At 72.1% G+C, this 50284-nt stretch carries 43 protein-coding genes and 2 pseudogenes (1 of these 45 cut by a window edge); 23 read left to right on the top strand and 22 right to left on the bottom strand.

Going from position 1 to position 50284, the window contains the following annotated elements; translation table 11 throughout:
* Window positions 1-213 precede the first annotated feature (213 nt).
* The 5 genes from ACLF6P_RS06980 (at window position 214) to der (ending at window position 5282) form a co-directional block, all read left to right on the top strand.
* On the top strand, window positions 214-756 hold the full coding sequence (locus tag ACLF6P_RS06980; protein WP_415948920.1) for a YidB family protein: 543 nt from the start codon (window positions 214-216) through the stop codon (window positions 754-756).
* Between the two features lie 188 nt (window positions 757-944).
* The gene (locus ACLF6P_RS06975) at window positions 945-2039 is read left to right on the top strand and encodes a prephenate dehydrogenase (RefSeq protein WP_415948918.1); all 1095 of its coding nucleotides are present in this window, start codon (window positions 945-947) and stop codon (window positions 2037-2039) included.
* A gap of 315 nt (window positions 2040-2354) precedes the next feature.
* Entirely contained in the window at window positions 2355-3032 is a 678-nt protein-coding gene (cmk, locus tag ACLF6P_RS06970) for a (d)CMP kinase (protein WP_415948916.1), read from the top strand.
* Between the two features lie 71 nt (window positions 3033-3103).
* On the top strand, window positions 3104-3691 hold the full coding sequence (locus ACLF6P_RS06965) for a lysophospholipid acyltransferase family protein (protein WP_415948935.1): 588 nt from the start codon (window positions 3104-3106) through the stop codon (window positions 3689-3691).
* A gap of 109 nt (window positions 3692-3800) precedes the next feature.
* The gene (gene der / locus ACLF6P_RS06960) at window positions 3801-5282 is read left to right on the top strand and encodes a ribosome biogenesis GTPase Der (protein WP_415948914.1); all 1482 of its coding nucleotides are present in this window, start codon (window positions 3801-3803) and stop codon (window positions 5280-5282) included.
* Between the two features lie 100 nt (window positions 5283-5382).
* Here der and ACLF6P_RS06955 read toward each other — a convergent pair whose 3' ends face one another.
* Window positions 5383-5730 carry a hypothetical protein gene (locus ACLF6P_RS06955; protein WP_415948912.1) on the bottom strand — a complete coding sequence of 116 codons (348 nt, stop codon included), beginning with the start codon at window positions 5728-5730 and terminating at the stop codon, window positions 5383-5385.
* A gap of 137 nt (window positions 5731-5867) precedes the next feature.
* A complete protein-coding gene (locus ACLF6P_RS06950; protein ID WP_415948910.1) occupies window positions 5868-6638 on the bottom strand; it encodes a hypothetical protein in 771 nt (256 codons plus the stop codon).
* Window positions 6639-6931: 293 nt separating this feature from the next.
* Between ACLF6P_RS06950 and ACLF6P_RS06945 the strand changes: the two genes are divergently transcribed.
* Window positions 6932-7621 carry a LysM peptidoglycan-binding domain-containing protein gene (locus ACLF6P_RS06945; protein ID WP_415948908.1) on the top strand — a complete coding sequence of 230 codons (690 nt, stop codon included), beginning with the start codon at window positions 6932-6934 and terminating at the stop codon, window positions 7619-7621.
* A 51-nt stretch (window positions 7622-7672) separates the two neighbouring features.
* On the opposite strand, the gene ACLF6P_RS06940 is transcribed toward ACLF6P_RS06945, so the two are convergent.
* Genes ACLF6P_RS06940 through ACLF6P_RS06930 form a run of 3 tightly spaced genes read right to left on the bottom strand, consistent with a single transcriptional unit; the run spans window position 7673 to window position 11812 of the window.
* Window positions 7673-8344, bottom strand: a complete 672-nt coding sequence (locus ACLF6P_RS06940; RefSeq protein WP_415948906.1) for an ATP-binding cassette domain-containing protein — start codon at window positions 8342-8344, stop codon at window positions 7673-7675.
* A gap of 37 nt (window positions 8345-8381) precedes the next feature.
* Window positions 8382-11258, bottom strand: coding sequence for an ABC transporter permease subunit (locus tag ACLF6P_RS06935; RefSeq protein WP_415948904.1), 2877 nt, complete (start codon window positions 11256-11258; stop codon window positions 8382-8384).
* 2 nt (window positions 11259-11260) lie between these two features.
* Window positions 11261-11812 carry a hypothetical protein gene (locus ACLF6P_RS06930; RefSeq protein ID WP_415948902.1) on the bottom strand — a complete coding sequence of 184 codons (552 nt, stop codon included), beginning with the start codon at window positions 11810-11812 and terminating at the stop codon, window positions 11261-11263.
* A 207-nt stretch (window positions 11813-12019) separates the two neighbouring features.
* Here ACLF6P_RS06930 and ACLF6P_RS06925 point away from each other — a divergent pair, with 207 nt between their 5' ends.
* The 5 genes from ACLF6P_RS06925 (at window position 12020) to ACLF6P_RS06905 (ending at window position 16272) form a co-directional block, all read left to right on the top strand.
* On the top strand, window positions 12020-12601 hold the full coding sequence (locus ACLF6P_RS06925) for a hypothetical protein (RefSeq protein ID WP_415948901.1): 582 nt from the start codon (window positions 12020-12022) through the stop codon (window positions 12599-12601).
* 2 nt (window positions 12602-12603) lie between these two features.
* Complete coding sequence (locus ACLF6P_RS06920) at window positions 12604-13899, top strand: ABC transporter substrate-binding protein (protein ID WP_415948899.1); 1296 nt, start codon at window positions 12604-12606, stop codon at window positions 13897-13899.
* Between the two features lie 226 nt (window positions 13900-14125).
* Window positions 14126-14326: a hypothetical protein gene (locus ACLF6P_RS06915; protein WP_415948897.1), complete on the top strand. Its 201-nt coding sequence runs from the start codon at window positions 14126-14128 to the stop codon at window positions 14324-14326.
* Window positions 14323-15186: a hypothetical protein gene (locus tag ACLF6P_RS06910; RefSeq protein WP_415948895.1), complete on the top strand. Its 864-nt coding sequence runs from the start codon at window positions 14323-14325 to the stop codon at window positions 15184-15186. Before ACLF6P_RS06915 ends, ACLF6P_RS06910 begins: the two co-directional genes overlap by 4 nt.
* Window positions 15187-15216: 30 nt before the next feature.
* Window positions 15217-16272 carry a helix-turn-helix transcriptional regulator gene (locus ACLF6P_RS06905; protein WP_415948893.1) on the top strand — a complete coding sequence of 352 codons (1056 nt, stop codon included), beginning with the start codon at window positions 15217-15219 and terminating at the stop codon, window positions 16270-16272.
* A gap of 1 nt (window position 16273) precedes the next feature.
* Here ACLF6P_RS06905 and ctaD read toward each other — a convergent pair.
* Window positions 16274-17845 (bottom strand): annotated as a pseudogene (ctaD, locus tag ACLF6P_RS06900) (aa3-type cytochrome oxidase subunit I); the annotation flags it as partial.
* A gap of 433 nt (window positions 17846-18278) precedes the next feature.
* Here ctaD and ACLF6P_RS06895 point away from each other — a divergent pair.
* Window positions 18279-18494, top strand: coding sequence for an I78 family peptidase inhibitor (locus ACLF6P_RS06895; RefSeq protein WP_415948892.1), 216 nt, complete (start codon window positions 18279-18281; stop codon window positions 18492-18494).
* A gap of 60 nt (window positions 18495-18554) precedes the next feature.
* On the opposite strand, the gene ACLF6P_RS06890 is transcribed toward ACLF6P_RS06895, so the two are convergent.
* Together ACLF6P_RS06890 and ACLF6P_RS06885 are read right to left on the bottom strand one after the other, a co-directional pair.
* Window positions 18555-19562: a phosphatase PAP2 family protein gene (locus tag ACLF6P_RS06890; RefSeq protein WP_415948890.1), complete on the bottom strand. Its 1008-nt coding sequence runs from the start codon at window positions 19560-19562 to the stop codon at window positions 18555-18557.
* 216 nt (window positions 19563-19778) lie between these two features.
* A complete protein-coding gene (locus ACLF6P_RS06885) occupies window positions 19779-20984 on the bottom strand; it encodes a hypothetical protein (protein WP_415948888.1) in 1206 nt (401 codons plus the stop codon).
* A 341-nt stretch (window positions 20985-21325) separates the two neighbouring features.
* On the opposite strand from ACLF6P_RS06885, the gene ACLF6P_RS06880 reads away from it, so the two are divergent.
* Window positions 21326-23053, top strand: a complete 1728-nt coding sequence (locus ACLF6P_RS06880) for an MFS transporter (protein ID WP_415948887.1) — start codon at window positions 21326-21328, stop codon at window positions 23051-23053.
* A gap of 84 nt (window positions 23054-23137) precedes the next feature.
* Window positions 23138-24325 carry an acyl-CoA dehydrogenase family protein gene (locus tag ACLF6P_RS06875; RefSeq protein WP_415948886.1) on the top strand — a complete coding sequence of 396 codons (1188 nt, stop codon included), beginning with the start codon at window positions 23138-23140 and terminating at the stop codon, window positions 24323-24325.
* Between the two features lie 108 nt (window positions 24326-24433).
* Here the strand turns inward: ACLF6P_RS06875 and ACLF6P_RS06870 are convergent, their stop codons facing one another.
* Window positions 24434-24898 (bottom strand): cell division protein SepF, encoded by a 465-nt coding sequence (locus ACLF6P_RS06870; protein WP_415948884.1) that lies wholly within the window; start codon window positions 24896-24898, stop codon window positions 24434-24436.
* A gap of 290 nt (window positions 24899-25188) precedes the next feature.
* Here ACLF6P_RS06870 and ACLF6P_RS06865 point away from each other — a divergent pair.
* The 3 genes and pseudogenes from ACLF6P_RS06865 to ACLF6P_RS06855 all read left to right on the top strand — a co-directional run.
* A pseudogene (locus ACLF6P_RS06865) lies at window positions 25189-25446 on the top strand (DUF5685 family protein); the annotation flags it as partial.
* Window positions 25447-25837: 391 nt separating this feature from the next.
* Window positions 25838-26737: a S1 family peptidase gene (locus tag ACLF6P_RS06860; protein ID WP_415948882.1), complete on the top strand. Its 900-nt coding sequence runs from the start codon at window positions 25838-25840 to the stop codon at window positions 26735-26737.
* Between the two features lie 474 nt (window positions 26738-27211).
* The gene (locus ACLF6P_RS06855) at window positions 27212-28294 is read left to right on the top strand and encodes a S1 family peptidase (protein WP_415948933.1); all 1083 of its coding nucleotides are present in this window, start codon (window positions 27212-27214) and stop codon (window positions 28292-28294) included.
* A gap of 127 nt (window positions 28295-28421) precedes the next feature.
* Here the strand turns inward: ACLF6P_RS06855 and ACLF6P_RS06850 are convergent, their stop codons facing one another.
* From ACLF6P_RS06850 to ACLF6P_RS06815, 8 genes are all read right to left on the bottom strand, one after another.
* Window positions 28422-29567 (bottom strand): ABC-2 transporter permease, encoded by a 1146-nt coding sequence (locus tag ACLF6P_RS06850; RefSeq protein ID WP_415948881.1) that lies wholly within the window; start codon window positions 29565-29567, stop codon window positions 28422-28424.
* Window positions 29568-29680: 113 nt separating this feature from the next.
* Window positions 29681-30664, bottom strand: a complete 984-nt coding sequence (locus ACLF6P_RS06845; RefSeq protein ID WP_415948879.1) for a DNA polymerase Y family protein — start codon at window positions 30662-30664, stop codon at window positions 29681-29683.
* Window positions 30661-34206 carry a DNA polymerase III subunit alpha gene (locus ACLF6P_RS06840; RefSeq protein ID WP_415948877.1) on the bottom strand — a complete coding sequence of 1182 codons (3546 nt, stop codon included), beginning with the start codon at window positions 34204-34206 and terminating at the stop codon, window positions 30661-30663. Before ACLF6P_RS06840 ends, ACLF6P_RS06845 begins: the two co-directional genes overlap by 4 nt.
* Before the next feature lie 196 nt (window positions 34207-34402).
* Window positions 34403-34834, bottom strand: coding sequence for an SRPBCC family protein (locus tag ACLF6P_RS06835; RefSeq protein ID WP_415948876.1), 432 nt, complete (start codon window positions 34832-34834; stop codon window positions 34403-34405).
* Between the two features lie 195 nt (window positions 34835-35029).
* Complete coding sequence (locus tag ACLF6P_RS06830) at window positions 35030-36076, bottom strand: lytic polysaccharide monooxygenase auxiliary activity family 9 protein (protein WP_415948875.1); 1047 nt, start codon at window positions 36074-36076, stop codon at window positions 35030-35032.
* A 375-nt stretch (window positions 36077-36451) separates the two neighbouring features.
* On the bottom strand, window positions 36452-36595 hold the full coding sequence (locus ACLF6P_RS06825) for a hypothetical protein (RefSeq protein ID WP_415948873.1): 144 nt from the start codon (window positions 36593-36595) through the stop codon (window positions 36452-36454).
* Between the two features lie 285 nt (window positions 36596-36880).
* The gene (locus tag ACLF6P_RS06820) at window positions 36881-37372 is read right to left on the bottom strand and encodes a ribonuclease FAU-1 family protein (protein WP_415948872.1); all 492 of its coding nucleotides are present in this window, start codon (window positions 37370-37372) and stop codon (window positions 36881-36883) included.
* Entirely contained in the window at window positions 37353-38273 is a 921-nt protein-coding gene (locus ACLF6P_RS06815) for a GNAT family N-acetyltransferase (RefSeq protein ID WP_415948871.1), read from the bottom strand. Before ACLF6P_RS06815 ends, ACLF6P_RS06820 begins: the two co-directional genes overlap by 20 nt.
* A gap of 123 nt (window positions 38274-38396) precedes the next feature.
* On the opposite strand from ACLF6P_RS06815, the gene ACLF6P_RS06810 reads away from it, so the two are divergent.
* Window positions 38397-38768, top strand: a complete 372-nt coding sequence (locus ACLF6P_RS06810) for a GntR family transcriptional regulator (protein ID WP_415948870.1) — start codon at window positions 38397-38399, stop codon at window positions 38766-38768.
* A 274-nt stretch (window positions 38769-39042) separates the two neighbouring features.
* Window positions 39043-39849: an SGNH/GDSL hydrolase family protein gene (locus tag ACLF6P_RS06805; protein ID WP_415948869.1), complete on the top strand. Its 807-nt coding sequence runs from the start codon at window positions 39043-39045 to the stop codon at window positions 39847-39849.
* Here the strand turns inward: ACLF6P_RS06805 and ACLF6P_RS06800 are convergent.
* Window positions 39833-41578 carry a serine/threonine-protein kinase gene (locus ACLF6P_RS06800; RefSeq protein ID WP_415948867.1) on the bottom strand — a complete coding sequence of 582 codons (1746 nt, stop codon included), beginning with the start codon at window positions 41576-41578 and terminating at the stop codon, window positions 39833-39835. The two genes, ACLF6P_RS06805 and ACLF6P_RS06800, sit on opposite strands and share 17 nt — an antisense overlap.
* 358 nt (window positions 41579-41936) lie before the next feature.
* Here ACLF6P_RS06800 and ACLF6P_RS06795 point away from each other — a divergent pair, with 358 nt between their 5' ends.
* Both ACLF6P_RS06795 and ACLF6P_RS06790 read left to right on the top strand, forming a co-directional pair.
* Window positions 41937-42479, top strand: coding sequence for an anti-sigma factor (locus ACLF6P_RS06795; RefSeq protein ID WP_415948866.1), 543 nt, complete (start codon window positions 41937-41939; stop codon window positions 42477-42479).
* Between the two features lie 88 nt (window positions 42480-42567).
* On the top strand, window positions 42568-42837 hold the full coding sequence (locus tag ACLF6P_RS06790) for a hypothetical protein (RefSeq protein ID WP_415948864.1): 270 nt from the start codon (window positions 42568-42570) through the stop codon (window positions 42835-42837).
* A 111-nt stretch (window positions 42838-42948) separates the two neighbouring features.
* Here the strand turns inward: ACLF6P_RS06790 and ACLF6P_RS06785 are convergent, their stop codons facing one another.
* The gene (locus ACLF6P_RS06785) at window positions 42949-44142 is read right to left on the bottom strand and encodes a CaiB/BaiF CoA transferase family protein (protein WP_415948863.1); all 1194 of its coding nucleotides are present in this window, start codon (window positions 44140-44142) and stop codon (window positions 42949-42951) included.
* Window positions 44143-44274: 132 nt separating this feature from the next.
* Between ACLF6P_RS06785 and ACLF6P_RS06780 the strand changes: the two genes are divergently transcribed.
* The gene (locus ACLF6P_RS06780; protein WP_415948862.1) at window positions 44275-45069 is read left to right on the top strand and encodes an ABC transporter permease; all 795 of its coding nucleotides are present in this window, start codon (window positions 44275-44277) and stop codon (window positions 45067-45069) included.
* Window positions 45070-45249: 180 nt separating this feature from the next.
* On the opposite strand, the gene ACLF6P_RS06775 is transcribed toward ACLF6P_RS06780, so the two are convergent.
* From ACLF6P_RS06775 to hmgA, 3 genes are all read right to left on the bottom strand, one after another.
* Window positions 45250-46446 (bottom strand): type ISP restriction/modification enzyme, encoded by a 1197-nt coding sequence (locus ACLF6P_RS06775; RefSeq protein ID WP_415948860.1) that lies wholly within the window; start codon window positions 46444-46446, stop codon window positions 45250-45252.
* A gap of 48 nt (window positions 46447-46494) precedes the next feature.
* A complete protein-coding gene (locus tag ACLF6P_RS06770) occupies window positions 46495-47244 on the bottom strand; it encodes a GntR family transcriptional regulator (protein WP_415948859.1) in 750 nt (249 codons plus the stop codon).
* Window positions 47245-47353: 109 nt separating this feature from the next.
* A complete protein-coding gene (hmgA, locus tag ACLF6P_RS06765; protein WP_415948857.1) occupies window positions 47354-48673 on the bottom strand; it encodes a homogentisate 1,2-dioxygenase in 1320 nt (439 codons plus the stop codon).
* Between the two features lie 209 nt (window positions 48674-48882).
* Here hmgA and ACLF6P_RS06760 point away from each other — a divergent pair, with 209 nt between their 5' ends.
* Window positions 48883-50284, top strand: the 5' portion of a protein-coding gene (locus tag ACLF6P_RS06760; RefSeq protein ID WP_415948855.1) for a right-handed parallel beta-helix repeat-containing protein. It continues 692 nt past the right edge of the window; only the first 1402 of its 2094 coding nucleotides appear in the window; it begins with the start codon at window positions 48883-48885; the stop codon falls past the right edge of the window.

Below are 50284 nucleotides of genomic sequence, written 5' to 3'. Positions count from 1 at the left end.
GCCTTGCGGCCTTGCGGCCTTGCGGCCTTGCGGCCTTGCGGCCTTGCGGCCTTGCGGCCTTGCGGCCTTGCGGCCTTGCGGCCTTGCGGCCTTGCGGCCTTGCGGCCTTGCGGCCTTGCGGCCTTGCGGCCTTGCCGCCCTGTCGCCCTGCCGCGCCCGCGGGACGCGGCGCCGTGGTGTCGGCGGGCAGGAGACGGCGCCCGGTCACGCCGAGTGGCAGGGCCTTGCGGATCGGGTGACATTGGGACGTGCAACGCAACGTGGGGGCTTTCTGCGGCACGCCCACCTGGCTCCGCAACACTCTCGAAAGGCGCGACCATGGCGGGAAACAGCGGACCGGACCTCGGCAGCCTCCTGGGCGGCCTGCTCGGTGGCGGACAGGGCGGTTCCGGCGGAGGTGGCGGCGGAGGCAACATCCTCGCGCAGCTGCTGCAGTCCTTCCTGGGCGGCCAAGGTTCCGGCGGTGGCGGCGGCAACCCGCTGTCCGGGCTCCTCGAAGGCCTCAACAAGGCAGGGCTGACCGAGCAGACCCAGTCCTGGGTCGGCCAGGGCGACAACAAAGCCGTGACCGGCGCGCAGGTGAAGGAAGCCCTGCCCTCCGACGCGCTGCGCCAGGTCGCCGAGCAGAACGGGATCACCGACGAGCAGGCAGCCGATCAGATCGCGAGCCAGCTTCCGCAGGCCGTCGACAAGCTGACCCCGCAGGGGCAGATGCCCGCCTCGCTCGACGACCTGATGAAGCAGCAGAACCTCTGAGCCCCTGCCCGTCTCCCCCTGGCCCTTCCCCACGCGGCGCCCGTCTCGGCAGACGGGCGCCGCGCGCTGCGAACGGCCGTGCTGACTAGGCTGTTCGGAGCACGCGAACATCGAATCCGACAAGCCGCGCGCCGGGACCGCTCACGTGCACCCGGTGCCGCCGCCGCTCTGCGCAAGGACATCGCCCAGTGAGAACCGCTCTCGTCATCGGCACCGGACTGATCGGCACGTCCGCCGCGCTCGCCCTGGAGAGCCGCGGTGTCACCGTGCACCTGGCCGACCACGATCCCGAGCAGGCCCGTACGGCTGCGGCGCTCGGCGCCGGCACCGACGAGCCGCCCGAGGCGCCCGTCGACCTCGCGATCATCGCCGTACCGCCCGCGCATGTCGCCGCGACCCTCGCGGACGCGATGCGGCGCGGCGTGGCCCGCGCGTACCTGGACGTCGCCAGCGTCAAGGCGGGGCCGCGCCGGGAACTGGAGGAGCTCGGGCTCGACGCGGCCGCGATGGCGGCGTACATCGGTACGCATCCGATGTCGGGCAAGGAGCGCTCCGGACCCTTCGCCGCCACCGCGGACCTCTTCGAGGGGCGGCCGTGGGTGCTCACGCCGACCCGCGAGACCGAGACCGAGGTACTGAACCTCGCGCTCGAACTGGTCGCGCTGTGCCGGGCCGTACCCGTCGTCATGGACGCCGATGCGCACGACCGTGCCGTGGCGCTCGTCTCCCATATGCCCCACCTGGTGTCCAGCATGGTCGCCGCGCGCCTCGAGAACGCCGAGGAGAACGCCGTACGGCTGTGTGGCCAGGGCATCCGCGATGTCACGCGGATCGCCGCCTCCGATCCGCGGATGTGGATCGACATCCTCTCGGCGAACCCGGGGCCGGTCGCCGATCTGCTCGCCTCGGTCGCGGCGGATCTGGAGGAGACGGTGGGGGCGCTGCGGGCGCTCCAGTCCTGTGACGAGGAGAAGCGGCGGGACGGGGCCGTGGGGATCGAGGCGGTGCTGCGGCGGGGGAACGCCGGGCAGGTGCGGGTGCCGGGCAAGCACGGCTCGGCGCCGAAGGCGTACGAGACGGTTGCGGTGCTGATCTCCGACCAGCCGGGGCAGCTGGCGCGGATCTTCGCCGATGCGGGGATGGCGGGGGTCAACATCGAGGACGTGCGGATCGAGCACGCGACGGGGCAGCAGGCCGGTGTGGTCCAGCTCCTCGTCGACCCCAAGGTCGCACCTGCCCTTGTGGGCGCGCTGCGGGAACGCGGCTGGGCGCTTCGGCAGTAGGTGCGGGCTTCGCACCCACCCCCCTGCCCTGCCTGTGGGCAGTCGTGCCGCAGGGCGAGTGGGGTCTCCCCTGCTCAGGGGGTACCCCCTGCTCGAAGAGCTTGGGGGCGTAGTTGAGCGCTTGGGGAAGGGTGGGCACAGGCACCCCAGCCGGAGGCGCTTGACCCAGCCGCGCCACGACGCAGCAGGACTGGGAGGCAGCGGGGCCCCGGGGAGCCCGGCGGGAAGGCGGGCTCCCCGGAGCCAGTAACCTAGGGGGTCGGCGTTTTCGCCGACCCTCTCCGCCGCCCCGCCCACGAAAGGCGCCCCACCCCCGTGGAAACCACCGCAGTGATCGTTGCCATCGACGGCCCCTCCGGCACGGGCAAGTCCAGCACCTCGAAGGCCGTCGCCGCCCAGCTGGGCCTCAGCTACCTGGACACGGGCGCCCAGTACCGCGCGATCACGTGGTGGATGGTGCACAACGGCATCGACATCACGGACCCCGCCGCCATCGCCGCCGCCGCGGGCAAGCCGGAGATCGTCTCGGGCACCGACCCCTCCGCCCCCGCCATCACGGTCGACGGTACGGACGTGTCCGGCCCGATCCGTACCCAGGAGGTCACCTCCAAGGTCAGCGCCGTCAGCGCCGTCCCCGAGGTGCGCACCCGGATCACCGAGCTGCAGCGCTCCATCGCGCGATCGGCCGCCGCCGGCATCGTGGTCGAGGGCCGCGACATCGGTACCACGGTCCTGCCGGACGCCGATCTGAAGATCTTCCTCACCGCCTCGCCCGAGGCCCGCGCCGCCCGCCGCAGCGGTGAGCTGAAGGGCGTGGACGTCCACGCCACCCGTGAGGCCCTCCTGAAGCGGGACGCGGCCGACTCCGGCCGCAAGACCTCCCCGCTCGCGAAGGCCGGTGACGCGGTCGAGGTGGACACCACCGACCTCACGCTGCAGCAGGTCATCGAGTGCGTGGTCACCCTGGTCGAGGAGAAGCGGGCCGCCGCGTGAGCGCCGGCCGTGAAGTGACGACCCCCTCGCAGCGGGGCGCCGAGATCGGCCGCAGGATCGGCGTCGGCCTGATGTACGGCCTGTGGAAGCCGCGTGTCCTGGGCGCCTGGAAGGTGCCCGCGAGCGGCCCGGTGATCCTGGCCGTCAACCACTCGCACAACGTCGACGGGCCCATGGTCATGGGAACGGCGCCGCGCGGCACCCACTTCCTGATCAAGAAGGAAGCCTTCGTCGGCCCGCTCGGCTCCTTCCTGACCGGGATCGGCCAGATCGAGGTCGACCGCTCCACGGCCGACCGCACGGCGATCACCCGGGCCCTCGGTGCCCTGGCCGAGGGCGGCGTCCTCGGGATCTTCCCGGAGGGCACCCGCGGCGAGGGCGACTTCGCCTCGCTGCGCGCCGGGCTCGCGTATTTCGCGGTCCGCAGCGGTGCGCCGATCGTTCCGGTGGCCGTGCTGGGAAGCACGGGGCGCCCCGGACGGTTGATAAAAGGGCTGCCGGCGCTCCGCAGCCGTATCGACGTGGTCTTCGGCGACCCCTTCGAGGCGGGCGACGGCAGCGGGCGGCGGACGCGCAAGGCCTTGGACGAGGCCACCCTGCGCATCCAGGACCGGCTCACCGGACACCTGGAAAACGCCAGGCGCCTCACCGGGCGCTGAGTAAGACTTGAAGCACCGCGTCCGTCCCGTCAGCGGGTCGGCAAGCGGTGAGTAGTGGCCCACGCGCCTGCGTGGTCCATCGATGACTGATGACAGAGGTACGGACTTCATGAACGACCAGATTCCCGCCGAGGGCGCGCACGAGCACGAGCACGACCATGGCGCGCTCGGCGACGCGGAGTACGCGGAGTTCATGGAGCTCGCCGCGGAAGAGGGCTTCGACATCGAGGAGGTCGAGGGCGCGATCGAGGCGGCGGGCCACGGCCCGCTCCCCGTGCTCGCCGTCGTCGGCCGCCCCAACGTCGGCAAGTCGACCCTGGTGAACCGCATCATCGGCCGCCGCGAGGCCGTCGTCGAGGACAAGCCCGGCGTCACCCGCGACCGGGTCACCTACGAGGCCGAGTGGGCGGGCCGCCGCTTCAAGGTCGTCGACACCGGCGGCTGGGAGCAGGACGTCCTCGGCATCGACGCCTCCGTCGCCGCGCAGGCCGAGTACGCCATCGAGGCCGCCGACGCCGTGGTCTTCGTGGTCGACTCGACGGTCGGCGTCACCGACACCGACGAGGCCGTCGTCAAGCTGCTCCGCAAGGCCAAGAAGCCGGTCGTGCTGTGCGCCAACAAGGTCGACGGCCCCAGCGGCGAGGCCGATGCCCACGCCCTGTGGTCCCTCGGCATCGGCGAACCGCACCCGGTCTCCTCGCTGCACGGCCGCGGTACGGGCGACATGCTCGACGCGGTCCTCGAAGCGCTGCCCGAAGCCCCCGCGCAGACCTTCGGCGGCTCCGGTGTCGGCGGGCCGCGCCGGATCGCCCTGATCGGCCGTCCGAACGTCGGCAAGTCCTCCCTCCTGAACAAGGTGGCCAAGGAGGACCGCGTCGTCGTCAACGAGCTGGCCGGCACCACCCGCGACCCGGTCGACGAGCTGATCGACCTCGGCGGTGTCACCTGGAAGTTCATCGACACGGCCGGTATCCGCAAGAAGGTGCACCTGCAGTCCGGCGCCGACTACTACGCCTCGCTGCGTACGGCCGCGGCCGTGGAGAAGGCGGAGGTCGCGGTCATCCTGATCGACGCCGCCGACTCGATCAGCGTGCAGGACCAGCGCATCGTCACGATGGCGGTGGAGGCCGGGCGCGCGATCGTCATGGCCTACAACAAGTGGGACACCCTCGACGAGGAGCGCCGCTACTACCTGGAGCGCGAGATCGAGACCGAGCTCGGGCAGGTTCAGTGGGCCCCGCGGGTGAACGTCTCGGCGCGCACCGGGCGGCACATGGAGAAGCTGGTGCCGGCGATCGAGACGGCGCTCGAAGGCTGGGAGACCCGGGTGCCGACCGGGCGCCTCAACGCCTTCCTGGGCGAGCTGGTCGCCGCCCATCCGCACCCGGTGCGCGGCGGCAAGCAGCCGCGAATCCTCTTCGGCACGCAGGCCGGTACGAAGCCGCCGCGTTTCGTGCTCTTCGCCTCCGGGTTCATCGAGCACGGGTACCGGCGGTTCATCGAGCGTCGACTGCGCGAGGAGTTCGGCTTCGAGGGGACGCCGGTCCATATCTCGGTGCGGGTGCGTGAGAAGCGCAGCAAGAAGAAGTGACGAAGTGACGAAGTGACGAGGCACCGAAGGGGGTGTGCGGGCCGGAGCCCGCACACCCCCTTCGCCGCCGGAGGCCTCAGCCGCCTTGACCGTCGGGGACTCAGCGTTCCCTGCGCTGCGCCGGTGGCAGCGCCGCCGGGAATCCGGTCGGGTGCTGGGGCATGTGCTGCCAGGTCGGCGGGGGCGGCTCGTGGCGCGGGTGACGGCTCTGGGGCTGGTTGCGGAAGGCGGTGAACCCCAGGCCCTCCTCGCCGACGCGGTCCCCCGGAAGTGATTTGAACGATCTGCGCCACTCCGCGTAGAGCCTGTCGTAGATCGGGGTGGCGGAGCGGTTCGGGGGAGTCTCCTCGGAGGGCCGCATACCGGGGATGGGCTGGTGGGAGGGGTCGTAAGGCTGCACGTAGGTGCCAACGAACCCGCGCCCCTTGGGATGCGGGACAGGCTGCATCGACCTCATGCCCGTCGGGTCCGACGGGGCCTGCGGCCCCGAGGGCCCGGCCGGAGCCGAAGCCCCGGAGGACCCCCAGGGCTCGGAGGAGCCCGCCGGTACCCGCACCCACCGGCCCGAGCCGGTATCGGCGGACGTCACGTGCCGGCCAGCGGCATGGACGCGGTCACCAGCTGGCCGTTGGCCGCGGCCTTGTCGAGGGCGTCGCGCAGCAGGTCCTCGCGGGGCTGGCGGCCGATGGTGCCCGCCGGGGCCGCGAACACCAGCACCGCGTTGGTCTTGTTGGCGGCGGTGCGCCAGCCCTCGGTGACCTGGAGCGGCTGGTGCGCCTGCCACCAGGCCACCTGCCCGCCGCTCTCGCCGGGCTGCAGGATCGCGTGCAGCTGGCCCATGGCGAGCAGCACGGACCAGCCGTCGAGCGTGGACGGCACACTCGCGATCTGGCTGACCGGCATGAAGCCCTGCTCGATCAGGAGCGGCAGGAAGTCGTCACCGCCGCCGGTGGCGCCGGGCCGGGCGATCGGGCCGGTGGGCTCGACGACGAGCGCCGGGTGCAGCTCACCGTCGAGGAGGACGAGGCCGCTGGTCACGCCGAGCACGGCCTGCTCGGGCTGGTCCGGCGCGGGTGCCTGACCGCCGGTGATCGACTGGACGGCGCCCTGGAGCTGCTCCTCGGGCACCTGCACGACCTGCGAGGGCAGGCAGGTGGAGTGCGCGAAGGCGAGGACGGCCGTCTCGTCGCCCACGAACAGCACGGTGCTGGTGCGCTCCCTCTGGCTGTCGCCCGGGGTGCGGCAGGACGTGCAGTCATAGCTGCCCGGGGAGCCGTCCCCGGTGAGCAGGCGGTCGGCCTCGTCGTCGCCGATCTCGGCGCGTACGTCGTCGCTGACGTCGAGCATGCGCTGCACAGGTGCTCCTCGGAAGTCGGTGCGTCGCGGTGCCGGGAGGTTCCCGGCGCGCGGGGCCGGTCGTTTCGGCCCCCCATCGAGCCCACGGGCTCATGCAGAGCACAACGGGTGAACCACGGCGGGGGTCACGCAGCGGCGCGGAGTGAATGCGGAGTGCATACCGCCGACGTCACCCACCCGTCCGTACGTCTTGTCCGACGTACGCCTTGTCCGATAGTCCGACCGGGTGGGCTCGGCCTGCTTCGGGGCGCGGCAGAACGTGGGCGCGGGGTGGGGGCTGCTTAGCGTGGCGCATGCCGAAGAAGCGTCTGTGGACCGTGGGGCTCCTCGCCCTCCTGCTCCCGCTCTCCCCGACCGCCGCGCACGCCGCGGCGGAGCCCCGCGACGACCCCGCACCGCCCGCCTCGGGCCCGGAGGTGTCACCTCCGCGCCCGTACGTCTTCGACCTGCCGGACGCCCTCGACCTCCCGGAGGTCGACGTCCCGGAGGTCGATCTGCCGGAGGTCGGTCCGCCGAACGTCGGCATGCCCGAGGCCGGTCCGCCGGGCTTCCTCGACGTGCCGTACGACTGCGCGAAGGACGGGTGGCCCTGGAGCTGCATCGCCGAGTGCGAGAGCAGCAACCGCTGGCACATCAACACCGGCAACGGCTTCTACGGCGGGCTGCAGTTCTGGCAGCCGACCTGGGAGGAGTTCGGCGGTCTCGCGTACGCGCCGCGCGCCGATCTGGCCACGAAGGCGCAGCAGATCAAGGTCGCCGAGAAGGTCCTGCGGGTGCAGGGCTGGCGTGCCTGGCCGGTGTGCTCCCGGCGCTATGGCCTCGAGGGCCGGATGCACATCGTCAAGCCCGGCGAGACCCTCTCCTCGGTCGCCCGCATCAACAAGGTCGAGGGCGGCTGGAAAGCTCTGTACGCGGCCAACCGGGACGAGATCGGCAAGGACCCGAACCGGCTCCTGCCGGGCGCGATGCTGCGGCTCCCGTAGGACCGGGGGCCCGAAGGAGACGGTGCGGCCGGGCCCCGGACCGCACCGTTCTCAGGCCCGCTGCGACGCGGTCCATTCGGCGGCCTCCCCGCTGAACACCACCGAGCCGCGCCGCAGTTCATGGACCAGGACCGCCCGCCCGCCCGGTGCGCCCAGGCGCGCGGGCAGCCGCTGCTCGGCTGTGACGACCGTGGCGTCGAGGCCGGTCAGCAGGTCGTACGTACGGGCCGTGACGGCGGGGGACATGCCCTGGGCCGGCTCGTCGAGGAGGAGGACACGGGGACGGGCGAGCAGCGCGGCGGCGAGCGCCAGCATGCGCTGTTCGCCGCCCGAGAGGCTCGCGGCGCGGCGCGGCAGCAGGGGGCGGAGCTCGGGATACGTCGTGAAGGCGGGGGAGTGGTCGCCCCCGCGTACGGCCAGTTCCAGGTTCTCGGCGACGGTGAGCGAGCCGAAGACGGCCTGCCGGTCGGGCACGAAACGGATGCCGCGCGCGGCCCGCTCGTGGGCCGCGAGCCGGGTCACGTCCCGCCCCTGCCACAGCACACGTCCCTCGGCCGGGCGCAGGGTCCCGGCCAGGGTGCGCAGGGCCGTCGTACGGCCCGAGCCGTTGCGTCCCAGGAGCACTGTGACGCCCGGGTGCGGGGCGATCAGGCCGATTCCGTGCAGGGCTTCGAGGGGGCCGTAGCGCACCCGGGCCCCGCGGAGCTCGATCCCGGTGCTCATGGGCGCGCTTTTGGGTGCATGGATGCCTGCCGACAGGTCATGCGGATCCTCCGCGAGTATGGGCCGCTACGTCGAGCACCTCGTCCGGGGGACCGCTCGCGATGATCCGGCCCGCGCTCAGGACGTGGACGGTGTCGGCGAGACGGTCCACCAGGTCCAGGTCGTGCTCGACGACGAGCAGCGCGGTGCCCTCGGCCGCGACGGCGCGCAGAATCCGGGTCAGCGAGGCGACCTCGGCGGTGTCGAGGCCCGCCGCGGGTTCGTCGAGCAGCAGCACGTGCGGGGAGCCGGCGAGCGCCCGGCCGATCTCGACGCGCCGCAGCGTCCCCGTGGGCAGATCCGCGGCCAGGTGGCGGCGCACGGGCCCGTCCAGGCCGAGCAGGCGCAGTGTGCGGTCGACCGCCGAGGGGTCGCGTACGCGGCCCTGTTCGGCGCCGACGCGCAGATTCTCCTCGACGGTCAGGGACGGGAACACGGCCAGCTGCTGGAAGGTGCGGGCGATCCCGAGCCGGGTCCGGGTGTGCGCCGGGAGCCGGGTCAGCTGCCGCCCGCCGAACTCGACCCGCCCGGCGACGGGTCGCACCGTACCGGCCAGGCAGTGGAACAGGGTGCTCTTCCCCGCACCGTTGGGTCCGATCACGGCGGTGATGCGACCGGGCGGGACCTCCAGACGGACGTCGTCGAGCGCGGTGAAGTCCTCGTACGTGACGGTGAGCCCGTGGGCGGAGAGCGCACCCGGGCGGGTGCGCGCCGTGGAGGCAGGACGGCGTCCGGGCGTCACGTCGCGCCCGGGTTCTGCTGTCGTACCGGCCCGGGGTTCTGCTGTCGTGCCAGCCCCGGGTCGGGTTGTCGTGCCAGCCCCGGGTCGGGTTGTCGTGCCGGGCCGGGGTCCTGGTGTCGGGCGGGATCCGGGTGCTGTGCGCGCAGCCGGCCGATCCCCGGACACGCCGCCTCGCGCGCCCGCACCCGCGAGCCGATCTCCGCGCGCCCGACCGCGTACGCCCCCACCCGCGAGCCGATCTCCGCCCACCCCACCCCGTACGCCCGCACCCGCGAGCCGCACCTCGACCCGCGCCCGCACCGCCTCCCCTCGCGCGCTCAGCCGCACCTCGCCTTCCGCTCCCCGCAGCCGCCCCGCCACGGCCCGTACCGCCTCGTAGGGCCCGCCGGGGAAGCGGCCGATGAGGACGGCGAGGACGCCGATGACCGCTGCCGCCACCCCGCCCCGCGTGCCCGCGTCCAGGCCGACCAGGAGGGCCGCGGCGCCCAGGGCGCCGATCAGGGAGTCGCCGCCGAGCACCACCACCGCGGCGAACCACAGCAGGCCGCGCACCGGGTCGAAGGCCGCGGGGTCGAAGGCCCGCACGCCCATGCCGAGCATCGCGCCGCCCAGCGCCGCGAGCGCGGCGCCCGCGACGAACGCGCCCACCTTCAGGAGCGGTACGGGCACCCCGGAGGCCTCCGCACCCGCCGGGTGGTCGCGCAGGGCCGCGAGGGCGCGTCCGGTGCGGCCGCGGCGCAGCAGCAGGACACAGAGCAACGCGCCCGTCAGGAGGACGAGTTCGAGGACGTAGTACGCGCGGTCGCCGTCCAGGCCCGCAGGGCGGCCGATGCCGAGCCCCGAGGTCGCGTACGGCTGGTCGAAGACGAAACGGCTCACGCCCATCCCGACCGCAAGCGTCGCGAGGGCGAGCGCGAGCCCGTGCCGCTTGATCGCGGGCCAGCCGGTCAGCAGCCCCAGCGGCGCCACGAGCAGCACCGCGACCGCGAGCGCCACGAGTATCGGCAGCTGCGGAAGCCCGGGGAAGCGGCCCGCCGCGAGCAGCGCCGTGAACAGCGCGCCGAGGCCCGCGTACGCGGCCTGCCCCAGCGAGATCTGCCCGCCGCGCCCGGTGACCACGACGAGCGAGAGGAGGACGACCGCGAGCGCCGGGACCTGCACCGCCGTATGCAGGTCCGAGCCCGCGAAACCGAGCGGGAGCAGGAACAGGACACCGGCCACCACCCACACCCCGGCGGGCGTACGGACCCGGGCCGACGCGGTACGCGGCAGCGCGTCGCGGCCGCCCATGCCGGGAAGCACCAGGGCGGACACAAGCAGCGCGACCACGAACAGGTTCGCCCCCGCCGCCTGGAGCAGCGGCTCGCCCCAGCCGGAGGGATGCAGCCGGGTCAGCTGGGCCTGCACCACCCCGATGCCGACCGCCACGGCCACGGCGATCGGCAGACTGTGCATGCCCGCACCCACCGCGACCGCGATCACCTGCATGACCAGGAGCGTCAGGCCGTACGGGTCGAGGCGCACCTGCGAGGCGAGCAACACCCCGGTCAGACCCGCCGTGAACGAGCCGAAGGCCCAGCCCACGGACGCCACCCGGTCCGCGTCGATCCCCCCGAGCACGGCGAGCGGACGGTTGTCGACGACGGCCCGCAGTTCGCCGCCGAACCGGGTCCAGCGCGTCACCGCCCACACCCCGGCCGCGAGGACCAGCACGATCGCCAGCTGCCACCAGGGATCGCCGCCGAGTACCTCCGGGGCGTCCGCACGTGCCCCCTGCCCCCACACCAGGGCCGCCCCGCCGACAAGGAGCACGAACACCCCGATCGAGGCGACCAGCGTCTGCACCGGATCGCTGCCGCGCAGCGCGAGCGGGCGGAACACCGCGCGCTCCAGGAGCAGCCCGAGCCCCGGCGCCACGACGACCAGCGTGAACGTGGCCGCGAGCCACAGCGGCCAGCCCCATTCGACAGTGCACTGGCGCAGCAGATACGCGCAGACCATCGCCACCGCGCCATGCGCCAGGTTGAGCACGCCGGTCGCGCGGTAGGTGACGATCAGCCCGATGCCGGTCAGCGCGGCCGCGCTGCCGATGGCGAGGCCCGCCAGGGTGAGGTCCCAGGTCAGCGAGTCCACCCTCAGGACTCCGGACCGGCCTCGCCGGAGGGGCGGCCGGGATCGGTGGGCCGGTCGGAGGCGGTGGGCCTGTCGGGCTCCGCGGATCCGCCGGGCTCTCCGGGTTCGGTGGGCTCGCAGACGGGGCAGGGCCCGAGCCCCTCGGCCGCGAGCGCGCCCGCATCGGCGGGCACCGCCTCCGGCTTGCCGGCCACGAGCGGGCAATCGGCCCGGTGGTACAGCGTCCCGCCGGGCACGAACAGCAGCTCAGCGCTGCTCGCGCCCACCGGTGCGGCCGACGGCTGCGGTGCGTCCTCCCGTACGAGAAGGCCGTAGAGCCGGTCCATCCGGGCCGCGGCCGCCGCGCCGTGTGCCTGCGCGATCAGCACGGCGCCCGAGATGATCAGCGCGGCGCCCGGCAGGGTGCAGGAGGCCAGATAGGGGACCTGGCGCTCGGCGAAGCGCTCGCCCGAGACGCCGTACCAGCCGATCACACAGAGCACCGCCCCGAGTGCCGCGGCGGCGAGTCCCGCCCACAGCATGGGGTGCGCTGTCCGCAGTCGAGCAGTTGGCATCCGGCCCCCTGGGGATCCGATTCACGTGTTCGTGCGTCCGAGCCTGTGCCCGCGCATGTCCAGTCAGCCGGCGGAGAGGCTGTTGTCCGACGGGTTTGACAACAGCCTCCTACTGTTCTTGTCGGCCGATCGCTTGCACTATGCCTTCTTGAAGCTGACCCTGAAAGCACCGGGCGGTGCCCGGTCCGACACCCGGTGGTGAGCCAGATGGTCCTCGGGAGCAGCCCCCACACGCGTCCCAGGTCGCGCCTCGCCGCGCTCGCCGCGGCTGCCGTCCTGGTCATCGGTCCGTCCGTGAGCGCCTGCGGTGACGACGGGGGAGGGGGCAGCGAGACCCCGCCGCCCACACCGTCCAAGGACGCGACGAGCAGCGCGCCCGCCGAGCCCACGACCGCCCCGCCCTCCGAGACCGCGGGCGGCGCTCAGCCGGACGACCCGGCGGCGGCCGAGCAGGAGATCAAGCAGAACTTCGAGAAGTTCTTCGATCCGGAGGTGCCGCTCGCCGACAAGGAGAAGGTCCTGGAGAACGGCGCCGAGATGCGGCCCGTCCTGCAGGCGTTCAGCGGCGACGAGCGCGGCGGCCAGGTCTCGGCCGACGTCAAGAAGGTGGAGTTCACCTCGCCGAAGGACGCCAAGGTGACCTACGACCTCGCCCTGGACGGGGTCACGGTCCTGCCGGACAGCGCGGGCACGGCCGTGGAGCAGGACGGCACGTGGAAGGTGTCCGTCAAGACGCTCTGCGGACTGCTCTCGCTGAGCGGCAACACCTCGCCGATGCCCGGCTGCTGAGCGTGCGCAGGCACGCGCTGTCCGCGGCGCTGCTCACCCTGCTCACCCTGCTCGCCCTCGTCGCCACCGCCTGCGGCAGCCGGCTGCCGGAGAGCGACTTCACCGGCCGCCCGAGCGGGCCCGCTCGGACCGCGGACACCTCGCCGCTGAAGGTCGGGATCATCCTGAGCGAGACGAGTCCGGTGGGCGGCCAGGCGTTCAGCGGGCCGCGCGACGGCGCGCGGGCCTACTTCGAACGGCTCAACGCCGAAGGCGGCATCGACGGCCGCGAGGTCGAGGTGCACACCTGCGACGACGGCGGCAGCGGCGTGGGCAACAACGAGTGCGTGCACAAGCTCGTCGAGGAACAGCGGGTCGTCGCCCTGGTCGCCACCACGGTCCTCGACTACCAGGGTGCGCCCCGGGTGTCCGGGGCGGGCGTGCCGGACATCGGCGGGCAGCCGATCGGGCCCGCGTACGACACGTATCCGCACCTGTACTCCATCTACGGCTCGCTCGCCCCGCGCGAGGGCGGCAGGCCCGGCTGGGACGGCAAGCAGTACGGCGGCACCGAGGTCTACCGCTACTTCAAGCGCGAGCACGGCGCCCGGACCGCCGCCGTGGTCTCGTACAACCAGGCGGCCTCGGCGGGCTATGCGCAGCTTGTCGCGCGCGGGCTGCGGGCCGAGGGATACAAGGTCGTCACCGAACAGGTCGACCTGGCGCTGCCCAACTTCCGTGCCGTGGCGGCCGATCTCAAGCAGCAGGGCGCCGACCTCGTCTTCGACGCCCTCGACACGCACGGCAACGTACGGCTGTGCAAGGCGATGGACCAGGTCGGCCTGGAGGTCACGGCGAAGGTCACCAACGCGCAGAACTGGACCTCCACCGTCGCCGAGGACTACAAGGACGCCCCGCACTGCCGCAACGCCCTGTGGGTGACCGGTTCGAGCCGCAACTTCCAGGACCGGGACAGCGAGGCGGCGAAGGAGTTCCGGGAGGCGATGCAGGGCGCGGACCGGCTCTCGCAGTGGCAGCTCGAAGGCTGGGCCGCCGCCATGTGGTTCGCGGACGCCGCCGAGTCCTGCGCGCCGGCTGGGATCACCCGGGAGTGCGTGGACGCGTACCTGCAGCGCGGGGAGCCCTATGACGCGCGCGGACTGCTGATCCCGGTGGTGTTCGAGCAGCTCCCCGAACCGCCGTCCACCCGCCGCACCTGCCTGTCGGTGGCGCGCTGGCAGGACGGCGAGGGCTGGGTGACGGCGGAGGACATGAACACCAACTGCTTCGAGGTGCCGCAGATCCCGTACGAGCAGTGACGGCCGCAGATCCCGCAGGAGCGTGACTGCCGCCGATCCGGCACGAGCGGTGACGGCCGATTTGCGGCGGTGAGGCAACCATCGTGCCCGTTCGGCCGTCGTACGGGTATCAGGCGGAATCCTGCACACGTGCGACGGGGGATGTCCGTTGGGGGAACGGAAGTCGAGGACGCATGCGCATCTCATTCCTGATCACCCATGCCCATGGCATAGGGGGATGATCCGGATGACGTTCAGTCTGGCCGAGCAGCTGGCCGAACTGGCCGGGGCCCGCACCGGCCGCCGCCGGGAGCTGCACCGCGTGCGCGGCAGCCTCGCGGGCCGGGCGAACGCGGTCCGTATCGCGGCCGGGTTCGCCCGGCAGGCGGCCGGCCACGTCCGCAGGAACGGTATCCGCGCGGGCGTCAGGAGGCTGCGGTCCGCATGAGCACTTCCTCTCTCACCCCGTCCGCGGACGACGCCCGCCCGGCGCCCCCGGCGCGGTCCGCACCCGGGACCGCGAACGCCCTGCTGCGCGTCCACTGCGTGGCCGATTCGGCCGGTGGGCTGAGCTTCGAACTCGACCTGCCCGGGGAGCCCGCGGACCGGGCGGCCACCCTGCTGCTCAGGCGGCGCGGCAAGCCCGCCGAGGAGGTGGGCCTGCCGCTCACGCCCGCGGAGGGCACACGGCTGCGGGCCTCCCTGCCCGCCACCATGATCCTGCCGGAAGGCCGCTGGGACGCCCATCTGCAGCTCGGCGGCGCCACCGTCGCCCGGCTGCGGCCCGGCCTACGCGATCTGCGGGCCCTGCTCGACCGGGTGCCGGACCCGTCGGCCGGCTGGCTCGGCGTACGTATCCCGTACCCGACGAAGTCCGGGGACCTCGCCGTACGCGCCTGGCATCGCGCCCCGCACGCGGAGGCCGGTGCGGTCCTCGTCGGGGCCCGGGGGCTGGACGTCGAAGGACGGCTGTTCGCCGCCGGGTTCGGCGCACAGGCCCACGTCGAGTGCGTGCACCGGGCCGGTGAGGCCGAAGCGCTGCGCGCCGAGGTCCGCGTGGAGGGGACCGGGTTCACCGCGCGCATCGAATACGGGGAGCTGGCGCCCGGCACCTGGGACCTGTGGCTGCGCCCCTCCGGCGCGCAGGGGCCACGGATCCGGATCGCCCGGCTGCTCGACGACATCGCGGACCGCAAGCCCGTCTTCCGGTATCCGGTCCGCCGGGTCGACGGCGCCTACGGCCCGGTCTCGGCCGAGCCGTACTACACCGTGGACAACGACCTCTCGGTGAGCGTGAACCGTCGGTAGCGCCCACGGCGCGATGGCAGACTCGCCCGCATGCTCGAAACCTCGGCCCGGCTCCTGAAACTGCTCTCCCTGCTGCAGGCGCACCGCGAGTGGTCCGGAGCCGACCTCGCCGACCGCCTCGGCGTCACCGCCCGCACGGTCCGCCGCGATGTCGACCGGCTGCGCGAACTCGGCTACCCGGTCCACGCCTCATCCGGCACCGGCGGCGGCTACCGGCTCGGCGTCGGCGCCGAGATGCCGCCGCTGCTGCTCGACGACGAGGAGGCGGTGGCTGTCGCGGTGGGGCTGCGTACGGCCGCGGGACAGGGCATCGAAGGCATCGGCGAGAGCTCGGTTCGCGCGCTCGCCAAACTGGAGCAGGTGCTGCCCGAGCGGCTGCGCAGGCGCGTCAGCACCCTGAATGCCTACACCGTGCCGATGCTGCGCGCCGGGCGCTCCTCGGCCGTCGACCCCTGCGTCCTCACCGAACTCGCCGGCGTCTGCCGCGACGGCGAACTGCTGCGCTTCGAGTACCGCGACCACGGCGGCAACCCCACCCGCCGCACGGTCGAACCGCACCGCCTCGTGTGCACCGAGCGCCGCTGGTACCTCGTCGCCTGGGACGTGGACCGGGCCGACTGGCGCACCTTCCGTGCCGACCGCATCACCCCGAGGCCGCCGCACGGCCCGCGCTTCGCGCCGCGCACACCGCCCGCCGAGGATCTCGCCGCGTACGTCTCGCGCGGCGTCTCGCACCAGGCCTACGACGCGCGGGCGACGTTCCGTCTGCACGTACCGCTCGCGGAGGCTCAGCAGCACATCACGCCGTCGACCGGGGTCCTCGAAGCCGAGACGGACAACAGCTGCATCCTGCACACCGGTGCCATGAGCCTCGACGGCATGGTCATCCATGTGATGCTCATGGGCTACGAGTTCGACGTGCTCGCACCGGCCGAGCTCGGCGAGCACCTCACGCGGAGCCGCGACCGTCTTTCGCGGGCACTGGAGCGTTCGGCTCCTCCTGCCAGGGCGAGCGGCGCAGCGCCGCGAACTCCGGATGGTGCAGATCGAGCGCCGGGGACTCCGAACGGATCCGGGGCAGCATGAGGAAGTTGTGCCGCGGCGGCGGACACGTGGTCGCCCACTCCAGGGAGCGCCCGTATCCCCAGGGGTCGTCGGCGTCGACCTGCTTCCCGTACTTCGCGGTCTTCCAGAGGTTGTAGAGGAACGGCAGGTTGGACAGGCCCAGCAGGAACGCGCCGATCGTCGAGATGGTGTTGAGCACCGTGAACCCGTCCGCGGCCAGATAGTCCGCGTACCGCCGCGGCATCCCCTCCGCGCCCAGCCAGTGCTGCACCAGGAACGTGGTGTGGAAGCCGACGAACAGCGTCCAGAACTGGATCTTCCCCAGCCGCTCGTCGAGCATCTTGCCGGTGAACTTCGGCCACCAGAAGAAGAAGCCGCCGAAGGTCGCGAAGACCACCGTGCCGAAGACCACGTAGTGGAAGTGCGCGACGACGAAGTACGAGTCGGTGACATGGAAGTCCATCGGCGGCGAGGCGAGGATCACCCCGGTCAGACCGCCGAACAGGAACGAGACGAGGAAGCCGATCGACCACAGCATCGGGGTCTCGAAGCTCAGCGAGCCCCGCAGCATGGTCCCCGTCCAGTTGAAGAACTTCACCCCCGTCGGTACCGCGATCAGGAAGGACATGAAGGAGAAGAAGGGCAGCAGGACCGCGCCCGTCGCGAACATGTGGTGCGCCCAGACCACGATGGACAGCCCGGTGATCGCCGCCGTGGCACCGACCAGCGTGAGATAGCCGAAGATCGGCTTGCGGCTGAACACCGGGATGATCTCCGAGATGATGCCGAAGAACGGCAGGGCGATGATGTAGACCTCCGGATGCCCGAAGAACCAGAAGAGATGCTGCCAGAGCAGCGCACCTCCGAACTCCGCCTCGAAGACCACCGAGCCGAACCGCCGGTCGGCCTCCAGGACAAGGAGCGCGGCCGCGAGCACGGGGAAGGCGACCAGCACGAGGATGGACGTGAACAGTACGTTCCACGTGAAGATCGGCATCCGGAACATGGTCATGCCGGGCGCCCGCATCCCGATGATCGTGGTCAGGAAGTTCACCGAGCCCAGGATCGTGCCGAAGCCGGACAGGGCGAGGCCCATGATCCACAGATCGGCGCCGATCCCCGGTGAGCGCTCCAGGCTGTTGAGCGGCGCGTAGGCGAACCAGCCGAAGTTCGCCGGGCCCGAGGGCACCAGCAGCGAGCCGAGCACGATCAGGCCGCCGAACAGGAACAGCCAGTACGAGAGCATGTTGAGCCGTGGGAAGGCCACGTCGGGCGCACCGATCTGCAGCGGCATGATCTCGTTGGCGAAGCCCGCGAAGGTCGGCGTCGCGAAGAGCAGCAGCATGATCGTGCCATGCAGGGTGAACGCCTGGTTGAACTCGTTGTTGCTCATGAGCTGCAGCCCGGGGCGGGCGAGTTCGGCCCGCATCATCAGGGCCATGAGGCCGGCGACCAGGAAGAAGCCGAAGGACGTGATCAGGTAGAGATGCCCGATCTTCTTGTGGTCGGTGGTCGTCAGCCAGTCGACGACGACTCGGCCCCGCCGGCGGACCGGGGCCGCGTCGACGGCCTCCCGCACGGTTTCCGTCCCCATACCTGCTCCCTCGCATTGTCGCGTCCGGACACTGGAGCACCCGCCATGATGCTCGCGGCGGGCGCGGCTCCAACAGGGGGCGTACGGAAGGGAGTCACGGTCCTGCGCGGGCGCGAAATGGTTGGGCCCGCGGGTGATTCTGTGCGGGAACTGTGAATTCGTCGAGGCTCGCCAACCGCTCGGCGCGCCCCTGCGATCGTCATAACGGAATGATCACCGCTAGTCGTGCGGGACGGAATTACCGAGGATACATACGGACTTTCCGGCTGCCCGCTCCGGGAATTAACAACCCCTCGTTCGTGTGAAGTATCCGCGGATAAAGCGGTGTCGTGGAGCTGTGACACAAGCGTGACAGAGGGCGGACAGGTGACGCGTGGTGGCGGCCGCGGGGAAGCTCTTCCGGTCGTCGCACCAAGGCGCCTACGGTGGGCGTATGGCATCCATACCCACGCCGGGAGCGGAACCCCAGGACAGCTTCGAGAGCTATGTCGGACTGGAGGAGAGCAGCGCCGAGCAGCGGGCCCGCGAGCACGGCTGGAGCACCGTCAGATCGCTTCCGCCCGGCGCCGTCATCACCATGGAGTACGTCGTCGGACGGCTGAACTTCGAGGTCACGGACGGCGCGGTGACGCGCTGCTGGAAGGGCTGAGGCGGCGGCCCCGGGTGGCCCTGGGCGCGGTCGATCGCCCGTGAGCGGCCCCGGGGTGTTTCAGCCGCCCGTGACCGGACTGGCCGGGGCGGGGCGGGAGGCGCGCTCGGGATGCTGCGGCCGTCGGCCGCCGGCCGGTGCTGCCGCGGTGCGTTCCGGGCGGGCCGTGTGGCCGCGGTGCGCCCGGACCGGGTGCCTGACCGCCGTGACCGGCTCGGGGACGGGCGTGGGTGCCTCGTCCTCGGCCGTGGTGCGCTGCGCGAGCACGGCTGTCGCGCCGGACGGGACGGGGGCGCCGACGGCGCGGTGTTCGCGGACCCGCTCGCGCAGGGCGAAGATCCGGGCCTCGGCCCTGGCGGCCAGCGGCTCGAACCAGGGCAGCGCGAGCAGGATCAGCAGGCCCGCGGCCCAGCCGAGCAGGACGTCGCTGAGCCAGTGCGTACCGAGGTACACCGTGCTGAGTCCGACGCCGAGCGCTACGATCGCGGAGGTGGCCGACAGGTAGCGGCGGGCGCGCTGGCTGGAGGCCAGGTAGGCGAGGATGCCCCAGGTCACGACGGCGTTGGCGGTGTGGCCGGAGGGAAATATATCGCCGGCGCCGAAGTGCCACATCTCGTTGGCGCCGATCTGTGTGGCGTAGTGCGGGCCGAGCCGGCCCATGCCGATCTTGGCGGCCCCCACTGTCACGTTGAGCAGCAGCAGGGAGGTGCCGAGCATCAGGAGCGGACGCAGCGTGTGCTGCCGCCAGGAGCGCCAGCCCAGCCAGGCCAGGACCATCACGGCGGTGGGGCCGCGCTGGCCGAGCACCACGTAGTAGTCGATGAACGCGTGCACCTCGGGCCACTGCTGGTACGGCCGGAAGAACATCAGCTGCCAGTCGAGCCGGACCAGGAAGGTGGTGTTGATGACCGCCACGACGATGAGCACGTAGAAGACCAGGGTCGAGCCGAGAAGCACGATCCGGTGCGGGCTCATTCGCGGGACATCAAGGTTCTGCGGCCGCTCAGGCTCACGGTCCAGACGGGCGAAGAGCCGGTCCGGACGGGTGAGGTTTTGTTCGGTACGCACTCAATCGACGTTACAGCGGGTGAGTGTCGGCCCACGCCGAATCGGTGTCTTTGTGATGACGATGTGATGTGGGATTGATCTCAGTACGGCCTCTATTCCTACCTTCGGTCAAAAGGTCCGGGCCTCTCGGATCGTTATTCGGACTTCGGTTCCGCGTCTGTTTTATCGGGCGACGCAATTTGTTCACCGATAAGCTCCGGGGATTCGGCGGGGCGATCACGGCGGCCCGGAGCCGTTCAGCCAAAGCGCGCCGTACACCGCGGAGCCCACGCCCGCCACTGCGAGGACCGCCGCCGACCTGGACGTCCGCAGCCGGGCGAGGGCGAGAGCCGGGGGCAGGAGCAGCGGGAACGCGGGCAGCAGCAGCCGGGGCTTGGAGCCGAAGTAGCCGGAGGCGCAGAGCGCGAGCGTCACCACGATCCCGGTGTAGACCAGGAGCGGTACGGGCTGGTGCTGCCGTACGCCCGTCACGTACAGCCAGATCACGAGGGCGACCCCGAGGATCAGGCCCACCCCGGCGAGCGCCGAGGGAAACGACGTGAACTTGTCGGTGATGAAGCGCAGGAACGCGTAGCCGAAGTCGAAGCCGTTGCCCCACTGCTTCTGCACGTCGAGGTAGCCGAACGGCCCGCCGCCCGTTCGCAGGCCGACCCACAGCACGTACCCGGCCGCACCCAGCGGCGCGAGCACCATGCCGAGCACCATCCGCCAGGGCGCCCTCCGCTCCCGCAGGAGGAAGAGGACGGCCGTGACCCACAGGGCAGCCACCACCGCCATGCCGACCGGCCGGGTCAGTCCCGCCAGCGCCGCCAGCAACCCCGCCGTCACCCAGCGCTCGCGCAGCACCGCGTACAGCGACCAGGCGGCCAGCGCCGTGAACAGTGCCTCGCTGTACGCCATCGACGCCACGATCCCGACCGGAAGCACCGCCCACAGCGCCACGGCGCAGACCCCGGCCCGCCCACCGGTCTCCGAGTGCCGCCCTTCCAGGGCCGCGCTCCGCGCCTTTCCTTCCCGGTACAGGCGGTCGGCGATCAGGAAGATCCCCCAGGCCGCGGCGAGCGAGGAGAGCCAGGCGACGAGCATCCCGGCGTCCGCGTACGACAGCGGGCTGACGGCCGCCAGTGCCTTCTCCAGCCAGGGCAGCAGCGGGAAGAACGCCAGGTTGGAGTGGACCGAGCCGTCCGGCAGCGTGGTCTGCCAGCCGTAGCCGTGTTCGGCGACCCGGGTGTACCAGAGCGAGTCCCAGCGGGCGGTCAGGAGTGTGTGCGGGCTCTTGCCGGTACCCAGGCACCACACGGCGAGCACCGCGAGGCCGAGCGCGCGCACCGCCGCGTACACGAGCAGTGCGGGCGCCGCGTGGCGCAGCGCCCGTGCGAGGCGGCCGGTGGCTGTCCGGGGGTGTGGATCAAGGTCGGTCACGGGCTCGATTATCGGCGCGGCCCGGATCGCGGCCCGCAGCGCCCTTCCGGTCCGGCTCGCAGCGCCCGTCCTGCCCCGGGTCGCGGCGCCCGTCCTGCCCGGGCTCGCAGCGCCGGTCCTGCCCCGGCTCGCAGCCCCCGGACCGCGCGCGGCCTGTGTCCCCGTATGAGCCGAACGGTGGTGTATTCCACAACCGGCGCGTGAGCACATGAGAGATGGGCCACGCGCACCCGCACCGGACTCGCGTAATCTGACGGCTCACTCGCACGGCGCACCCGTCCGGCCCCCACCCGGCGGCAGCGTTCGAGGGCCACTGTTCGAGGGCCACTGGAGGTACACGGATGAGCGGGACGACCACGGCTGCCACACGGCGGCCCCTGGCCGTGGCCCGGCGTCTGTGCCCGACACCCCCCGAGAGCGGAGCCAACCGCTGGGTCGTCCTGATCGTCCTGTGCGTATCCCTCGCGATCGTGGCGATCGACTCGACCGTGCTGCACGTCGCGGTGCCCGCCGTCTCCGAGGACCTCAAGCCGGGTGGCATCCAGCTGCTGTGGATCGTGGACGCGTACCCGCTGGTCTGCGCGGCCCTCCTCATCCTCTTCGGCACCCTCGGCGACCGCGTCGGCCGCCGCAAGGTGCTGCTGCTCGGTTACGGCCTCTTCGGCGCCGCCTCCGCGCTGGCCGCGCTCGCCGATTCGCCGCAGCTCCTGATAGCCGCGCGTGCCCTGCTCGGCGTCGGCGGCGCGATGATCATGCCCGCCACGCTCTCGATCGTCCGCCAGGTCTTCCCCGACCGGCGCGAGCGCGCGGTGGCCATCGGCGTCTGGACCGCCGTCGCGGCGGTCGGTGCGGCCGCCGGACCGCTGCTCGGCGGCTTCCTCCTCGAGCACTATTGGTGGGGTGCGGTCTTCCTGATCAACATCCCGCTGATGTTCACGAGCCTGTTCGCCGGGCGCTGGCTGCTGCCCGAGTCGACCGGCGACCGCGAAGGGCCCTGGGACGTCGTCGGCGCGCTGATGGCCGCCTGCGGTCTCTTCGGTGTCGTGCTCGGTGTGAAGTACGCGGGCGACGGCGGGGGCGTGCTCGATGCGATGGCCCTCGTGCCCCTGGGTGTCGGCGCCGTGCTCCTGATGCTGTTCGTGCGCCGGCAGCGGCGGCGCAGACATCCCCTGGTCGATCTGTCGATGTTCTCGCGGGCCGCCTTCGGGACCTCGGTCAGCTGCATCGTGCTCGCCATGCTGGCGCTCGTCGGGCTGATGCTGATCGCCGCACAGTATCTGCAACTCGTCCTCGGGCTCTCGCCCCTTCAGACCGGGCTGCGGATGGTGCCGCTGACGCTCGCCGCGATGGTCGGCGGACTCGTCGGCTCGCGGATCCTGCCGGTGGTCGGGCCGCGCGCGATGGTCGTCTGCGGCTTCCTCCTCACGGCGGCCGCGGTGCTCGTCCTGACCTTCCTCGGACACGAGGACAACCCGCCGCTGATGCTGGCCGGCTTCGTCCTGCTCGGCTTCGGGCTGCAGACCACGCTCTTCGGCTCGTACGAATCCATGCTCAGCGAGGCCCCGCCGGGGCAGGCCGGCGGGGCGGCCGCGATCGGCGAGACCTCGTACCAGCTCGGCGGCGGCATGGGCATAGCGCTGCTCGGCAGCGTCATGAACGCGGCCTACGCGCCGGGCCTCGACTCGGCGAGCGGCGTGCCGGAGCCGGCCCGCGCGTCCGCCTCGCACTCGCTGGGCGAGGCCTACCAGGTGGCCGACTCGCTGGGCGGCGGCGTGGGCGACGTGCTGCGCTCGGCGGCGCGGGACTCCTTCGTCAACGGGCTCCATGTGACGCTGCTGGTCAGCGCGGGGCTGCTGTTGATGGGAGCGGTGGCGGCGCTGCGGCTGCCGCGGGCGATGGCCTGCGGCTCTCAGGACGCGATCGCGCCGGTCCCGGCGCCGGCCGCCCGCGAGAAGACCGCCGTGCAGAAGACCGCCGTGCAGAAGGCCGCCGTGCAGACGGGCGCCGCGCAGACGGGCGCGGTGCGCAGGTCCTCGCGCGAGCCCGCGGCCGCGGAGTCGCGGGGCTGAGGTTGCACCCCCGGGCCGGGATGCGCCGGGTTGGTACTGTCGGCTACCACCGCTAGTTTTAGGCGCCCGCACTGGAGGCCGGTCATGTCCGCATCCTCAGCACCTTCCTTCGACCCCCGCGATCCCCTCGGGCTCGACGACCTGCTCGAACCCGAGGACCTCGCCGTACGGGACACCGTCCGCTCCTGGGCCGCCGACCGCGTACTGCCGCGCATCGCCGACTGGTACGAGCGCGGCGAACTGCCCGAGGTGCGGGAACTCGCCCGCGAGCTGGGCGGGATCGGCGCGCTCGGGATGTCGCTCAGCGGCTACGGGTGCGCCGGGGCGAGCGCCGTGCAGTACGGGCTCGCCTGCCTGGAGCTCGAAGCCGCCGACTCCGGCATCCGCTCCCTCGTCTCCGTGCAGGGCTCCCTCGCCATGTACGCGATCTGGCGGTTCGGCTCCGAGGAGCAGAAGCAGCAGTGGCTGCCGCAGATGGCGGCGGGCGAGGCCATCGGCTGCTTCGGCCTGACCGAACCCGACATCGGCTCCGACCCGGCCGCCATGCGTACATACGCGAAGCGGGACGGCGGCGACTGGGTGCTCACCGGTCGCAAGATGTGGATCACCAACGGATCGGTGGCGAAGGTCGCCGTCGTCTGGGCGCAGACCGACGACGGGATCCGCGGCTTCGTCGTCCCCACCGACAGCCCCGGCTTCTCGGCCCCCGAGATCAAGCACAAGTGGTCCCTGCGCGCCTCCGTCACCAGCGAGCTGGTGATGGACGAGGTGCGGCTGCCCGCGAGCGCGGTGCTGCCCGAGGTCACAGGACTGCGCGGCCCGCTCGGCTGCCTGAGCCACGCGCGCTACGGCATCGTCTGGGGCTCGATGGGCGCCGCCCGCGCCAGTTTCGAGGCGGCGCTCGACTACGCGAAGACCCGAGAGCAGTTCGGGAAGCCTATCGGCGGCTTCCAGCTCACCCAGGCCAAGCTCGCCGACATGGCCCTCGAACTGCACAAGGGGATCCTGCTCGCCCACCACCTGGGCCGCCGGATGGACGCCGGGCGGCTGCGCCCCGAGCAGATCAGCTTCGGCAAGCTCAACAACGTGCGCGAGGCCATCGAGATCTGCCGGACCTCGCGCACCATCCTCGGTGCGAACGGAATTTCGCTGGAGTACCCCGTGATGCGTCATGCGACGAATCTCGAATCGGTGCTCACCTACGAAGGCACCGTCGAGATGCACCAGTTGGTGCTCGGCAAGGCGCTCACCGGGCTCGACGCCTTCCGGTGAGCGGCCGCTGACGGCCGGCGGCGCCGCGCACGGGCGCGTACGGGCACGCGCGGGCGGGTACGTCGGCCTCGCCGAGCGCGGCCCGCTCCGAGGGGAGCGGGCCGCGGCTCAGCTCTGGTTGAAGAAGCCGTCCGCCGGACGCGCGGCCGTCTCACCGCTGACGATCTGGGTGTTGGCCGGGGTGAGCAGGAAGACCCGGCCCGCCACGCGCTCGATGGAACCGCGCAGTCCGAAGGTCAGACCGGCCGCGAAGTCCACCACGCGCTTGGCGTCCGAAGGTTCCATCGCGGTCAGGTTCACGATGACGGGCACCCCGTCGCGGAACAGTTCACCGATGCCGCGGGCATCGCGGAAGCTGTCCGGCGTGACGGTGCCGATCCGCCGTCCCTGCTCCTCGGCGGCCTGCGAGGCGACGCGCACCCGCGGGTCGGTGACCCAGGTGTTGTCCGTACGGGACTCCACGGCCGAGTCGACCGCGTCGCCACCGTCGTCTTCGTATCCGCCGTAGTAGCGCTCGTCATCGTTGTCGTCGACGAGGCCAAGCCAGGCGCTTGCCTTACGTACCGATCCCATGGACGCCTCCTCTCGCAGCGGTTCTGAACCCCGCACGCCCCCTATGGTCGTCCATGATGCTCAGTGGGCTCCGCGTTGACCCAGCTGTTTTTCGCTGTGCCAGGGGTTTGTGACGGTACTGGTGCAGAACGTACCCCCCAATCCGCAAGGGTCCCGGCGGGCACGGCTGCTGACAGTGAGTGAAATAGTATTTGTTGTGGCGTACGGGTGATACCGGCGTGTCGTGGAGATCTCGTGGCCGGTGCGATGCCGCGGCCCGTTCCATCGAGACCTCACGGGGGAGTGCCGGCGTGTTCGGAATCGTGCGGCCCTGCGGTCATCGTCTGGGCGAGGGCCTCAAGTCCCAGTGGATGGCGCATCTTTGCGGGCTGTGTCTCGCGCTGCGCAAGGACCACGGCCAGCTCTCGCGGATCGTCACCAACTACGACGGCCTGCTCATCTCGGTCCTGACGGAGGCTCAGGCGGGGAGGAGCGCCGACTGGAGGCGCACCGCGGGACCTTGCCCTTCCTCAAGGCGGCGGGCTGCCCGCGCCGGAACCGCCCAGGGGCCGACGCGGATTCTGGGCCGGATGCGCGGTGTTCATCGGGCTCTGCCGCACCTGCCGGCTCTGCTGTGCCAAGGAGTACGAGGGCCCGTGGTCGCGCAAGAAGCGCGGGGGCTGCTGCCGCGACTGTGACTGCGACTGCGGCGGCTGCGACTGCTGAGGACCGGGCGCCGGATGTGAACCCCGGGCCGGGATGGGGGCCTGGGCCGGGGCGGGCTGCTGGGCCGGACGGCCGAAAAGGCGTTCTTGTGGCGTCGGCCCGCGGACCGAATACTCCCGAACAGCGTTTGTCAGGGGCACACCGAATCGGGAGTGCGGACGCCCCTGACTGCGCCTCACGGGCCCGGCAACCCCACGTAAACGGGCCCCCGATCCCCCTCGGGAGGAACGACCAGTGAGGATCAGGCGCACCAACCCCCACCGCGGTATGGCGAGACGTATCCGGCTGATCGCCGTCGGCACCGGCCTGGTGGTCGCGGCGGCGCTCGCCGCACCCACCGCCAACGCCGACGAGCCCAGCACGTACAGTGCCGCCCAGCTCGCCCGGGCGAGCGATGCGGTGCTCGAGGCGGACGTCGCCGGCACCGCATGGAATATCGACCCCAAGTCGAACCGTCTTGTCGTGACGGTCGACGAGACCGTCTCGCCCGCGGAGATCAACGAGATCAGGCGCACCGCCGGCGCCCAGGCCGGCGCCCTGAAGATCGAGCGGACGCCCGGCAGGTTCACCAAGCTGATCTCCGGCGGCGATGCCGTCTACGCCTCCGGGTGGCGCTGTTCGCTCGGCTTCAACGTCCGCAGCGGCTCCACCTACTACTTCCTGACCGCCGGGCACTGCACCGACGGCGCGGGCAACTGGTACGCCAACGCGGGCCGCTCCCAGCTGATCGGCCCGACCGCAGGCTCCAGCTTCCCCGGCAACGACTACGGCATCGTGCGGTACTCGAACTCCTCGATCTCGCACCCGGGCACCGTCGGCCGCCAGGACATCACCGGCGCCGCCGATGCCAGGGTCGGCATGTCCGTCACCCGCCGCGGCTCCACCACCGGCACCCACAGCGGTACGGTCACGGGCCTCAACGCCACCGTGAACTACGGTGGCGGTGACATCGTCCGCGGCATGATCCGCACCAATGTCTGTGCCGAGCCCGGGGACTCCGGCGGTCCGCTCTACTCCGGCAGCCTCGCCATCGGCCTGACCTCCGGCGGCTCCGGAAACTGCAGGTGGGGCGGTACGACCTTCTTCCAGCCGGTCACCGAGGCCCTGAGGAACTACGGGGTCAACGTCTACTAGGCCACGGGGCACACCCCTCCGGCCGCAGCGGCCCCCGTCCGTACGCAGGGCGGGGGCTCACCCATGCCGCCGCGCGTGCAGCAGACATGCCGACCCGCGTGCAGCGCACATGCCGCGCCGCGTGCAGCGCACCGTCGAAGGCCCGCCGCCGACCGTCGAAGACCCGCCGCCGAGGGGCGATTTCAAGACAGGACTAGTCCTCACGGACTGCTGACGAGGTGTTCGCACCCGGTGTTTGCAGCGAAGGGCGACTTCGGGTTACTGGGGGATACCAACCCCTGTGGGCTGTGGGCCTGTTGTCGTGCACGCGTCCTGAAGTCGACCTTGTGTGCTACCAGTCGGTATCGGAATAGTGGGCGCCACAACACGGGCAGGAGCACGGCTTTTTCTCATGGAGTCGGGCCCGACCCGTACGCCTTCCGGTCCCGATGACCCCCACGCACCGGGACCGACCCCCCACAGGAGGTCGTGAACTTGAAGCACCGACGCATACCCAGGCGCCGGGCCGCGGTCGCAGGAGCGGGCATCGCCGCGCTCGTCGCCGCGGGTTTGACGTTCCAGACTGCGAACGCGAGCCAGGAATCCCCCACACCTGAGCCCAGGACCCTCTCGGCAGCCGCGGCCGGAAAGCTCGCCTCCGTACTCGGCGAGGACCTCGGCACGGATGCCGCAGGCGCGTACTACGACGCCGAGAGCCGGACCCTCGTCGTCAACGTGGTCGACGAGGCCGCGGCCGCGCTGGTCGAGGAGGCCGGCGGCAAGGCCAGAGTCGTGGAGAACTCGCCGGCCGAACTGAACGGCGCCCGCAGCACCCTGGCCGACCGGGCCACCATCCCCGGCACCTCATGGGCCACCGACCCGACCACCAACAAGGTGGTCGTCACCGCCGACCGCACGGTCTCACAAGCCGAGTGGAACCAGCTCACGGACGTCGTCGAGAGCCTGGACGGCAAGGCCGAACTGCAGCGAACCAAGGGCGAGTTCAAGAAGTTCATCGCCGGCGGCGAGGCGATTCTGAGCGGCGGCGGACGCTGCTCGCTCGGCTTCAACGTCGTCAAGGACGGCGCCCCGCACTTCATCACCGCGGGCCACTGCGGCCAGGCGGGCTCCACCTGGCAGGACGCCCGGGGCGCCGAGCTCGGCGAGATGGTCGAATCCTCCTTCCCGGACAACGACTTCGCCCTGGTGCGCTACAACGAGGGCGTCGAGCACCCGAGCGAGGTCGACCTCTACGACGGCAGCAGCCGGCCGATCACCGGCGCCACCGAGGCCACGGTCGGCATGCAGGTGCAGCGCAGCGGCTCCACCACGCAGCTGCACGGCGGCGAGGTCGTGGCCCTGGACGCCACCGTCAACTACGGCAACGGTGACATCGTGCACGGCCTGATCCAGACCACCGTCTGCGCCGAGCCCGGCGACAGCGGCGGCTCGCTCTTCGCGGGCGACCAGGCGGTCGGCCTCACCTCCGGCGGCAGCGGCAACTGCAGCTCGGGCGGCCAGACCTTCTTCCAGCCGGTGACCGAGGCGCTCCAGGTCTTCGGCGCAGAGATCGGCTGAGCCGGAGCCGCGGCAGCTGGAGCCGCGGCAGCGAATCGGCCCTCCCCGGTCCGTACCGGGGAGGGCCGACGCGCGCTTCAGGGGGTTCCCGCGCGAGGGCCCATACGAGCGAGCGTGTCCTCGGAGTTCATACGCGCGTGTCCTCGGCGCCACCGGAGCCCGCCCCCGCGGCACCCGCGAGGTTCTGCTTGTCCTGCCGTACGAAGGACATGACCAGCGTCACCGCCGTCGCCCCCACCGCCCAGCCCGCGAGCGTCAGGAACGGCCCGGCGGCGCCGTTGCCCTTGAAGTACGCGATGGAACGCGCCGCGAACGTGCCCGCGCCCGGCGGCAAGACTGGCCCGAGATGCCGCCAGAAGCCCGGAAGCAGCGGATACGGGTAGGCGCCGCCGGCACTCGGATTGCCGAGCACCACCACGAGCAGGATCGCGAGCCCGATCCCGACGACCCCGGCAAGACCCTGGAACGCGAGCGTGATCGCACCCACGGCGAAGACCAGCAGGGCGCCGAGCCCCCACAGCGCCATGACGCTGCCCGGCAGCGCGTCCAGGATCGGCCCGGTGATCACCGCACCGAGCAGCCCGGCGACCACCGAGTACACGGCCATCACGGCGAGCCGGATCACCGCACGCGCCGGATTGGCGGGCTTGGCGCCCGCGCTGATGGCGAGGGCCGAGGCGCACAGATAGCCGCCCACGCACCAGCCCACCACGAGGTAGAAGGCGGACAGACCGCGCGCGTCACCCGCTGCCTCCGGCACCACGTCCACCGTGGTGAAGGTCCGGTTCTGCTCGCCCTCCACCTTGGCCATGACGGCTTCGAGCGCCTGCGAGAGCGAGGCCCCCGCACCGCCGGCGACGAGCAGCTTGTCCCGGGTCCCCTGCGGATCGATGATCAGGGCGCCGTCCACACCACGGTCCTTGATCCGCGCCACCGCCTCCGCCTCGGACGCGCTGGCGCTCGGCTTGAGCGGTTTGCCCGGCAGCTCCTTCAGCCGCTGCACCGCCTGGTCGGTGGCCTCGGCGAGCTGTTTCTCGGCCGCCTCGGCCCGCGCCGGATCGGCCGGCTGCCGCTCGGGGGTGCCCATGGCCACGGCGATCGGGATCTCATGCGGTTTCGGCTGGTGGAACGCGCCGATGTACGAGGCGATGAAGGCCAGCTGCACCGCGAGCACGCCCAGCACGAGCAGCGCGGTCCGCAGACTCACGGCGTCCCTCACCTCGGACAGGAAACCGGTCGCCGGATCGCCGTCAAGTCCTCCACGTGGGCTCATGATGCCTACGCTCGGCCCCCGGGGCGCGGGGCGCAGGGTGGCGGGGCCGATCGGGTGAGCGGCGCGGGCGCGGCGGGAGGGGGGCGGACGCACCGGGGCGGGGGCGGGTGTCCTCAGGCGGCGTCGGGCGGTGCCGCGGCCGGACGTACGATGCCCGGCCCGAACTTGTCCCGGGCCCGGTCCACCACTTCCTCGATCCGCCGTGCCTTTTCGTCAAGGGGGTCGAGAAGCAGCTGGTGGCAGGCGCGCTCCGCCTCGATCAGCTCATCGGCCCGCAGGGCCAGGGAGCGGACCCGGGCGCGCTGCAGCGCCAGCCCGCCGTGAAGCGCGTAGGCGAGGTCCGTCAGCGGGGGAGTGTGGGCCGTGGCCTCGCGCAGTGTGCGGGTGCGGGTGGTGGTCGAGCGGTCGGCATAGCGGACCGTGAGGGTGAGGGCGCGGGCCGCCTGGGAGGTGGCGCGCAGCCGCAGCCCGAGCCGGTCGGCGAGGGCGAGCAGCGCGGCGCGCTGCCGGTCCCGGTCCAGCTCGTCCCCGGGGAAGCGGTGTTCGACCCGCAGCGAACGGGGCGGGCCCTCGGGGACGACCGGCGTCGGATCGAGGCCGCGGGCCGCGTCGTGCAGCCGACGGCCCGCCGCGGCGCCGAGGATCCGCTGCAGGGTGCCGAGCGGTGCGGCGGCGATCCTTCCGACGCTGTCGAGTCCGTACGAGGACAGGGTCCGGGCGGTCGCGGGCCCGACCCCGTGCAGGGCGGCGGCGGGCTTCTCGGCGAGGAAGGCCGCGACCGCGTCCACATCGTCCGGCAGGGTGCGTACGGCCGAGGGCGGGCCGTCGGCCGCGACCATCCGGGCCAGCATCGGGTTCGAGGCGATACCGGCCGTCGAACGCAGGCCGTGCAGACCGCCCGTACGGGCCCGGATGCGTTCGGCCAGACCGGGGGCGTCCGTACCGAAGTAGCGCAGGCTGCCGGTGAGGTCGGCGAGCGCGGCGTCCGGGGGCAGCGCCTGTACCTGCGGGGTGAACTCGGCGAGCAGGTCAAGGAGCCGGCGGTAGATCCCCTCGTCCGCGAGTTCGTGGAAGTGGATGTAGAGGATCTCGCTCATCCCGCGCTCCCCGGGCTCTGATGCCACAGCTTGCGGCTGTGCTTGACCGGTTCACCGGGCGGCTGCAGATCCGCCCAGGGGTGCAGCTCGTAGCCGGTCTCCAGCTGGATACGGCGCCCGTTTTCCTTTTGCGGCGCAGCGCTCCGGTGCGCGGTGAGCCGTTCGGTCACCGCCGAGAGCCCGCCCGTACGCCGCAGTTCGGCCAGCTCGGCCAGGTCCCAGGCGGCCGAACCGGTGACGGAGACCGCCTTGCCGCCGCCACCGCCGCGGTGCTGCACCACACCGCGTACGAGCAGCAGCCAGGAGTGGAAGACGGTGTGCGCGCCGGCGTCATGGCTGTCCTCGAAGAACGCGCAGTCCACAAGCCCCGTCGTGTCGTCGAGCGTGGTGAAGATGACGCGCTTGCCGGAGCGGACCGGCGGGGTCTGGACCGCGCCCTTCGCGCCCGCGACCAGGACCACCTGTCCGTGCGGCAGTTCCTTCAGGCGCCGGGCGGTGGCCACGCCCAGTTCGTCGAGCAGCTCCCGGTGGTCGCCGAGGAGGTGCCGCGAGGTGTCCATGCCGAGGATGCCGAGTTCCGCGCCGAGCCGCTCGGCGTCGTCGAGGTCGGGCAGATGCGCGGGGGCCGCCTCGGCCGGGGTGTCGTCGGTCTCGCCCAGCGTCAACTGGCCCTGGGGGGTGCCCTTCTGCCCCTTCTGCAGTTCGGCGATGTGCAGCATCAGGTCCCGGCGGTTGCGCCCGAACGCGTCCAGCGCGCCGACCTGCGCGAGCCGTTCGGCGACCGGCCGTGAGGGGCGGGCCCGGGAGAGGAAGTCCTGCAGGGAGGTGAACGGGCGGCCCGCGACGATCCGCCGCGCCTCGGCCTCGCTCATCCCGCGGACATCGCTCAGCGCGAGCCGTACGCCGTGAACGGGGCGGGAACTCCCCGGACCGGTGGGGCCGGGCGCGGGCACGGACGCCGGATCAGACGCCGGATCAGACGCTGGATCAGACGTCGGATCAGACATTGAGTCAGACACCAGTTCGATTAGATAGGCGGAGTCCGAGGCATTCACATCAAGAGGCAGGATCGGCACCCCGCGCCGACGCGCGTCCGCGAGCAGCAGCCGCTTCGGGTACATCCCGGGGTCGTGGGTGAGCAGCCCCGCGTAGAAGGCCGCGGGATGGTGGGCCTTCAGCCAGGCGGACTGGTACGAGGGCACGGCGAACGCGACGGCATGCGCCTTGCAGAAGCCGTAAGCGCCGAAGGCCTCGATGATCTCCCAGGTGCGCCGGATCACCTCCGGCGTGTAACCGCGCCCGCCGGCCTCCTCCTCGAACCAGGCCCGCACCCGCCCGGTCAGCTCGGGATTCGACAGGGCGCGCCGGGTGTAGTCGCCGAAGGCGAGGGAGCAGCCCGTCATCACACGCAGGATCCTGATGATCTGCTCGTGGAAGACGACCACGCCGTACGTGTCCTCAAGCGCCTCCCTGAGGTCGTCGTGCGGATAGTCGGGCGCCTGTCTGCCGTGCCGGGCCTTGATGAACGGGTCGACCATGTCGGCCGCGACCGGACCCGGCCGGAACAGGGAGATGTCCACGACCAGGTCGTGGAAGGTCTCGGGCTGCAGCCGTGCGATGAGATCGCGCTGGCCGGGCGATTCGGTCTGGAAGCAGCCCAGTGTCTGCGAGGACTTGATGAGCTGATACGTCCTGGGGTCGCCCGGCGGTACCTGCTCCGGGTCCTCCATGTCGATACGGCGGCCTGTCGCCCGTTCGATCTCGCCGACGGCGTGCGCGATCGCGGACTGCATCCGCACCCCGAGCACATCGAGCTTGAGCAGCCCGAGATCCTCCACGTCCTCCTTGTCGAACTGGGACATCGGGAAGCTCTCGGTGCTGGTCGGCACGACCGGCGTGCGCCCGAGGAGCGTGGTGTCGGAGAGAAGTACCCCGCACGGGTGCATGGCGATCCCGCGCGGCAGCCCGTCGAGGGCCTCGACGAGATCCCACATCCGCGGCCCGTACGCCTGCGGGTCGATGCCGCGCAGCTCCGGCAGCTCCTGCAGGGCGGAGCGGGCATCGCGCGCCCTGATGTGCGGGAAGGACTTGGCGAGCCGGTCCACCTCGTCGGGGTCCAGACCGAGGGCCAGACCCGTATCGCGTACGGCATGACGGACCCGGTACGTCTCCGGCATCGACACGGTGGCCACCCGCCCGGGGCCGAAGCGGTCGAGGATCGCGCGGTAGACCTCCAGGCGGCGGGCGGACTCCACGTCGATGTCGATATCGGGCAGCTCGGCGCGCCGGTCGGACAGGAAGCGCTCCATGAGCAGACCGTGTTCGACCGGATCGGCGGTGGCGATGCCCAGGAGGTGGTTGACCAGGGAGCCCGCGCCGGAGCCGCGTGCGGCGACCCGTATCCCCAGCTCCCTGGTGTCCTCGACGACCTGGGCGACGGTGAGGAAGTACGAGGCGTAGCCGAGCCGTTCGATCAGGCGCAGCTCGTCCTCCAGGCGGTCCCAGTACGCGCGCCGGCCGGGCCCGCGGTCGTAGTGGCGCAGCACCATCGCGGCGGCGCACTTCGAGGCCAGGACCCGTTCGGGGGTGCGGTGCCGCGCCCCGACGAGATCCGGCTCGGGGAAGTGGACCCGGCCGATGCCCAGATCGTCCTCGGGGTCGACGCGGCAGGCGGCGGCCGTCTCCTCGGTGACCTGGAGCAGCCGCAGCGCGGCGTTCCTGCGGAATCCGGCGGCCTCGGCGATCTGCTCGGCCAGCAGTGCCATGTCCTTGGCCGGCTTGAGCCAGCGCTCGCCGGAGTCGAGCGGGCCGCGCCGGTCGATCGGGACGAGCCTGCGTGCCGCGTCCAGGACATCGGCGACCGGGCCCCGGCCCGGGTCGGCATAGCGCACGGCATTGGTCAGAACCGGCAGGATCCCCTGCTCGGCGGCGAAGCCGAGGGCGCGGGCGGCCAGCCGCAGCGAACCGGGCCCGGTGCCGCTCAGTCCGTGGTGGACGGCCTCGATCCGGAGCGCCGCGTCCCCGAACCGGTCCCGCCAGGGGCCGAGCAGCCGGGCCGCGCGGTCGGGGCGGCCGGCGGCCAGGGCGCGGCCGACATCGGAGTCCGGGCCGAGCAGCACGGTGAGGTGTCCGGCCTCCGCGGCCTCCCAGGGCAGCAGCGGGCGCCGGCCGTCCGCGTGGGCGGCGGTCACGAGCCGGCACAGTTCGGCCCAGGCGCGGGCGCCGTCCCGGGCGAGGAAGACCACCCGCTGGGCCGATTCGTCGACGAAGGCACCGCCGCGTACGGGGGTGCGGAGCCGCTCGGTGCGCCCGGCGGCCTCGGCGGGCGCGGTCACGGCGAGGTCCACCCCGAACAGGGGCCGCACCCCGGCCTTCCCCGCGGCCTTCGCGAACCGTACGGAGCCACCGAGGCTGTCCCGGTCGGTCAGCGCGATCGCGTCCATGCCGCGCTCGGCGGCCCGTTCGGCGAGCTGCCCGGGGTGGGAGGCGCCGTAGCGCAGCGAGAATCCGGAGACGGTGTGCAGATGCGTAAAGCCGTGCATCCGTACCACCTCGCCACTGCTGCCCCCTGTCTCTGTGTACCCACGCCTGTCTCAGTGGCCTGGTCAGACCACTGTATCGAACATCTTTGCGATTCGCTCTCGGGTGGTACGGAGCGGCGGGGTGACGGGCCGCGCTGACGGGTCGGGGTGGGCGGGGCGCTGCACAGGGGCGGGCGGGGCCGGGGGCGCGTGCGGCTCACCGCAGGATCCGCCGCAGCGCGTAGCCGAACACCACCCGGCCCGCGCGGGCCGTCGGCTCGTCGAGGAAGCGGGGCAGCCGCGCGAGGCGCAGGTCCTCGCACCAGACGACATAGGACCCCGTGCCGCGTACCGCCGGGTGGACCTCGATCTCGGCCCAGCCCGTCAGGGCCGTGCCCGTCTTGCTGAGGCGGCAGCGGGCCGCGGGGGACGGGGGCTGCCAGAGGGTGATCTCCATCGGGTCGTCGAAACCGAGCGGGCCCAGACCGGTACGGGCCACGAAGCGGGTGCCCGCACGGTTCGGGCCGTCCGTGAGGACGGTCGTACGGGTGAACGGGATCAGAGCCGCGTGCCGCTCCCAGTCCGTCACCCGCCGCCAGGCCTCGGGGACGGGAAGCGGGGTGCGGTGGGCGATACGGAATTCGGACACACCGGGATCGTAGGACGCGGCCCGAGCACACCGACGCCACCGCTCCCTGAGGTGGGGGGAGGAGCGGTGGCGCCGGGGCCGGCATCCGGGGCCTTGTCCCGAAGCCCCCGGAGTCTGGGTGCCGGAGTGGGGGGTGGTCGGTGGCGGCCCGCCGTGCGGACCGCGGGTCGGCGGCGTCGTGCGGGCGGCCTCGGGTCAGCGGCTGTGGCGGCCCGTCGAGACGCGGCGGCGGACCGTCGCGAACACCAGCGCCGCGCCCAGGGCGAGCACCGCCGCGCCGCCCGTAGCGAGGTACGGGGTGGTCGAGTCGCCGCCCGTCTCGGCGAGGTTCTCCTCCGCGGCCACCGGCTGTATGGCCGAACCGGCTGCGTCCGGGGCGTTCCCCGCGGCCTCGGGTGCGGTCTCCGGCGCGTCCTCACCGGCGCCCGTGCCCGTGCCCGTGTCCGCGGCCGCGTCGCCATGCCCGCCGTGCCCGCCGTGCTCGACGCCCGACTCCTCCAGCCCGTCGGCGATCTGCTCCTCGCTCGGCGCGGAGGCCTCAGTCGCACCGGAGGAGGGCGAGGAGGGCGAGGACGAGGACGAACCGCCGCCCGCGGAGCCGCCGTTGTCCGCGCCGAACACCACGTCGGAGCAGGTGTAGAAGGCCTCGGGGGAGTCCGAGCGCTGCCAGATCGAGTAGATCAGATGGCGGCCCGAGCGCTCGGGGACGTCACCGGAGAAGACGTAGGCGCCGTTCTCGAGCTTCGGGTCGGTGGCCGTCGCGAAGGGCTGCGACTCCAGGTCCGACCACTTCAGCGGCTTCGATGGGTCGTAGCCCTCCTTGGTGATGTACAGCTCGAACGAGCCCTTGTGCGGAGCCGTGGCCTTGTAGCGGAAGGTATGACCGCCGGCGGAGAGCTTCGTGGACGGCCAGTCGCCGCGGGGCAGGTCGAGCCCCTTGTACTTGTCCCTGCCCGCGCTGCACAGCTTGCCGTCGGGGATGATCTCCTTCGACCGGCCCGCGGCGTCGGCGATGTTGACCTCGTTCCAGTCGTAGAAGGCCTGCGTGCCGGACGCGGCGACGGCGGCCTTGCACGCGGCCGAGACCGGCGACTCCGGGCCCTCGGCGCGGCAGGCGGCGACGCGGCTCACCGGGTCCGTCATCGAACCGTGCGCGGCGGCCGGGGATATCGCCAGCGAGGTCAGCGCCAGCGGGGCGGACATGATGGCCGCGGCGTAGGCGGTCTTGCGGAGAGCGGACATGTGCGGAACTCCTCGGTGCGGCTTCGCGGGTGTGGGGGACGCGAGGCGCGTATGTCCCGCGGGTGCGCCCCCCGATACGTGCCGCACCCGCGGGCCGGGCCCGCCTCCTGCCTCGTGCGCCGCCGGGGCGAACCCCCTTCGGCGGAGACGAAGTTAGCCCCTGGGGTCCACGATCTCGCCTGCTGAGGGCGCCCTCCGGCGATCCTTATGGTCGCTTTAAGGAATCGATCAGCGGCGGTTAAGTGCGCGCCTCGGATGTCCGTTTCGCCGGTGCGGCGGCGGAAACGCGAAACGGGGTGCGGGGGCCGTTAGGGCCCTCGCACCCCGTATGGGTGCCGTGGTCTGTTGCTGTGAGCCGGGGGTTCGCGCAGAGGCTCAGGCCTGTGGCCACCAGGTTTTGAGGATGTCCTTGCGCACTTCCGGACGCGGGCCCACCTTGCGCTGTGTTTCCTCGGCGCGCTGCCGCTCGCGGCGGAGAGAGGGTCTGGGGATCGGCTTGCGGATCGTCTGGCGGCGCATGGTGTGCCTCCTCGCGTCGAGTCGCCCGGGTGCTGTGAGTCGTGCGTTCACTCGGATGGACCCGGGCGAGGAGCTTTACTCATCTCCGCCCGGTTTGTCTGTGATGCGGGTTACGCAGTTCGTGGTACGGGTCAGCTCCTTGACGGGGTTCTTCCCTTCCTCGTAGCCGGTTGACCCGTCCGTATCACCATGTGGGACGCGCGGGCGGCCCGCCACCCGATCCGGCGGGCCCGCCCCTCAGTTCGACGGTCCGGGGAGGCGCCCCTCGGTCCGAGGGGGTGTCCCTCAGCCCAGCAGCGTCGCGATCCCCTTGGTCCGGGCCACGAGTTCCAGTTCGTCGAGCGCGTGGACCGCCTCCGCGGCCGCCTCCGGGTCACGGCCGGTCAGGCCGCTCGCCGCGAACTCGTCCTCGTCCAGCCGGAGCACCGTCGAGCCGTCGGCGGAGACCCACAGGTCCAGATCGAGGTCCTCGACGGTCAGTTCACCTCCGTCGAGGACGGCCGGGCGGGTGACATCGCAGTACCAGCCCTTGAGCGAGCCGTCCGCCGTGCGCACTTCCTTGACGGCGTACCACCGGTCGCGCCAGAAGTGCTCGGTGAAGACATCGCCCGGTTCGAAGCGCACGAAGCCGAAGTCCCGTACGCCCTCGCCCGCCCAGGGGGCGCGGACCGTCACCCGTGTGCCGTCGTCCCCGAGGAGCCGGGCCGGATAGCGGATCTTCGTGCGGCCCGCCTTGCGGAGGTGGATCTGGATGCTGTCAGTCGAAGTCGCGGGCATGGCGCACCTCCGTCGCGCAGATCTGGTAGCCGAACCACTTGTTGACCGCCAGCATCGGCTCGTTGCCGGCGTCGTTGCCTGTGAACGCCTCGGTGTAGCCGGCCGCGCGGGCCAGGTGCAGCGAGTGGTTCTTGGCGAGTTTGGCCAGGCCGCGGCCGCGGTGGGCCCGCGCCGTGCCCGTCATCCCCGAGCTGTAGCGCGTACGCCCGTCCGTACGGGCCGCGGTGAAGGCCACGGGTACGCCGTCGGCCACGGCGACCACGCTCAGCGCGTGGTCGAGCAGCGGATCGCGCCAGGTCGTGGCCAGCCACTCCTCGTAGTCGTCGAGCGCGATGTCGATGTCACCCGGCTCGTCCGCCGTGCACTCCGCGTCCAGGGCGAACAGCGGCCGCGGGTCGTCCGCCCAGGCCGTCACCGGTACGAGGCTGACGCCCGGCGGCGGCTCGGCCTCGGGCGGCAGTGTTCCGTCGGTCAGGTCCAGGCGCAGGAAGTGGGCCGAGCGGCTCGGGCGGTAGCCGCGGCGCTCGGCGAAGGAACGGTTCGCCGGCGCGTCGAGCACCCACGCGTGGACGGTGTCGGCCCCGGCCGCCGCGACATGCTCCTCGGCCGTACGCAGCAGCGGGCCGCCCACGCCGTGCCCGCGGTGGTCCGGGTGCACGTAGACGTTCGCGTAGGCCTGCCCCGGGGTGCTGCTGTCATGTGCGATGCCGGCCTCGCCGCGGGCCACGAGCTCACCGTCCTTCTCCGCGACGAACAGCCGGTGGTGGCTCGCGGGCGCCGCATGGGTGCTCTGCCACACCATGGCCTCGGGGGTGGTCACCAGGAACGGGAGCGCGGCCCGCAGGACTTCGGCGGCGGCCGGGGCGTCCTCGGGTCTCAGTGCGCGGATGATGACGGTCATGGGCACGGACGTTACGTGCCGGGCGAACCGGCGCGCCTCCCTATTTCCCTGCCCCGGCCTGCCCCGGCATTTCCCTGCCCCGGCCTGCCCCGGCCTCCCCGACTGTCCTGCGACAATCGGCGCGTGACTCTGAAGCTCCGTATCGACCAGGAAGCCGCCGAGGCGCCGTACGAGCAGGTGCGCGCCCAGATTTCCGAGAAGGCGCGTTCGGGTGCGCTGCCGGTGGGCTACAAACTGCCGACCGTGCGCGGTCTCGCCGAGACGCTCTCGCTCGCCGCGAACACGGTCGCCAAGGCCTACAAGGCACTTGAGGCCGACGGCGTGATCGAGACCCGCGGCCGCAACGGCACCTTCGTCGCGGCGGCGGGCGGCGCCGCCGAGCAGAAGGCCGCCGAGGCGGCCGCCGTCTATGCCGACCGGGCCAGGCGGCTCGGCCTCGACCGCGCCGCGGCGCTTGCGGCGGCCGAGGACGCGGTGCGCGCGGCCTACTCCTGAGCCGCCTCGCACCGCGGTATGCCCCGGGCTTCAACTCCCGGCTGACAAATAGTCATTTTCCCTGCTGATCATCCGCATCGGCGACTTGCTCCCGACGTGCCGGATGTGGCGCTTCGCCCTGCCCCGCACCCGACGATCCGTCAAGACCCTGTGAAGCACCGGGGTTCGCGCGTTTGTGAACCTCTCCCTGCGGAAACTTCATGGCATGTACACGCCCCGCCATGAGCGGGGCTGCTCCCCCACAAGCGGCAGCGATCCTGCCAACGGAGGTTCCATGAGACCCGCGCGTATCACGGCCTACGTCACTTCCTTGTTCCTCGCTCTCGGACTCGCCCTCACCGGCGCGAGTGCCGCGGTCGGTGCCGAAGCGGCGGCCGAACGCTATGTGGCCCTCGGCGACTCCTACTCATCGGGCGTCGGGGCCGGCAGCTACGACAGCTCGAGCGGGAACTGCAAGCGCAGCACCCGCGCCTATCCGCGACTGTGGGCGAACGCCAACGCCCCGGCCTCCTTCAACTTCGACGCGTGCTCGGGCGCCACCACCTCCACCGTCGTCAACTCCCAGCTCGGCCACCTGAACTCGACCACCTCCCTCGTCTCGATCTCGGTCGGCGGCAACGACGCGGGCTTCGCCGACGTCATGACGACCTGCGTGCTGCAGTCGGAGAGCAACTGCGTCAACCGGGTCAACCAGGCCAAGGCATACGTGGACTCGACCCTGCCGGGCCGGCTCGACAACGCCTACTCGGCCATCCGCTCCCGTGCCTCCACGGCCCATGTCGTGGTGCTCGGCTATCCCCGCTTCTACAAGCTGAACGGCTCCTGCTGGTTCGGGCTCACCGAAGGGGAGCGGGCCGCCATCAACGGCGCCGCCGACCATCTGAACGCCGCCATCGCCAAGCGGGCCGCCGACCACGGCTTCACCTTCGCCTCCGTGGTGCCCGCGTTCACCGGTCATGAGATCTGCTCCGGCGACGCATGGCTGCACAGCGTCAAGTGGACCAACATGGGCGAGTCCTACCACCCGACGGCCTCCGGCCAGTCGGGCGGCTACCTCCCGGCGTTCAGCGCCGCCGCGTAAGGCCGCCCGACTGCACCACACCGTTCGGTGCGAAGGTGCCCCCGCCACCCGTGGTCGGGGGCACGTCCTCACAGGTCACCTCGAACGCCACCGCATCGGACTCGGCCTCCTGCGGGGCGCGGACCTCCACCTTGAGATGGCCCTCGTAGGTGCCCTCGTCCGGGTATCCGGTCTCCTTGTGGTTCACGTACTTGGTCTTGTTGCCGCCTTCGGCGAACTCGAGCGTCTTCCAGCCGGGATCGCTCGTCTCGCCGGGGGTGAGGACCCAGCGGTACTCGACCGTGGTGGGCAGCTCGCCGACGGTGAACGTGGCGAGGAACCCCTGCTGCTTGTCGGCGGCCGGCGGGCAGGGGCCCGCGTAGTCGCTCGTCGTACGGGCGAGCTTCACCTCGACGGCGTACGCGGGGGGCGGGGTCGTCGTCGTACCGCCGTCGTGTCCGGTGCCGCCGGAGTCGCCGCCGCCCGCGTCATCCTCCGAGCCGCTGTCGGTGCTGGTTTCCTTGCCGGTGTCCTTGCCGGGGTCCGAGCCGGTGTCGGTACTGGAGTCCGTGCTCGCTCCGCCGCTGACGCCTCGGGTGGTGCCGGGGGAGTCCGAGCTTCCCGGATCGTCGTTGGACTTGTCCCGGTCCATCAGGGCGTACGCGAGCCCGCCGAGCGCGAGTGCCACGACGGCGATCCCGGCGAGGAGGAGGACCAGCGGCCGCCGTGGACGGCCGCCGTCGGCAGGCTCCGTGGTGCCGGTGGACGCCGAGGCGGAGGAGGCGGAGGAGGCGGCGGGGACGGCGGGGGCGGACGGGGTGTCCGGCTCGCGTCGCGGCGGCGGAGAGCTCGCCGCGACCGTCGGCATGTAGGGGATCTGCGAGGAGGTCCGCGTGGGTGTGCCGCCCGCGGCGACGAGCCGCAGATCGTGCTCCGCCCGGGAGGACGGGAGCCGTTCGGCCGGATCCTTGCGCAGCAGTCCCTCGATGACCGGGGCCAGTGCGCCCGCCCGCCGCGGCGGCGGCAGCTCCTCGTCCACGACGGCACGCAGCGTGGACAGCGGGGTGTCCTGGCGGAACGGCGAATGCCCCTCGACGGCCGCGTAGAGCAGCACACCGAGCGACCACAGATCGGACTCGGGCCCCGGTGTGCGGCCCAGCGCCCGCTCGGGCGCCAGGAACTCGGGCGAGCCGACCACCTCGCCGGTCATGGTGAGCGCGGAGCTGCCCTCGACCATGGCGATACCGAAGTCGGTGAGCACCACCCGGCCGTCGTTGGCCAGCAGCACATTGCCCGGCTTCACATCCCGGTGCAGCACCCCCGCCTCGTGCGCGGCGCCCAGCGCGCCCAGGACCTCGGCGCCGACATGGGCGGCGCGCCGTGGGGTCATCGGGCCCTCGGCGTCGAGCACGTCGGCGAGCGAGAGCCCGCGCACCAGCTCCATCACGATCCAGGGGCGGCCGTCCTGCATCGCCACGTCATAGACGGTGACCACGCCCCGGTGCGAGATCCGGGCCGCGGCCCAGGCCTCGCGCTCCAGGCGCGCGTACATCCGCTCCACCTCGGCCGCGGGCAGCCCGGCGGGCGCCCGCACTTCCTTGACGGCGACCTCGCGGTGCAGCACTTCGTCGCGCGCCCGCCACACCGTGCCCATCCCGCCCTCGCCGAGCGGGCCGAGCAGCCGGTAGCGGCCGGCGATCAGAGGCTGTTCCTCCGCGGAACCACCTGTTGCGCCCGGCATCTCACTCATGGGCGATCCCCCCATCCGCAGCCGAGCCGACCCCAGCCGGATTATCTCAACCAAGCACGGTTACGGCTCCCTTCGAACCTGCGCTCGTTCTCGGGGCCGCACCCTTCACGATGGCTGAAAGACGCCCGGAGGGAGGCGGTGGTTCCGCCCGGAATCAACCCGTTCAATGATCTGTATGCCCATACGTACGCACCGGAAGCGTGCCCGGCTCAACCCGCGGGACCGGTGACCGGGCGTTCCTCGGGCCCGGCCTGTTCACAAACCGCGGGACGGGGCATGCGGAGTGGAGGGCGCCGGACGCGGGGCGCCGGACGCGGGGCGCCGGACGCAGGACGCCGGACGCGGGAGGAGGGGGCGGATGGAAACCGATGAACAGCGGCCGTCGGCCGGGGCACGCCGGCCCGCGCTGCGGCCCTTCCCGGTCGTCGCCGCGGCCGCGGTGCTCGCGCTGATCGCGACCGTGCTGCTCGGCAGCCGGCTCGGCACGGTCGAGGAACGGCTCGACCAGGAGCGGGCGAGGGCCCGGGCGATCAAACAGGTGCTCGCCGCGCCGGACTCCCGTACGACCGGTGAGCGATTTCCGGGCGGCGGCAGCATCTCCGTGGTCCTCTCGCCGCAGCTGCAGCGAGCCGTCGTGACGGTCACCGGACTCGGCGAACCGCCGGGTGGCAAAGATCACCAACTGTGGCTCGGGGGAAGGGGGGAGCTCCGCTCGCCGGGCCTGCTCGAAGGCGATGAACCGCTGGTCGCCGGGCATCTCGACGCCTGCGTCACCAGCCTCTTCGTCACCGTCGAACCCGGCGGTGGATCGCCCGCGCCGACCGGTGGTCTGCTCTTCCAACTCGCCCTGGAGCCAGGCATATTCGGAAACAGGCCGGCAAGCCCCTTACCGTGCAGGTGAATCATGTGCCCGGGATACACGAGTGTGTTCAGGGGGCGATAGGGTTAACCTGCCCGGGCCGGGAGCCCTCGTTTGGGTGGGGAGTGACATGGAACAGATAGCAATGCACAGCAGGGCGCGCGTCCCTGCGATCACGTGCGGGAGCAGCGCGACCAGCTCGCGCCTCGACCGTCATCTCGCGGTCCTGGGCGGCCCCGCCGTGCCGCAGCGGGAAGCGGCCGAGGCGACCTCGCTGATGCGTGAGCTGACCTCGCGCGAGGTGCCGCGCGAGCCTACGGGCAGGGGTGTCCGGGTGCGTCGTGTCTCGCTGTTCGCGCCGCTGCGCAGGCTGAGCCGCTCGCTCTTCGGGGGGCACTGAGCAGCAGCCCCGTCCACTGGCTTCGCCCCCTGGATCCGTCCGGTGTACGGCGCACGGGGGCACCGGTTCCCGGTCCCGTACCCGTACACAGGTCCCTGCGCAGGCCCGCGCTCAGGCGATCACACCATCCCGGCGCATCGCTGCGATCTCGGCGTCCGACTTCCCCACGGCACGCAGCAGCGCCTCCGTGTGCTCCCCGAGCGCGGGCACATCCGTGAGCACGGGCTCGTTCCCCGGCAGCGTGATCGGCGGCAGCAGCGTGCGCAGCGTCCCCACCGGCGAACCCGTCTCGCGCCACCGATCCCGCGCCGCGAGCTGCGGATGCTCCGCGATCTCCGAGACATCACGGAGCCGCGCACAAGCGATGCCCGCCGCGTCGAGGCGCTTCACCGCCTCCTCGGCACCCAGCTTCCCGAGCGCCTCACCCACCAGAGCATCCGTCTGTTGGCGTCGCGCCACCCGCGCGGCATTCGTGGCATACGCCGGGTCGGTGCCCAACTCGGGCCTCTCCAGCAGGTGTTCGGCCAGGCGTCGCCACTCCCGGTCGTTCTGCACGGACAGCAGCACACTCCTGCCGTCCGCCGTCGGATAGGCGTCGTACGGGGCGATGACGGCGTGCGCGAGACCCGTGCGCGCCGGGGGAGTGCCCCCGTGCATCGTGTGATGCAGCGGATGCCCCATCCACTCGACGAGCGCCTCCAGCATCGAGATCTCCACCGGACCGCCCCGCCCGGTGTTCGCCCGCCGCAGGAGCGCGGCGAGCACCCCGGAGAAGGCGTACATCGCGGCCGCGATATCGGCCGCGGGTATCCCCGCCTTGACCGGCTGCTGCTCGGTCCCGGTCACCGACACCAGACCCGCCTCGCACTGCACGAGCATGTCGTACGCGCGCTTGTCCGCATACGGGCCGCCGGCGCCGTAGCCCGAGATGTCCACCGCGACCAGCCGCGGATCGGCCGCGCACAGCGTGGCCGCGTCCAGACCGAGGCGGGCTGCGGCGCCCTGCGCCAGGTTCTGTACGAACACATCGGCCCCCGCGACGAGCCTGCGCACCGCGTCCAGGCCGCGCGGATCCTTGAGGTCGACGGCCAGGGACTCCTTGCCGCGGTTCGCCCAGACGAAATGCGAGGCCATGCCCCGGGCCTTCGTGTCGTAGCCGCGCGCGAAGTCGCCGCCGTCCGGGCGCTCGACCTTGATGACGCGGGCGCCCAGATCGGCGAGCTGGCGGGTGGCGAAGGGGGCGGAGACGGCCTGCTCGACGGCGACGACCGTGATGCCGTCGAGGGGGAGAGGTGCGGAGATCATGAGGGTGATCCTCGACCCAGGAGCGTGCGTTTGTCACCTGGTGGCAGGCCCGGGGCCTGATCCGCCGGACCGGCCCCGGGGCGCTCCTCGGTGCTCCGGAGCCCGGAGGCAGACACCCTCTAGGGTTGGCCCGTGCCCGCGTCCGAGCTTGCCGCCACCACGCTGTTGCCCGTCACCCCCGTACTCGGAGCCGTGCTCGCCGTGCTCCTCGTCGTGGCCGTCGCCGTCGCCGCGTATGCGCGGCTGTCCCCGGACGGCGGGCGGGGCAGGGGCCGCGAGATCGCGGTCGCCGGGGTGCGGGCCGCGGTCCAGCTGGCGGCCGTCTCCCTGGTGATCGGTTGGGTGGCCGAGTCCGTGCCGCTGCTCCTGTTGTTCCTGCTCCTGATGTACGCGGTGGCCGTGCGCACCGCCGGGCGCCGGATCACCCGCAACGCCACCTGGTGGTGGGCGGCCGCCCCGATCGCGGCCGGTGTCCTTCCCGTCGTCCTGGCCCTGCTGCTCACCGGGCTCGTACCGCTCAAGGGCATCACGCTGATCCCGGTCACGGGCATCCTCATCGGCGGCGCGCTCACCGCCACCGTGCTGGGCGGCCGGCGGGCGCTCGACGAACTCCACACCCGGCGCGGCGAGGTGGAGGCCGGGATGGCGCTGGGCCTGCCCGCCTCCGAGGCCCGCCTCGAAGTCGCCCGCCCCGCCGCCTCGGACGCCCTGCTTCCCGGCCTCGACCAGACCCGCACCGTCGGCCTGGTCACGCTGCCCGGCGCCTTCGTGGGGATGCTGCTCGGGGGCGCCTCGCCGGTGCAGGCGGGGGCCGTGCAGCTGTTCGTCCTCGTGGCGCTGCTCGCCGTACAGGCAGTGGCGGTCGCGGTGGTCCTCGAACTCGTGTCCCGTGGACGGATCCACCGGGACGAGCCCGCGGTGAAGTGAGGGGCGGTCCCGGCGGCGTGAGCGGCGACGGCCGGACGGCAGCCCCGCCGCGGTGAGCGTTCAGATCGGGGTGGACCGGCTGTCCCGCCGTGGCAGGCGTTCAGATCGGGGCGGACCGGCCGTTCCGCCGTGGCAGGCGTTCAGATCGGGGCGAACCGGCCGTCCCGCCGTGGCAGGCGCTCAGATCAGCGCGAACTGGCCGCCGGGCCCTTCCTCGTGGTGATCGAGCACGGAGGCGGGCCTGCGGGCCGCATCGGGCACAGGCAGCACACCCGCCCGGCGCAGGGCCTTCGTGCCGATCGGCTCCGCCTCGGCCGCCGCCGTCAACTCCTCCTGGCGCGGCCTCAGCTCGGCGAGGAGCGCGAGCACCGTGATCAGTTCGAGCAGCTCGGAGGTGCGCTCCTGCGGCCAGGCGCGCGGCCCGATCGCGGCCAGAGTGCCGGGCTCGCCCGCCGGTTCGCAGCGCCGTGCGAACCACAGGTCGAGGACTCGTACCCCGCTGACATGGAAGTCCCAGGCCTCGGCCGGAACGGGGGAGATGCGGCCCTCGCCGAGATGCAGCGTCTCCTCGTCCCGGTCGTAGAGCAGCTCGGCGGGCCGGGGCGGCAGCGCGGCCCGGACGTACGGGCGGCGGCCGCCCGGCAGTTTGGGGCGCTCTCCGGTGCGCAGGTGCAGCCAGAGCAGCCGATGCCCGAGGTCGACGCCGTGCGCCCAGATGTCGGGATCGGCGGGCAGCGGCACACGTACTCCGTCGGCGCCCGTGCGTCCGGCGGCCAACGCCCAGGTCAGCAGGTGCTCGGGCGGTACGTCCATCCCATGGCGCCGCTCCAGGAAGGCGCCGAGGCCGGGCGCCAGATTGGGCTCCACGCCGCCGGGCCTGCGGTACAGCGGCAGGATGCGGCCCGGGCGGCTGGCCGGTGAACGGCCTTCGGGGATCAGGGAGGTGGCCTGCAGCGCGGGGCCGCCCGCCTCGGGCACGTACCCCTGCTCGACCAGGAAGAGCTGATGCGGCCCGGCCACCCGCCACAGCTCGGGGCGGGCCGCGTCGATGAGCCGGTGATCCGCGATCAGCCACTGCTCGTCGAACGGCCCGTGCAGGACGCGGACGGGCTGCGGGCAGGGACCGGAGGCGTGCGCGAGCGGCTCGGTGCCGGCTCCGGGCTGTCCGGGGAGCTGTCCGACGGCGCTGCGCAGCGTGCGCGCCCGGCTGGGCCCGAACAGCTCCTCGCGCTCAACCCCCTGGGCCCGTACGAACGCGTCCCAGCGCTCCGCGAGCGATCCCCGGTCCGGCGCGAGCGGCCAGGCCCGGCCGATCCGCAGCGGTGCGACGGACCACGGCATGAGGTCCTTGAGCAGCGGCGCTTCCTCCGGCGTCACTTCAGCCCTCCGGTCCGGCCTGTTCACGTCCAGCCCTCACGCGTCCGCCTAATGCGCGTCCAACGTCACCGTGAACGAGAACTTGTCCCCCCGGTAGAGGATTCTCGCCACATCCAGCACTCTCCCCTCCTCGTCGAAGGTCACGCCTGTGTAGTGCAGGATCGGGCTCAGTAGCGGCACCTGGAGCAGGCGTGCCGTCTCCGGCTCGGCCAGCCGCGCCTCCACCGTGTCGGTGATCCGCCCGATCCGGACGCCCACCCCGTCCCGCAGCACCTTCGTCATCGGCCAGCGCAGCAGATCGTCCGGATCGATGCGCCCGGCCAGATCGGGGTGTACGAAATTGCGCGCGTGGTTGGTCGGCTCGCCCGTCGACTCGTCCATGCGCAGCCGGTGGTACGTGGCGACCTCGGTGACATCCGGGAAGAACTCGGCGAGTTCCGCGTCGACCGGCCCCCGGCCGTGGTCGAGCAGCCGGGTGGTCATGCCCGACTGCTGCGCCACGATCGCGTCCACCGAACCGAGCAGCCTGACCGGCGCACTGCGCTGCGCGCTCGGTTCGATGAACGTGCCGCGCCGCCGGTGCCTGCTGATCAGTCCCTCGTCCTCCAGCTCTTTGAGTGCCTGCCGCATCGTCAGGACGCTCACCCCGTAGTGCAGCGCGAGCTGCTCCTCGGTCGGCAGGCGCAGCGGTGCCTCGGCGGAGCGGCCCAGTATCGAGGCTCGCAGGGACTGCGAGACCTGATACCAGAGCGGCAGCTTGCGGTTCAGGACGATCGAGTCCGGGGCGAAAGCGGTCACTGGCTACTCCGATCCGGTCGCGGCTGCGTCAAGGCTGCCAGGCGGGCCCACGGCTTGCGGTGCCGGGGGGCTTGCGGCGCCGGGGGCTCGCGGCTCGGGAAGACGGGGCCTAGGGCCTGAAGTGCCGTTCGAGACCCTGCCACACATCGTCGTAGGCCGTCTGCAGGTGTCCGGCGTCCCGTGCCTGCCCGGTCAGACGCAGCGGCCAGCGCGTCTCGAACATGAACGCGAGCCCGTCGTCGATCTTCTGCGGCTTCAGCTCGGCGGCCGAGGCCTTCTCGAAGGTCTCCCGGTCCGGGCCGTGCGCCGACATCATGTTGTGCAGCGAGCCGCCGCCGGGCACGAAGCCTTCGGCCTTCGCGTCGTACGCGCCCTCGATCAGGCCCATGTACTCGCTCATCACATTGCGGTGGAAGTACGGCGGCCGGAAGGTGTCCTCGCCGACCAGCCAGCGCGGTGCGAAGACCACGAAGTCGACGCCCGCGAGGCCCGGGGTGTCGGTGGGCGAGGTGAGCACCGTGAAGATCGACGGGTCCGGGTGGTCGTAGGAGATCGAGCCGATCACGTTGAAGCGCCGCAGATCGTAGACATACGGCACGTGGTTGCCGTGCCAGGCGACGACATCGAGCGGCGAGTGGTCGTAGGTGGCCGTCCAGAGGTTGCCGCAGTACTTGTTCAGCACCTCCACGGGGCCCTCGACATCCTCGTACGCGGCCGTCGGCGCCTGGAAGTCGCGGGCGTTGGCCAGGCCGTTCGCCCCGATCGGGCCGAGGTCGGGGAGCTGGAAGGGGGCGCCGTAGTTCTCGCACACGTAGCCGCGCACGAGCTCGGCGAGCGGCTCCACGCGGAAGCGGACACCGCGCGGGATCAGGGCGATATGGCCGGGCTCGGCGCGCAGCAGGCCGAACTCGGTGCGGATCAGGAGGCCGCCCTGCTCGGGGACGATGAGCAGCTCGCCGTCCGCGCTGCTGAACACGCGGCGCTCCATGGGGGCGTCGGCGCTGTACAGGTGCACCGCCATACCGGTCCGCTGACTCGCGTCGCCATTGCCGCCGAGCGTCCACAGGCCGGCCACGAAGTCGGTGCCGGGTGCCGGGTCCGGCAGCGGGTTCCAGCGCAGCCGGTTCGGGTCCGGCTCCGTCTCGGTGAAGGGGGCCGTGCGGATCCCGCCGTTGTCGGTGCGGGTGAAGGCGGGGTGCATAGCCGAGGGATGGATGCGGTACAGCCACGAGCGGCGGTTGTGCGCCCTCGGCTCGGTGAACGCGCTGCCGCTCAGCTGCTCCGCGTAAAGACCGAGCGGCGCGCGCTGCGGGGAATTGCGGCCGGCCGGCAGCGCGCCCGGCACCGCCTCCGAGCTGTGCTCGTTGCCGAAGCCGGTGAGATACGCGAGCTCCTGGGCGGTCTTCCTCGCCTGCTCGATGGCGTTCATGGTGGCGCTCCCGGTGCCTGAAGGAATCCTATGCACCACCGTAGGATTCGCCGTGGTGGTGCGTCAACGGCTGTTGTGCCGTTCCGGCAGGGGGAAGCGGGTGCGCGAAGGGCGCTTCGTCCAGGTGCGGGAGGGGTGTCCCGTAGGGCCGCGAGAAAGTGCTGCCGGAGGGGGTCCAGAAAGATGAACAATCCTCTACTCTCACGCCCATGTCATGGACCCGAAGGCTCCTCGCCGTCCTCGCCGCGCTCTGCGCGGTGCTTCTCCCGGCCCCCGGCGCCCAGGCGCACGAGGAGCGGCCGGTGACGTTCCCCGACGGTTCGGGCAGCGTGCCCGCCTACCGCGACGGGCCGCCCGACCTCCTGGTCTGCAAGGACGACCGGGAGGACTTCGAGCGACGGATCGCGGCCTTCCCCGCCGGACTGCGCAAGGAGAACCTGAACCTCTTCGAACGCTGCCAGGAGGAAGGCTTCCGGCATCTGCAGGCCGCGGTGGACGCCGTCGACGAGGCCGGCATGAACATCGCGATCCTGCCCGGCCTGTACGAGGAGGAGCCCTCACGGCCCGAGCCCACCGGGGCCTGCGCCGACCTGGAGGCGAAGGACTCCGCGCTCGGCTACCAGATCCTGTCGTACGAGCAGCAGAAGCAGTGCCCGCACAACCAGAACCTCGTCGCGATCCTCGGCAAGAAGGACCTGCAGATCGAGGGCACCGGCCAGTCACGGCTCGACGTGGTCGTCGACGCCAAGTACGCGAAGCTCAACGCGATCCGTGCCGACGGCAGCGACGGCATCTACTTCAGGAACTTCACCGCCCAGCGCACCACCTTCAACTCGCTGTACGTCCTGGCCGTGGACGGCTTCGTCATCGACGACGTGCTCACCCGCTGGAACGACGAGTACGGCTTCCTCACCTTCGCCTCCGACCACGGCCTCTACAAGAACTGCGAGTCCTACGGCAACGGCGACTCCGGCATCTACCCGGGCAGCGCCTCCAACATCAACGAAGGCCGCGGATACGACGTCCCGCGCTACTCCATCGAGATCACCGGCTGCCGCAGCCACCACAACATGGTCGGCTACAGCGGCACCGCGGGCGACTCGGTCTGGGTGCACGACAACGAGTTCGACCACAACATGGGCGGCGCCTCCATGGACTCGGCCTTCCCCGGCCACCCCGGACTGCCGCAGAACCACGCGAAGTTCGAGCGCAACGACATCCACGACAACAACGCCGACTACTACAAGTACATAGCCGACGGCACCTGCGCCAAGGCCCCGGTCGACCGCGGCTACGAGGACGGGGTGGTCTGCCCGCAGATCTCCATGCCGCCCGGCACCGGCATCATCACGGCGGGCGGCAACTGGAACCTGTACGAGGGCAACTGGGTGTACGGGCACGACCGCGCCGCCTTCTTCCTGAGCGCCGTACCCGCCTTCATCCGCGGTGAGTCGGCCTGGTCGAAGCAGGCCGACACCTCGCACCACAACCGGTACGCGGGCAACAAGCTGGGCGTCGACAAGCAGGGCAAGGCGCGGCCCAACGCCACCGATGTGTGGTGGGACGGGCAGGGCGGCGGCAACTGCTGGCAGGGCTCGACGGGCGCCTCCA

Origin of the sequence: Streptomyces lothianensis (genome assembly GCF_047779955.1) — a bacterium.
Taxonomy (GTDB): Bacteria; Actinomycetota; Actinomycetes; order Streptomycetales; family Streptomycetaceae; genus Streptomyces.
This window is presented reverse-complemented; position numbering and strand designations above follow the sequence as displayed.

Excerpts from the sequence above, each read along its gene's own strand:
- ACLF6P_RS06840 (WP_415948877.1), bottom strand. The coding sequence starts at position 34,206 with ATGCACGGCTTTACGCATCTGCACACCGTCTCCGGATTCTCGCTGCGC.
- ACLF6P_RS06845 (WP_415948879.1), bottom strand. The coding sequence starts at position 30,664 with ATGAGCGAGATCCTCTACATCCACTTCCACGAACTCGCGGACGAGGGG.
- ACLF6P_RS06925 (WP_415948901.1), top strand. The coding sequence starts at position 12,020 with ATGGTCCTCGGGAGCAGCCCCCACACGCGTCCCAGGTCGCGCCTCGCC.
- hmgA (WP_415948857.1), bottom strand. The coding sequence starts at position 48,673 with ATGAACGCCATCGAGCAGGCGAGGAAGACCGCCCAGGAGCTCGCGTAT.
- ACLF6P_RS06880 (WP_415948887.1), top strand. The coding sequence starts at position 21,326 with ATGAGCGGGACGACCACGGCTGCCACACGGCGGCCCCTGGCCGTGGCC.
- ACLF6P_RS06800 (WP_415948867.1), bottom strand. The coding sequence starts at position 41,578 with ATGAGTGAGATGCCGGGCGCAACAGGTGGTTCCGCGGAGGAACAGCCT.
- ACLF6P_RS06815 (WP_415948871.1), bottom strand. The coding sequence starts at position 38,273 with ATGACCGTCATCATCCGCGCACTGAGACCCGAGGACGCCCCGGCCGCC.
- ACLF6P_RS06905 (WP_415948893.1), top strand. The coding sequence starts at position 15,217 with ATGCTCGAAACCTCGGCCCGGCTCCTGAAACTGCTCTCCCTGCTGCAG.
- ACLF6P_RS06830 (WP_415948875.1), bottom strand. The coding sequence starts at position 36,076 with ATGTCCGCTCTCCGCAAGACCGCCTACGCCGCGGCCATCATGTCCGCC.
- ACLF6P_RS06785 (WP_415948863.1), bottom strand. The coding sequence starts at position 44,142 with ATGATCTCCGCACCTCTCCCCCTCGACGGCATCACGGTCGTCGCCGTC.
- ACLF6P_RS06940 (WP_415948906.1), bottom strand. The coding sequence starts at position 8,344 with ATGAGCACCGGGATCGAGCTCCGCGGGGCCCGGGTGCGCTACGGCCCC.
- ACLF6P_RS06850 (WP_415948881.1), bottom strand. The coding sequence starts at position 29,567 with ATGAGCCCACGTGGAGGACTTGACGGCGATCCGGCGACCGGTTTCCTG.
- ACLF6P_RS06805 (WP_415948869.1), top strand. The coding sequence starts at position 39,043 with ATGAGACCCGCGCGTATCACGGCCTACGTCACTTCCTTGTTCCTCGCT.
- ACLF6P_RS06825 (WP_415948873.1), bottom strand. The coding sequence starts at position 36,595 with ATGCGCCGCCAGACGATCCGCAAGCCGATCCCCAGACCCTCTCTCCGC.
- ACLF6P_RS06930 (WP_415948902.1), bottom strand. The coding sequence starts at position 11,812 with ATGCCAACTGCTCGACTGCGGACAGCGCACCCCATGCTGTGGGCGGGA.
- ACLF6P_RS06945 (WP_415948908.1), top strand. The coding sequence starts at position 6,932 with ATGCCGAAGAAGCGTCTGTGGACCGTGGGGCTCCTCGCCCTCCTGCTC.
- ACLF6P_RS06910 (WP_415948895.1), top strand. The coding sequence starts at position 14,323 with ATGAGCACTTCCTCTCTCACCCCGTCCGCGGACGACGCCCGCCCGGCG.
- ACLF6P_RS06955 (WP_415948912.1), bottom strand. The coding sequence starts at position 5,730 with ATGCAGCCTGTCCCGCATCCCAAGGGGCGCGGGTTCGTTGGCACCTAC.
- ACLF6P_RS06965 (WP_415948935.1), top strand. The coding sequence starts at position 3,104 with ATGTACGGCCTGTGGAAGCCGCGTGTCCTGGGCGCCTGGAAGGTGCCC.
- ACLF6P_RS06875 (WP_415948886.1), top strand. The coding sequence starts at position 23,138 with ATGTCCGCATCCTCAGCACCTTCCTTCGACCCCCGCGATCCCCTCGGG.
- ACLF6P_RS06790 (WP_415948864.1), top strand. The coding sequence starts at position 42,568 with ATGGAACAGATAGCAATGCACAGCAGGGCGCGCGTCCCTGCGATCACG.
- ACLF6P_RS06820 (WP_415948872.1), bottom strand. The coding sequence starts at position 37,372 with ATGCCCGCGACTTCGACTGACAGCATCCAGATCCACCTCCGCAAGGCG.
- ACLF6P_RS06895 (WP_415948892.1), top strand. The coding sequence starts at position 18,279 with ATGGCATCCATACCCACGCCGGGAGCGGAACCCCAGGACAGCTTCGAG.
- ACLF6P_RS06795 (WP_415948866.1), top strand. The coding sequence starts at position 41,937 with ATGGAAACCGATGAACAGCGGCCGTCGGCCGGGGCACGCCGGCCCGCG.
- ACLF6P_RS06915 (WP_415948897.1), top strand. The coding sequence starts at position 14,126 with ATGACGTTCAGTCTGGCCGAGCAGCTGGCCGAACTGGCCGGGGCCCGC.
- ACLF6P_RS06870 (WP_415948884.1), bottom strand. The coding sequence starts at position 24,898 with ATGGGATCGGTACGTAAGGCAAGCGCCTGGCTTGGCCTCGTCGACGAC.
- der (WP_415948914.1), top strand. The coding sequence starts at position 3,801 with ATGAACGACCAGATTCCCGCCGAGGGCGCGCACGAGCACGAGCACGAC.